Raw genomic sequence first — 57,671 nt, 5'->3', positions numbered from 1 at the left:
CGTCGAGCGCGGCCTGCACCAGGTCGGCAGCCTCGGCTCGGCCAACCACTTCCTGGAGGTCCAGGCCGTCGACCGGGTGCACGACCCGGAGACGGCGGCGGCGTTCGGCCTGCGGCCGGGCCAGGTGTGCGTCATGATCCACTGCGGCTCGCGCGGCCTCGGCCACCAGATCTGCACCGACCACGTCCACGCCATGGACCGCGACCTGGAGCGCCGGCGGATCGAGCTCCCCGACCGCCAGCTCGCCTGCACCCCGGTCGACTCGCCGCGCGGCCGCGCCTACCTGGGCGCCATGGTCGCCGCGGCCAACTACGGGCGGGCCAACCGGCAGCTGCTCTCCGAGGCGGCCCGCCGCGCCTTCGCCACCGCCCTCGGGGTCGGCCTGGAGCTGGTGTACGACGTGTCGCACAACCTCGCCAAGCTGGAGACCCACGACGTGGACGGCGTGCCGCGGCGGCTGTGCGTCCACCGCAAGGGCGCCACCAGGGCGCTGCCGCCCGGCGACCCCGGCCTGCCCGCGGACCTCCTGCGGGCCGGACAGCCGGTGCTGGTGCCCGGGACGATGGGCACCGCCTCGTACGTCATGGTCGGGCTGCCCGGCAACGAGGCCTTCGGCTCCGCCTGCCACGGGGCCGGGCGGGTGTGGAGCCGCCACCAGGCGCTGCGGACGGTGCGCGGGGAGCAGCTGCGCGGCGAACTGGAGGCGCGCGGCATCGCGGTGCGGCCGGCGTCCTGGCGGGCGCTGGCGGAGGAGACTCCCCGGGCGTACAAGGACGTCGACGCGGTGGCCGCCGCCACCGAGGCCGCCGGGCTCGCCCGGCCGGTCGCCCGCCTGGTGCCGCTGGGCGTGGTCAAGGGCTGACCCGCCCTGCGGCGGCGTTCCGGGCGGTCAGCGCAGGTCGAAGGCGGCGGGGTGGTGTCCGGCCCAGATCCGGCGGGCGGTCTGCTCGGGGTAGCGGACGGTGCGGGGGCGGGCGTCCAGGACGCGGGTGAGCTGTTCGTCGGGGTGGAAGGCGGGCCAGCCGGGATCGCCGGTGGTGGCGAAGGAGACCCAGGCCCGGTGGAGCTCGCCGGAGACCGCGACGGCCTCCGGCGAGGGGGTGTCGCCGAGGAGCTGCCGCCCGATCGGGCTGTCCAGCGTTCCGAAGGCCAGGGGGACGTCGAGGCTGTGGCAGGCGCCCAGGACCCCGCCGAGCGCGGGCAGGGCCAGCTCGAACAGGTGGGAGGTGCCGCCGGCGGCGGTGTTGGCCTCGGCGAGCTGGAACGAGGGCATCCGGAACAGGGCGTCGGAGCGGACGGCCTCCAGCAGTGCGTCCGGGGTGGCCCGCGGGTACGCGGCGCGGTAGGCGTGGGGGCCGTGCGGCTGCGGGGCGAAGAGGTCGAGCGCGGTGCGGGCGTCCTGTTCGGTGAAGGTGCCGAGGAGGCCGGCCATGACGGTGAACAGCCGGAACTCGTCGCGGGTGTGGCCGACGAGCAGGTCGATCCCGGCGGCCCGGCCGGCGGCCAGGGCGGGCCAGGGCGCTTCGGGCAGGACGTCGCCGTCGACGACCGGGCAGACCGCGAGTCCGGACTGGGCGAAGGCCCCCCAGTGCTCGCCGTGTCCGGGCAGGTCGGCGCTGAGGGCGGTGAGCTCCCCGGCGAGGCGCCAGGGGTCGACCGCGGACAGGGCGGCGGCGGTGGGCGCGGTGCCGAGCCGGCCGGCCAGTGCGGCGGTGACGTCGGCGGCCAGGGCGGGGGTGCAGTGGCTTCCCGGCACCGAGTGGGTGACGGCGCGTCGGAACAGGCCGCGCACCGGCTTCATGGTGAGCAGCGCGGCGATCGAGCCGGCCCCGGCGGACTGGCCGGCGACGGTGATCTGGTCGGGGTCGCCGCCGAACGCGGCGATGTTGCGCCGGACCCACCGCAGTGCGGCGGCCTGGTCGAGCAGGCCGCGGTTGGCCGGGGCGCCGTCGAGGTGGGCGAAACCCTCGACGCCCACCCGGTAGTTGAGGCTGACCACGACGAGTCCGGCGGCGGCCAGGACCGTGGCGTCGTACATGGGGTCGTCCGAGGCCGCCGCGACGTAGCCGCCGCCGGGGATCCAGACCAGGACGGGCAGTCCGGCCGCGCCCGGGTCGGGGGTGTGGACGTTGAGCGTGAGCCAGTCGGTGCCTCCGGCCGGGCCCGCGGCCGTCGGCCCGGACTGCGGCGGGGTCGGGCCGAACCGTTCCGCCTCGCGGACGCCGTCCCAGGGTTCGGCCGGGGCGGGGGCGGCGAAGCGCAGCGCGCCCACCGGGGGCCGGGCGTACGGGACGCCCCGGAAGACGGCGTGCCGGCCGAGGAGACGGCCGCGCAGCAGGCCTTCGGCGGTGCGCACGGTCGGGTGGGTGGGCAGGTCGTGCTCCGGCATGGGCCCCTCCTCGGTCCGACTGCTCCGACCGCCTCCAGGGTAATCGGCCGCCGACCGGCACCCCGGACGGGCTGTCCGCCCGTTTCTGACCGACCGACCGGTCGGCGATCCTGTTTCCGGGCACGCTGGTTGACGAGGTGTCAGGCATGGGCGAAAGGGCAGGATCCACTGTACGAACGGGCCGCTCCGCTTGCCCGTTCGGGCGGATGCCCGGTGCCGGCGGGCCCTATGGCGTCCGCCGGGCTTCCGGGCGGGTGTCACTCACGTCACTCTCTGTCCCATCAAGGCCGGGTTGGTGTTAGAAACGACTACTGAACCGGCCGGTAATGTTGCACTCCATTGACAGGTGCATGGTGTGAACGGGAAGTGAGGGAGAGGTGCGGTTTCAGCGCTTGATATCGCTCAACTGCCCACTGACGTTCAGCAGTTCGTGGCACTGGGCGGCCTGCTTCCCCGAGGCGGGCGTACCCGGCTGCTGGCAGACCACGCTCGCCGTCACCGTCTGGTCCTCGGGGACCTCGATGGGAGTCACCCAGTGATAGTCCTGGTTGCGGAAGGTCTCCAAGGCGATGGTCGTGATCGTCTGCTCGCCGAACTTGATGGTCAACAGCCCCTGGTCGCCCTGGAAGTTGGCGGCGACGATGTCGGTGATGCGGAAGACCTTGCCGTGGTCCACCCGGTAGGCGCCCACCGCGGAGCCGCCGGTGTTGGTGGTCACGTCCACCGTCGTGGAGAACTGCTGCTCCGTCCCCGGGACCGAGCGGCCGGAGCCCCCGCCCGAACCACCGCCGGAGCCGCCGCCCGCAGCGCCGCCCGGCTGCCCCTGACCGCTCGGAGTCGCTCCGGGGGCCGGGGCCGGCGGAGCCACGACGGGGGCCGGGGTGAACGAGGCGACCTTCTGCTCGACGGCCTTGTCCGCGGCCTGTTTCGCGGAACTGCGCACCGCCGGCCGGACCAGCGTGAGCCAGGCCAGCAGCAGCGCGATCAGCGCCGCGATGAGCGCGAGCAGCCACTTGGGCAGCAGCGCGTGCTGGACGAACTCGCCCTCCAGCACGTGTTGCCGCTCGGCCGGCTGCGGGCCGTCCGACTTGGCGGCCTCGCCCTCCTGGCCGACGGTGACCTCGAAGGGCCAGGTGGCCGGCTTGCCGAACCAGATCAACTTGCCCGCGCGCACCCGCAGCCGGGTCTCGGCGGACTCGCCCGGTGCGAGTCGCAGCCGCTCCGGGGCGAACCCGAAGCGCAGCTCCTCGCCGGGCTGCGCCGGGGCGAACGTCACGACGGCAGCCGTGTTCCCGAGGTTGCGCACCGACGTCCGGTAGCGGGCGCGGAGCCAGCCCCGGCGGCGCCGGGGAGCGAGCGCGGCGCGCAGCTCCCGGAACGGCGTCACGGTGACGGTCGTCTCCGGCACGGTCACCAGTTCGGGGCGCTCGGCGGGCAACACCCGGATGCCGAGCGGGAACTCACCCGCCCGCACCTCGTGCGAGCGAGCCGGGGCGAGCCGTATCGTCACCGTCTCGGACGTCCCCGGGAAGAGCGAGAGACGGGCCGGCTCGACCGTCGTCCACGAAGCGCAGGCCCCGACCACCTCGAGCGAGTACGCCTCAACGATATCGGTGTCGTTGCGTACCGTCAGGGTCGTCGTGGCCACGTCTCCGGGCGACACCGTCAGCGCGGGAAGGCCGAGTTCGGCGGATGCGGTCATGCCGTGACGGTAGGACCGGAGGACACCCCCAGGAGAGAGCCCCGCGGGCAAGCCGCGGGCACACCCCTTGCCCGCGGGAACAACCACGCCCTGCCCGGGGCCGATGCCCCGCCCCCAGCCAGCGCTCCCCACCCCGCCCCCCCGGCAACACCCGCGGCCGGCTCCATGACATGGCGCCCGGCCGTCCTCACCATGCGTCCGGTGACGCAGACGAAGCAGAACGGAACAGTTGGATGACGATGATCGAGACCACCACCCATGAGGCCGTCGGGGCGACCAGGTCCGTCCAGGCCCGACCGCGTGGATCGGCCGAGCCCGCCGCGGTGCGCGTGAACGTGAAGCCCGGCCGGGTCCAGGTGGCGGTGTACGCGGAGGACATCATCCTGCACACGGGCGTCGTCCAGCAGCTGAGGCACCGGCCGGAGGTGGAACTGCTCGCCGAGGGCGACGTCGCGCGCGCACAGGTCTCCCTGATGGTGGTCGACGGGCTGAACGACGCCGTGACCGACCGGCTGCGCCGGCTCCGGCTCAACACGCAGAGCCGGACCGGGCTGGTCGTGGGCCACTTCGAGGCCGGCGGCCTGCAGACCATCATCGAGTGCGGCGTCGGCGCCGTGCTGCGCCGCTCGGACGCCGACCAGGACCGGCTCGTCCACCTCATCACCGCCCTGGCCAACGGCGAGGGCGTCATGCCGGGGGACCTCCTCGGCAAGCTGCTCGACCGGGTCGGCAGCCTCCAGCGCACCATGCTCGACCCGCGCGGTCTGACCCTGTCGACCCTGACCGCGCGCGAGGCGGAGATGCTCCGGCTGGTCGCCGACGGCCTCGACACCAGTGAGATAGCGGCCGAGACCTCGTACTCCGAACGCACGGTCAAGAACGTGCTGCACGAGATCACCACCCGGCTGGGACTGCGCAACCGCGCCCACGCCGTCGGGTACGCGATGCGCCACGGCCTCATCTGACGACGCCGCCGGAGCGTCGGCGCCGGATTGCCCTCAGGGGCACCGGTCGCTACCCCCGGCTCGGGTGCCCGGGGCCTGTCGCCCGCGCGCCCGGGCCGGGGAGACTGCCGGACGTACCGCCTTCTCGGTCTGTGAGGTTGAGCGTGATCGGCGCCACCGGCACTCCCCGCCCCCTGCGGCGCTCGGCGCGAGCCGCCGTCGCGACGTTGCTGTCCCTGGCCGTGGCCGTGGTGACACTGGGCACCGCGAACTCCGACGGCGACGGAAGAGGCGCCGCCCCGGTGGCCGCCGGGGCCACGGCGGAGAGCGGACGGATCGTCTACGCCGGCACCGGCCACCGCAGCCTGGCGCGGCTGACCGGGCCGACGTCGAGCGCGTCGCTGTTCGGGCCCGGCCCCGTCCACTTCGACACCGAACCCTCCGCGCGCGGCGACCAGCTGGTGTTCACCAGCCTGCGGGACGGCCCGCTGCCCCAGGTCTACCTGCGCGAGGCGTCGGGCGCGGTGCGCCGGCTCACCACCGGCATGGACACCGCGGAGCCGACGCTCGCCCCGGACGGCAGGACCGTCGTGTTCGACGCGGTCGAGCCCGGCGGACGCAACGGGCAGACCCAGCGGGACCTCTGGGTGGTCAACACCGACGGCACCGGCCTGCGCAGGCTGACCGACACCGCGGACTCCGAGGCGCACCCGACGGTCTCGCCCGACGGCAAGTGGGTCGCGTACACCTGCGACGTGGACCCGGCGCACACCCAGGTCTACGTCATGCCGCTGGCCGGTGGCGCGGCGCGGCGGATCACCGCGGTGACCGCCGGCGACGCCGTCGAACCGGCGTGGAACCCGGTGGACGCGCCCGACCTGCGCGACCAGATCGTCTACACCTGGGACCAGGCCGGCCAGACCGGCCCGCAGCTACGGGTGATCTCGCCCGAGGGCACCAACGACCGGGCGTTCTTCCCCGGCATCGGCGGCGACTGGCGGACCAGGTCCGCCGGGTGGCTGCCCGACGGCAGCGGCGTGCTCTTCCTCAGCCCCAACCGGCAGAACGCCGACCCGACGCCGTACGAGAACGTGTACCGCGCCCTGACCTGCTTCTGCGGCGGGGCCGAACTGGTGGCGAGCGAGGACCGCGCCGTCCGCACACCGGTCTGGCTCGGCCCCCAGAAGGGCGGCGGGCCCGTCGTGGACCGCAACAGCGCCGACACCCCCAACATGGCCGACCTGTCGGACATCCGCCCCGACGGAGCGGACCCGCGCGACCTGGGCGTCAGCGTGCTCCGGGAGGACCCGGCCGCCGACACCGACACCGACCCCGCCGCCGACCCCCTGTTCAACCCCCGCCCCGGCTACGACCCGTGGTTCGAACGGCAGACCTACACGCCGGACGGCCGGCGGATCGTGCTGACCCGCTTCGAGGACTCGCCCGCAGGCCGGATCGAACGGATCTGGCAGACCGGCGCCGACGGCTCCGACCCGAAGCCGATGAACCTCGCCGGGCGCGGGCCGAAGGACTGGGACACCGACCCGGAGCTCTCGCCCGACGGCCGCCTGATGGCCTTCACCCGGACCTCGCCCGGCGGCGTCGGGGCTGCCTCCGGCCCCGGACGGGTGCTGATCGCGGACGTGTCGACCGGCGCGATCGTCGGCACCGTCGAACCGACCAACGGCCAGCCGGCCGCGTCCATGGCCCAGCCCTCGTGGTCCCCGGACGGCAAGCTGATCGCCTACACCAGGACCGAGGTCGTCAACGGCAACGGCGGCAACAAGCACGTGTGGACCGTGCCCGCCGACGCCCTCGACCGGCCCACCGACCTCAGCCGTAAGGCCTGCCCGGACGCCTGCGCCGTCATCGATGACAGCCCCGCGTTCTCGCCCGACGGCCGGCGCGTCGCCTTCAACCGCAAGACCGGCGACGGCGGGCTCAACCAGCGCAACGGAGTCCTCGTCAGCTCGGCGACCGGCGACGGCTGCACGGTGGTCCTGCCCACCGGACTGAGCCAGGACCGGAACGCCTGCCGCCGCCCGCTGCCGGACACCTCCGCCACCGGCCCGTTCCAGCCCCGCGACGTCGCCTGGACGGCGGACGGCGGGCAGCTGGTGCTGACCTCCCGCCGGGCCCTGCCGGCGAACTCGCCGGAGGCGCTGCAGAGCTACGACTTCGCGACCGGCCGGCTCACCTCCGTCAACTCCAGGCTGCCGGGGCGGCAGAAGGAGCCGAGCGTCCAGCAGTCCGTCGACCTGTCGCTGAGCGCGCCGGCCGCCACCATCCCGATGCAGATCGGGGGCTCCACCACCGTGGCCATCACCGTCACCAACCACGGCCCGGCGCCCTCGCCCGGCACCGCGTTCACCGTGTCCGTGCCGACGGGCGCCCGGCTCACCGGGCTGAAGGCCACGGCCGGCACCTGCGCCGCCGACGCCCTCCGGTGCGAACTCGGCACCCTGGCCCCGGGCGCGGTCGTCCAGGTGACCGCCACCGTCGTCGGCACCGTGGCCGGCGACCAGCGGTTCGGCTGGTGGGTGACCGGGGCGGTGGTCGACCCGAAGCCCGAGGACAACACCGCGCAGACGGTCGTACCCGTCCAGGCCGCGTCGCCGTCCCCGAGCCCGTCTCCGACCCCGACTGCCTCGCCGACACCGACCCAGACCCCGACCCCGACCCCGGCGCCGCCCGTCTCCTCACCGCCGGCCCCGCCGCCACCGCCGCCCGCCCCGGCCCCCGCACCGCAGCCGGCGCCGCCCGCGCCGAAGGCCGGACCGGCCGTGACGGTCGGAGCCCAGCCGAACCCCGGGTACGTCGGCGGCCGGGTCACCGTCACCTACACCGTGCGCAACGACGGCCAGGCCCTCGCCACCGGACTGCGCGTCTCGCTCGGCCTGCCCGCCGGCGTCCCCACCGGGCCGATGCCCCCCGGCTGCACCGGCGGCGTCTGCGACGTGGCCGACCTGCCCCCGGGCGGCAGCGCCGTCGTGCAGGTGGTGCTCGCCCCCGAGGCGACCCTGGACACCACCATCACCTCCGTCCTGACCACCACCGGCACGGACGCCGACCCGGGCGACCACGTCGCGCGGACCCCGCTGCGCATCCTCCAGCCCCGCATCGTCGCGGTGCCGCCGATCGGCAAGCCCGGCTTCGTGACCTCCGTCCGCGGCGTGGACTTCCCGCCCGGCACACCGGTGACCCTCACCTGGACGCCCGGCATCACCGCCGCCGCGGCACCCACCGTCCCCAAGGCCGACGGCACCTTCGCGGGCCAGCTGCTCATCCTCGCCAAGGACGAGACCGGCCCCCGGACCATCACCGCGAGCGGCCCCGGCTTCTCCCCGGTGACCACCCCCTTCCTCGTGGTGGCCGGCAGCGTCGGCCCGCCGGGGGAGGTGCAGCGGCGGTGATCCACGAAGTCGACGAGGCGCTGCGGCTCCTGCTCGTCGAGAGCGGCCTCCAGGAACGCGGGATCGAGCTGGTCTTCGACTCGCCGACCCGGGACTGGGCCGCCCGGCGCAACGCCCCCACCGTCAGCGTCTTCCTCTACGGCATCCGCGAGGACGTGTCCCGCCGCCAGGCCGGCGCCGCCGAGCAGCACGACGCCGACGGCGTGGTCGTGGCCTGGCGCAGCGCGCCCCGCTGGTTCGAACTGGCCTACCTGGTGACGGCGTGGACCAACCGGGCCCAGGACGAGCACCGGCTGCTGTCGGAGGTGCTCCGCTGCCTGACGGCCGCCGACGCGCTGCCCGCCCGCCTGCTCACCGGAACGCTCGCCGAACTCGGGCTCACCATCGGGCTGGAGACCGCCGGGCGCAGCGAGGGCATGCCGTCGGTGTCCGACGTGTGGTCGGCCCTCGGCGGCGAGCTGAAGCCCTCGATCGACCTCAGGGTGCTCGCCCCGCTGTCCGGCCAGCGGGCCCAGGCGGGGCCGCCGGTCACCGACGGGCTCGTGCTGCGCGCCGTCGACAAGGGCGACGAGGATGGCGAGAGCGGCGACGACACCCCGGAGGCCACGGGTGACCCGGGCCGCCGGCTGCGCTACGAGGGCGGCACGGACCCCGGTGCGGACGGCTTCGCCGCGCCCCGGGAACGCCGGCTGCCGCCCGGCCGCAGACGGCGCGGCGGTGCGCCGCGATGACCCTCGACCTCGAACCGGCGGCCACCAGCGGGCCCGCCGCGGACCTGGACGACCTGTGGGAGCGGCTGAGCCGCCTCGAACAGCGGATCCGGGCCGCCGTCCGCGAGCGCAGGGCCGACGACCCGGACCCGGACGACCCGTACCGGGGCCAGTACCTCACCCCGGAGGCGGCGGAACGGATCCTCGCGGCGCCCGCCGCGACGGGCCGGGCCGGCGCCGACCTCGGGGAACCGCCGCCGCCACCGCCCGGATCGAGGACCGAACGGCTCGTCGACGGCTTCGGACTGCTCCCGCTGGACCTCGAACTCCTGCTGGTGGCACTCGCCCCCGACCTCGACACCCGCTTCGAACGGCTCTACGGGTACCTCAACGACGACCTGACCCTGCGCCGGCCGACCATCGGGCTCGCGCTCGAACTGTGCGGGCTGTCCGGGGCGGGCGCCGGCCGGTTCCGCTTCTCGGCCCAGGCCCCGCTGATCGCCGGCGGCCTGCTGGAGGTCACCGAACCGGAGCGCCCGCTGCTCTCCCGGGGCCTGCGCCTGCCCGACCGGGTGACGGCCCATCTGCTCGGCTCGGACGAACCCGACGGCACGCTGCGCGGGCTCGTCCGCGTCGGCCGGTCCGGTGCCGGCACCCCGCCGCCGGCCGCGCGCCGGCTGCGCGCCACCGTGGCCAACGGCGGCGGACTGGTGCACCTGCTGGACCGGGGCGGCAACGCCGGACGGCTCGCGGTCGACGCCCTCGCGGGCCTCGGCCGCCGGGCCCTGGTCGTCGACGTCACCACGCTCGCCGCCCGCCCCCCGGAGGCCGTGGTCCGGGCGCTCGCCCGGGAGGCGCGGCTGAGCGGCAGCGGTGTGGTGCTGGGCCCGCTGGAGCGGCTCGAACCCGAACGCCCGGAGCGAGCCGGGCTGTTGCGCGAGCTGTGCGCGGAACTCGCCGAGGTGCCGCTGCTCGTGCACGGGTCGCGCCCGTGGGATCCGACGTGGGCGCAGGAGAGCCCGGTGGTGCTCGTGGCCCCGCCGCTGGATCCGGCGCAGCGCGCCGAGCGCTGGGCGCACGCGCTGGGCGGGGCTTCGCACGAGCCTTCGGGTGGGTTTGCGGGCGAACCCGGGGAAGACCGTGCGGACGGCCCTGGGGAAGGCCCTGGAGAAGGGCCGTACGAGGGCGTGCTGAGAGCCGAGTTGGCCGAGGCCGTCGCCCCGTACCAGCTGGACGAGGACCAGGTGGTCAGGGCCGCCGGGGTCGCGACCAGGACGGCCGCCGCCGAACACCGCCCGGTGACCGCCGACGACCTGCGGGCCGCCGTACGGGCGCAGAACGGGGCGGGGCTCGCCCGCCTCGCCCGCCGGATCGAGCCCGCCGTCGGGTGGGACGACCTGGTGCTGCCCGAGCCCACCGCGCGCCAGCTGCACGAGCTCGCGCTACGCGCCAGGCACCGCGACCAGGTGCTCGGCCAGTGGCGGATGCGGCCGGGCGGAGGGCGCGGGCGCGGGGTGATCGCGCTGTTCGCGGGGGAGTCGGGCACCGGGAAGACCATGTCGGCCGAGGTGGTCGCCGCCGAACTCGGCATGGAGCTGTACGTCGTGGACCTGTCCACCGTCGTGGACAAGTACATCGGTGAGACGGAGAAGAACCTGGAGCGGATCTTCACCGAGGCCTCGCACGTGAACGCCGTCCTGCTGTTCGACGAGGCCGACGCGATCTTCGGCAAGCGGTCCCAGGTCAAGGACGCCCACGACCGCCACGCCAACGTGGAGTCGGCGTACCTGTTGCAGCGGATGGAGTCCTTCGACGGGATCGCCGTGCTGACGACCAACCTGCGCGCCAACCTCGACGAGGCGTTCACCCGGCGGCTGGACGTCATCGCAGAGTTCCCGGTGCCGGACGAGGAACAGCGGCACGCCCTGTGGGAGCGCTGCCTGGGCCCGCGGATCCCCCGCGGCGACGACCTCGACCTGGCGTTCTGCGCACGGCACTTCGAACTCGCCGGCGGCTCCATCCGGGCCTGCGCGGTGACCGCGGCCTACCTGGCCGCCGAGACGGGCCGCCCGCTGGGCATGGCGGAGCTGGTGTTCGCGGTCGAGCGGGAGTACCGCAAGCTCGGGCGGCTGGTCCTGGAGAGCGAGTTCGGGCCGTGGTCGCGCGCCTCCGGGGGCACCGGGCGGGCCTGAGCGCGCGGCCGGGCCGGTGCCGGGCCGCGGGCCGGCGCGACGACGGCGGGTCGGCAAGTGCCCGCCGGGGTGCCCGCCGGGGCAGCGGCTCTGCCCCTGGTCCGGGACCTGCGGACATGTCGCGGGCGGCGGCCCGGCAGCAGACTCGGTGGCGAATGATCGGCCACCCCGAAGGAGCGAGCATGCCGTCGTACCTCACCCCGGGCGTGTACGTGGAGGAGGTCCAGTCCGGTGCCCGGCCGATCGAGGGTGTCGGCACGGCCGTCGCCGCCCTCGTCGGCTTCGCCCAGACCGGCCCCTTCCACGAGCCCACCCTGGTGACCAACTGGGACCAGTACGTCCAGCAGTTCGGCGGCTTCTCCGAAGGCACCTACCTGCCCCACGCCGTCTACGGCTTCTTCGCCAACGGCGGCGGCGCCGTCTACGTCGTGCGGATCGGCGAGCCCGGCGGCGAGACGGCCGGCGGCTGGCCGCCGGCCGCCCGATCGGCGCCCGCGCCCACCGCCCACGCCGGCTTCCTGTTCACGGCCCTGCCCGCCGGGGGCGCCGACCTGACCGTCGAGATCGCCGACGTCGAGGGCGACAACGTTCCCGACGACCGGTTCCGGCTGGTGGTCCGCAAGGGCGCCGAGGTCGCCGAGACGTACGACGTCTCGACCCGCAAGAACACCAAGGGCTACGTCGTCACCCAGCTGCGCGAGTCCAAGCTCGTCGCGGTCAGCGAGCAGCCGGGCACCGCGCCGAGCCGCCCGGAGCGCCAGACGCTCGCCCTCGCCGCAGCCCCCGCGCCCGGGCCGGTCGCCCCCGCCGCCACGACCCGGATCAGCCCCGCCGAGTACGTCGGCGACGCCTCGGCCCGCACCGGGTTCTCCGGCCTGGAGGCGATCGACGAGATCACCATGGTCGCGGTGCCCGACCTGATGAGCGCCTACCAGCGCGGGGACATCGACGCCGAGGGCGTGCGGACCGTCCAGCTCGCGGTGATGTCGCACTGCGAGCAGATGGGCGACCGGATCGCCGTCCTGGACGCCCCGCCCGGGCTGAGCGCCCAGCAGGTGCGCAACTGGCGCAACAACGAGGCGGGCTTCGACTCCCGCTACGCGGCCCTGTACTACCCGTGGATCAAGGTGTTCGACCCGGCGACCGGCCGCAACACGATGGTCCCCCCGAGCGGGCACGCCGCCGGGGTGTGGGCGCGCAGCGACGCCGAGCGCGGCGTGCACAAGGCGCCGGCCAACGAGGTCATCCGCGGTGCGGTGGACCTGGAGATCCGCCTCAGCAAGGGCGAGCAGGACCTGCTGAACCCGATCGGCGTCAACTGCGTGCGGGCCTTCCCCGGGCGCGGCATCCGGATCTGGGGCGCCCGGACCCTCTCCTCGGACCCGGCGTGGCGCTACCTCAACGTGCGGCGGCTCTTCAACTACCTGGAGGAGTCCATCCTCCTGGGGACCCAGTGGGTGGTGTTCGAGCCCAACGATGACCGGCTGTGGTCCAGCATCCGCCGCAACATCACGGCGTTCCTGACCGAGGAATGGCGACGCGGGGCGCTGTTCGGCGCCACGGCCGCGGAGGCGTTCTACGTCAAGTGCGACCGTGAGAACAACCCGCAGGAGTCCATCGACCTCGGGCAGGTGGTGTGCGAGATCGGGGTCGCTCCGGTGAAGCCCGCCGAGTTCGTGGTGTTCCGGCTGTCCCAGTTCTCGGACAGCACGAGCCTCGTCAACGAGTGACCAGCAGGCCAGCACAGACCGGAAGGTGACAGGAAGTCATGGCTGAAGGCGATCCGCTCTCCACACACATATTCGGCGTCCAACTCGGCGGCTACAACGTCGAGTCGGTCAAGGAGATCAGCAACCTGACCGTCGACCAGGACGTCGTCGAGTACAAGCAGGTGACCCAGCAGGGCAAGCTGATCGTCCGCAAACAGCCCGGCGCGCGGCTCCCGGGCGAGGTGACGATCACCCGCGGGCTCGACAAGAGCGGGGCGTTCACCAAGTGGATCAACGAGACCCTCAACAACGGCGCGATCAACACCGCGCGCCAGAACCTCACCATCGAGGTCAAGGACACCACCGGCGCCACCCTCCGGCGGATCCAGCTGATGAACGCCTGGGCCAGCCGGTGGGAGGGCCCCACCCTCACCGCCGGTGAGTCCAGCGCCGCGACCGAGACGGTGACCATCGTGTTCGAGGAGATCACCGTCGAATGAGACGACGGATCAGCCTCGACGAACTCCTGGAGCAGGCTCCGTCAGCCGCCCCCGCTCCCGCCGCGGCCCCGGCCCCGCAGGCCGCCGCGCCGCAGCGGGGGCGGGGCCCCCAGGGGCACGGGCTGCACACGGAGTTCGAGTTCGAGCTCCCGCGCGGGTACCTGGACGACGAGGGCACCCTGCACCGGCACGGCGCCATGCGCCTGGCCACCGCGCGGGACGAACTCATGCCCCAGATCGACCTGCGGGTCAAGGAGAACCCGGCGTACCTGAGCGTCGTGCTGCTCAGCCACGTGATCACCCGGCTCGGCACCGTCACCGACGTGCACGCCGGCGTCGTCGAGCAGATGTACGCCACCGACGTCGCGTTCCTCCAGGACTTCTACCAGCGGATCAACAGCGAGGGCCACACCCGCGCTGCGGTGACCTGCCCGCACTGCGACGGCTCCTTCGAGGTCGACCTCGCTGGTGGGCGCCTGGGGGAATGGTGACGTACGCGACCACCCGGCTGTACGAGGAGGTCGCGTACATCGCCTACCACTTCCACTGGCAGCGGGAGGACATCCTCGACCTGTCCCACCAGGAACGCCGCGCGTGGGTGCGGGAGATCGCGCGGATCAACACCCGCGTCAACGAAGGCGGGTGAGCGCGGGATGGGGATTCGGGACCGGCTCGGGCGCCGGAAGGCCGGCGGCCCGGGCGAGGCGGGCGCTTCGGGCGCCCCGGGTACCTCGGGTGCCTCGGGTGCTACGGGCGGCACGGGTGACGCGGCTCCCGCGCCCCGGGCCGACGCGCCCGCCCCGGACGGTGGTTGGCGCGCGGTCGCGCCCCTGACCCCGACCCTCGCGGGGGCTGCGGGCGGGGTCAGCGACGGCCTGCGGTTCCGGTCCCGGCTCGCCTCCTGGCAGAACCCCTCGCTGACCGGCGTGCTCGGGCACGCGGTCCTGCCGTCCGCCCCGGCGGGCATCCTGCGGGCGGTGGCACGGCCCCCCGGACCGGCGGTCTCCGCCGGGGCGGACGGGCCCGCGCTGCCGTACGCCGCACCGGCGGTGGCGCCGTCGGCGGCTGCGGATGCGGCCTCGGACTCGGTCCTGGCTCCGGCGGGGGACGGGCCGGGCGCGACGGGTGGGCTCGGTCGGGTGCGGCAGGTGCAGAGGTCGGGCTCCGCGGTGCGACGGCTGCCCGTACGGGCGGTGGCCGCCGAGGGCGGCGCCGCCCCCGCCCCCGCCCCCGCCTCTGCTCACGGTTCCGAGGTGCCGCCTGCCGGGCACGCCGGGCCTGCCCGGCCGGTCCCGTCGCGCCGCGTCGGGAAGCCGCTGACCGCCGCGCCCCGCCCCCGGTCGTTGCCGACGCGCGCGGTGGCCGTGATCCCGCCCCGGCCGGTGCAGCGTGCCGCGAGCGCGACGACGGTGGAACGTTCCGCTGCCGTCGCGCCGGTGGAGCGTCCCGAGGGCGCGAGGCCGGTGGAGCCTGCCGAGGGCGCGAAGCCGGTGGAACGGCCCACGAGCGCGACGACGGTGGAGCAGTCCGCCGACGTTGCTCCGCCCGTCGTGGAGCCGGGTGCCACTGCGCGGCCGTCCGAGACCTCGGAACCAGCCCCGGTGCGGCCGACCGACACCCCGACCCCGCACACCGGCGACGCCGTGCAGCGTGCCGCGAGGGGAGGCAGCGCGAGGGGAGGCGCCGCACCGGGCCGACCCGTGCTCGGCGCCCCGCTGACCTCGCTGCCCGCCAGCGCCTCGCCACGGCTCAACGCCGACGGTGCGGCAGGCCTCGGGCCCGTACCCGGCCCCGGGGCCGGGCAGGGGCCGATGCCGATCGTCTCCCTGCCCGCGCAGCCGACCGCTCCGGCGGGGAGCGGGTCGGACGGTGCGGAACCGTCGGCACCGGGCAGTCCGGCGCGCTCGGCTCGCTCTGCCCGCCCCGAGCCCGGACGGCGCGGGGACGCTCCCGTACAGCGCGCCGTCCAGACCGGTGGCGGTCCGACCACGGCGCAGCGCGCCGCCCAGCCGCGCGCCGAACAGGCGCGCCCCGAATCGTCCAACGCCCGCATGCACGGGGGCCTGGGCGCGCCGCTGGCCGCGCTGCCGCCGACGGCGGGCGCGGCACCCGGAGCACGGGCCGCCGGTACGGCCGACGGTCGGCGCGGCCCCGTCCGGCGGCCCACGGCCCCGGCCCACGGCGCCCCGGCGACTCCCGACACCCCACGGACTCCCGCCACCCCCGACAACCCCGCCTCTTCCGCCTCTTCCGCACCGCCGCAGTCGGTCGGCCGAAGCGCGGCGGCCCCGAGCCCGGAAGGCGCTCCTCGCGCCACGGGCAAGCCCGTCGCCGCGCCGGGCTCCACGGCAGTCCAGCGTGCGGCCGCGCCCGGCACACGAAGCGTTGACACGAGCGGGCAGGGCGGCTCCTCCGAGCCCGGCCCCGTCGCCGGGCCGCAGTCGCCCCCCGGGACGGCACCGCAGGACGCGGCCCGCCGGGCCCGGCGCAGCGGTGGTACCAGTGGCACCGGTGGTACCGCTGGCGCCCGGGACGTGCGGCCGACCGCTGCGCCGGGTGAGCCCGGCCCGCTGGTCGTGGCCCGCTCGCCGATCGGTGGCACCGCCGCACGTCCGGCGGCCGGGCCGGGCCACCGCACGCTCGGCCTGCTCGGCGAGCGCCGCATGGCGTCCACGCTTGCCGCACCGGCGACGGCGCCCGCACCGGTGTCCGGCCGAGCGCCGGCGCCCGCGCCCGCCCCGCCCGTCGTCAGGGCCGCCTGGCCGCAGGAGCCGCCCGCGCGCACCCAGGTGCCGCCGGCCCTTCCGGAACCGGCGGCACCCGCGAGCTGGCGGCACCGGGCCGCCGCCGTCCTGCGCCTGCCCCGACGGGCCCAGGCGAGCCGACCCGACGCCGCGCGCCCGGCGGCACCGGCGTCCCCGGCGGACCCGGAAGGCCCCGGCCCGGCGGCGCAGGGTGCGCGGGGTGCCGTGGTGGCGCGTGCGGGTGCGCGGGGATCGACGTCCGGCGGCTCCGCCGACTCTGCGGGCTCGGGTCCGGCGGGGCGTTCTGCTGCTGTGAGGCGTCCGAGCGTGCAGCGTTCGGTGCCCGGCGGAGCCGACCCGGTGAGGGCGGATGCGCGCTCGTCGGCGTCGGCCGGCTCGGCGGCGCAGGAGCCGCGGCCGTCGGGGCGCGGTGGTGCCCCCTCTGCGCGTGCAGGTGTGCGGGGTCCGGCGACCGGTGGCTCAGCTCCGGTGGCCGTCGGCCCCGGAGCCGGCCCGATGGAGGCGGATACGCGCCGGTCGGAGCGCGGCGGTCCGCCGGCGGGCCGGGTGGGTGCGCAGCGTTCGACGACGGCTGGGGTCCCTCGTCCGGAGGCGCCGGGCGGGCAGCCCGTAGTGCCCGGCACCGCCCCGTCCGGGCGGGCGCGGCGCGGGGAGACTCCGGTGCCGTCGGCGGCTGCGGAGCGTGGCGGTCGGGGTCCGGCGGTGCAGCGTTCGGTTTCCGGCGGTCCGAGCCCCGTCGAGCCGGGTGTCCGGTCGGCGGAGCCGCGAGGTGCTGCGGTGCCGGTCGTGGTTCCCGCCGGTCGGGTGCGGCGCGGGGAGCGTCCAGCACCCCCGGTCGTCGTGGCCGATGCGGGCCCGGCGGCCGTGGGCGCCTCCCCTGCCGGGCGCGCTGCGAGCGTGCAGCGGTCGGTGTCCGCGGGCCCTGTTGTCGATGGCCCTGCTGCTACTGCCGCCGCTGCCGCTGTCCTTGCCCCCGGCCCGGTCGAGCCGACCGTGCGACCGGCCTTCTCCGACGACGCGCCGGCGCCTGCCGCAGCCCCTGCCGTCCCCGCCGCTCGTGGGGGGCGTCCTGCGTCCGCGCCCGCCTCCTCCTCCGGTGGCCGTGTTCCGAGCGTGCCGTTGGTGCGACTCACCCCGCCGAGCGCCCCGGCGCCCCCGGCCGTCCCGGCGATGGTCCAGCGGCTGCCGGTCGCCGGGCCCGCCGGCCCGGCCGTGCCCGCGTCCGCGGCGCCGCCGCTGCCGAGCGGTGGCGCCTGGACGCCGGGCGTGGCGGGGGGCGGCTTCGCCGGACCGGCGGCGGGCGGGGAGTCGCCGCTGCGCACCGGGTCGTGGTCGTGGACCGCGCCGTCCCGGGACGGCGCGGGCCCGTCTTCGGGTTCGTCCGGGCCGGCGCGGCCTTCGACGGATACGGCCCGGGTGCTGCAACGGGTGGCGGAGCAGGCGGGGTTGTCCGGGGTGCCGTTGACCGCCGTACCGGCCCGCACTCCGGTGACCGTCCAGACCGCCGCCCCGCCCCCGCCGCCGACCGCGGCCACGCCCGCGCAGCAGGGCGGCGGATCGTCGACCGGGCCCACGTCGGGGGCCGACCTCGACGAACTGGCCCGGCGCCTGATCGAGCCCGTCGGACGGCTGCTGCGCGCGGAGTTGCGCAGGGGGAGGGAGCGCGCCGGGCGGCCGTACGACGGCCGTCGCTGAGCGCTCGGGGCGCGGCGGGCAGCAGTGGCAGGTGGCAGGTGGCAGGCGGGCAGGGCGACGGAGGCAGGAATGACCGACAACATCTTCGCGACGAGCGTGTTCTTCAAGCTCACGATCGGCGGCAACGATCTGGGCGAGTTCACGACGTGCTCGGGGCTGGGCGCCGAGGTCGAGATCCACCAGTACGCCGAGGGCGGCAACAACGGCTTCTCCTGGCAGCTGCCGGGCCGGATCACCTGGTCGAACATCACGCTCACCCGCGCGGTCACCGCGGACACCGTCAAGATCGCCCGCTGGCTGGACGAGACCGTGCGGCGGGTCCAGCCCAAGAACGGTGAAATCGTGGCCCTGCGGCCCGACCTGAGCCCCATCGTCAGCTGGCAGGTGCTCGGCATCGTGCCCGTCCGCTGGCAGGGCCCGTCGTTCGACCCGGCGAACTCGCAGGCGGCGATGGAGTCCCTGGAGATCGCCCACGCCGGGCTGCGCCCGTCATCGTGACGGCGCGCCACTCCCGGCGCAGGCCACCCATCGGACGACGAACGGAAGGAGGTGCGGGATGTCAGACGTCCCCGCGAGTGTCACCCGGGCCCAACTGGCCATCATGGAGCCGCCGGCGACGGTCGGTGCCCAGCCCGGCGGGGTGATCGCGAGGCTCCCGCTCCAGTTCAACCCGTCGAGCCTGGTGCTGCGGAAGTCCTCGGAGTGGCGCCGCACGCCGTCCCGGATGGCCGCCGAGTCCGCGCTGCCCGAGTTCGTCGGCAGCGGGCCCCGCTCGCTGTCCATGGAGGTGTTCCTCGACGCGACGGCGACCCATGACGACTCCGTGGAGAAGGCGGTGGAGCAGCTGATGACGGCCTGTGTGCCGACTCCGGCGAGCCTGGCGCGCAAGAAGCCGGCGAGCCCGTGGATCCGGCTGGACTGGGGCACGTCGTCGACGACGTCGTTCAACGGGGTGCTGACCGGCCTTCAGGTCACCTACTCGCTGTTCGACGTCGACGGCAAGCCGCTGCGGGCCACCTGCTCGTTCACCATCGACGAGGCCAGCGTCGACACGCCGGGCCAGAACCCGACCTCCGGTTCGATGGAGGCGCGCAGCACCCACCGGGTGATCGCGGGCGACAGCCTGCCGCTGCTCGCCTGGCGCGAGTACGGCGACGCGACGGCGTGGCGCACCATCGCCGAGGCCAACGACATCGACGACCCGATGGTGCTCGTCCCCGGGGTGGAACTGATCGTGCCGGGGATCGACGAGCCCACCCGAGGAGGGCGGCCATGACCACTCCCGAGGCACGCGGCGGACGCTCCTTCGCCGCGGATCCGATCGTCGAGGCGCCCGGCCCGCTGCCGCCGGTCTGGGCGGCCCAACTGGTCTCCTGCGACATCGAGGAGAGCACGGGCCTGCCCGACACGGCCGTGCTGATGTTCCGCGACGCGGACCACACCTTCCTCTCCGCGACCGGGGTCACCATCGGCACCCGGCTGCGGGTCTCCGTGATGACGGTGCAGGGCAACGCGCAGGTGCGGCTGTTCACCGGCGAGGTGACGGCGCTGGAGCTGGACGTGGACACCACCGGCTCGTTCACCGTGGTGCGGGCGTCCGCGGTCACCCACCGGCTGATGCGCGGGCGCCGGGTGAAGGGGTTCCGCAACATGTCGACGGCGGACATCGTCCGTCAGGTCGCGGCGGGCGCCGGGCTCGGCTGCGGCCGGGTCGACGCGTTCCCCGTCGTCCACGAGCAGCTGTCGCAGGCCAACGTCTCGGACTGGGAGTTCCTCCAGTACCTGGCGCAGGAGAGCGGCGCGCAGGTGCGGGTGGACGACGAGGGGCTGCTGGAGTTCGTCAAGCCCGAACAGGCCTCCTCGGCCCCGGCCCCCTCGACGCCCGCTCCGCAGAACCCGATGGTCCTGGAGTACGGCCGCAACCTGCTGGAGCTGCGCGGCGTGCTGACGGGCGGCGGCGGGGCGGACACCGTCGAGGTGCGCGGCTGGAACGTCCTCACCAAGAAGGCCCTGGTCGCCACGGAGCCGTCGGTGACCAGCGAGACGGTGCGGCCCGGGATGAGCCCGTCGACGGCGGCCGCCGCCTTCGCCGGACCGGCGCGGATGACCGTCACCGACACCCCGTACCGCACGCAGGCGGAGACGGCGGCCGCGGCCGGGTCGGTCGCCGCCTCGGTGGCCGCCGGGTTCGGCGAGCTGGAGGCGGTCGTCGAGGGCAATCCGAAGCTGCGGGCGGGCGTTCCGGTCGCCCTGGGCAACGTCGGCGCCGCCTTCTCCGGCCGCTACACGGCCACCGCGGTGCGCCACCTGATCGAGCCCTTCCGCGGCTACCGGACGACCGTGGTGGTCAGCGCGGCGCCGGACCGCTCCCTCGCGGGGCTCGTCGCCGGGGGCGGCGCGGTGCCGCGCGGGCCGCGGATGCCCGGTCTGGCCATCGCCGTGGTCACCGACGTCCGGGAGCCGGGGGGCGCGCAACGCGGCTGGGTGCGGCTGAAGTTCCCGTGGCTGGACGACACCTACGTCTCCGACTGGGTGCGCACCGTCCAGTGGGGCGGGCAGGGCGGCGGCGGCGTGTTCAGCCCCGAGGTGAACGACGAGGTGCTGGTCGGCTTCGAGCAGGGCAGCCTGGACAGCCCGTACGTGCTGGGCGGCCTCTACAACGGCGTCGACAAGCCCTCGCCGCACGAGGTGCCGCTGGTCGACCCGGCCGGCGGGAAGGTCAACCGCCGCTCGTTGGTCTCCCGTTCGGGCCACCGCCTGGAACTGCTGGACGTGCCGGGCGGCCAGTCCGGCGTCCGGCTGGCCAGCGGGGACCGGAAGCTGGAGGTGCGACTGGACGAGCAGCGCGGCGAGATCGTCCTGACCGTCTTCGGCGCGGCCGGTGCGGCGGCGGCGAGTTCGGTGCGGCTGTCCTCCACCGGCATCACCATCGACGCCGGCGCCGGGGCGGTGAACCTGCGCGGGGGATCGGTGAACGTCACCGGCCGTACGGGGGTCACCGTGGACGGCGGAGCGCTGGCGGTGCTCAAGGCGGCCCTCGTGCGCATCAACTGAACCACCGTCAGCACGGCCCGATCGTCCGGCCCCCTCGAACCACCCGATTGGAGAACGCAGATGCCCCCCGCAGCCCGGATGGGTGACACCACCAGCGACGGCGGTGCCATCACCACCCCGCCACCAGGCGCCCTCGCGGCGGCGACCGTACTGATCGGCGGCCGCCCGGCCGCCGTCACCGGCAGCCTGCACGTGTGCGTGCCGCACGTGGAACTCGGGCCCGGCAACGTCGTCATGCCCAGCCCCACGGCGGCGGCCGGGGGCCTGGTCCTGATCGGAGGGCTGCCCGCGGCGCGGGTGGGCGACCAGACGTCCTGCGGCGCGAAGATCGTCACCGGCGCGTTCAACGTGCTGATCGGGGGCGTCGCGTGAGCGGCTTCATCGGGCGGGGCTGGGCCTTCCCGCTGCGGGTGAACGCCACCGGCGGCATCGGCATGGTGGACCGGGACCGGGAGATCGAGGAGGCCATCCGGCTGATCCTCGGCACCGCCCCCGGGGAGCGGCCGATGCGCCCGGAGTTCGGCTGCGGCATCCACGAGTACGTGTTCGCGCCGAGCGACGGCGGCACGGCGGGCCGGATCGCGCGCGAGGTGCGCACCGCGCTGGAACGCTGGGAGCCGCGCATCGAGGTGGACGACGTGGTGATCGCCTTCGACACGGTCGACGACGGCACGCTCTACATCGACGTCCACTACACCGTGCGGTCCACCAACGACCGCCGCAACCTCGTCTTCCCCTTCTACACCATCCCGAGCTCGCCGGACGCCCCGGACGTCCAGGACGTCCCGGGTGCGCTGGGCGCCGTGACCGGGGGAGTGAGCTGATGGCGCTGCCCTCCCCGAACCTGGACGACCGCCGGTTCCAGCAACTCGTCGACGAGGCCAAGCGGTTCGTCCAGCAGCGGGCCCCGGAGTGGACCGACCACAACGTGTCCGACCCCGGGGTCACCCTGATCGAGACCTTCGCGTACATGGTGGACCAGCTGCTCTACCGGCTGAACCGGGTGCCGGAGAAGAACTACTCGGCCTTCCTCGACCTGCTGGGCGTCCGGCTCTTCCCGCCGGCCGCGGCGACCGCCGAGGTCGACTTCTGGCTGTCGGCCCCACAGCCCGAGACGGTGCTGCTGCGGGCGGGCACCGAGGTGTCCACGCTGCGGACCGAGACCGAGGAGGCGGTGGTGTTCTCCACCGCCGAGGACCTGCCCGTCGTCCCCAGCTCCCTCGACCGGCTGGTCACCGTCTCCGCCGCGGGGGAGCAGACCGACGCCACGGCACGGCTGGCCGACGGCGTGGACGTACCGTGCTTCCAGCCGCGCCCCCAGGTCGGGGACGCCATGCTGTTCGCGCTGCCGGCCGTCGTGCCGCGCTGCATCCTCGTCGTCCGGCTGGACAGCCGGGTCGAGGGCGTCGGCGTCGACCCGCGCCAGCCCCCGCTGGCGTGGGAGGTGTGGGACGGCGCGCGGTGGATCGCCTGCGAGACCGGCTCCGACACCACCGGCGGCCTCAACCGGCCCGGCGAGGTGGTGGTGTTCGTGCCCGCCGGGCAGGTCGCCTCGGTGGTCGCCGGGCGCCGGGCGGGCTGGCTGCGCTGCCGGGTGTCCGCGCCGGAGCCGGGCCAGCCGTTCTACGCGGAGTCCCCGACGATCCGCCGCGCGGAGGTGTTCACGGTCGGCGGCACCGCGACCGTCGTGCACGCCCAGACCGTGACCGACGCGCCGCTCGGCACCTCGGAGGGCGTCGCGGGCCAGCGCTTCCGGCTCGCCAGGCCGCCCGTCCTGCTCGACGGCGGGCCCCCGGTGGTCGAGGTCGCGGCCGGCGACGGCTGGGAGCGGTGGACGGCCGTCGAGCACTTCGGTGACTCGGCGCCGACCGACCGGCACGTGGTGATCGACGCGACCACGGGCGAGTTCGCGTTCCCGCCCGCCGTCCGGGAACCCGACGGCGGCCTGCACGCCTTCGGCGCGGTGCCGCCCAAGGGCGCGCACCTGCGGGTACCGCGCTACCGCACGGGCGGCGGCACCGCCGGGAACGTCGCCCGTGCGACGATCACGGTGCTGCGCAGCTCCGTCCCGTACGTGGCCAGGGTCGACAACCGCGAGGCGGCCAGGGGCGGGGTCGACGGCGAGACGGTGGAGAACGCCAAGGTGCGCGCCCCCCACCTGCTGCGGCTCCAGGAACGGGCCGTCACCGCCGGGGACTTCGAGCTGATCGCCCGGCAGGCCGCGCCCTCGGCGGCCCGGGTGCGCTGCGCGCCGGCCGTCGCCGGGGAGGCGGGCGCGGTGCGGGTGCTGGTGGTCCCCGACGCGGTCGCGGACGAGGGCGACCGCCTGCGGTTCGAGCAGCTGATCCCCGGCGAGCAGGTGCTGTCGGCCATCGCGTCGGCCCTGGACGAGCGGCGACTCGTCGGCACCCGGCTCGTCGTCCAACCGCCCGACTACCAGGGGGTGACGGTGGTCGCCCGGCTCGCCACCCGTTCCCCGGACGGTGACCGGGTCCGGGAGGCGGCGCTCGCGGCCCTGTTCCGGCACCTCAACCCGCTGCGTGGCGGCGCCGACGGAAGGGGCTGGCCGTTCGGCCGGGCCGTGCAGTACGGGGAGGTGTTCGCGGTGCTCCAGCAGGTGGCCGGGGTCACGGCGGTCGAGGAACTGCGGCTCTTCCCGGCGGATCCGATCACCGGGCGCCGGGGCGCGCCCGCCGAACGGGTCGACGTCGCCCCGGACGCGCTGGTCTTCTCGCACCAGCACCAGGTCGTGGTCGCCGCGCTCCCGGCGGACGGTCAACGATGAGCAGAGCGGCCGTCCCCGGGCTGCCCAGCCCGCATCCGATCGGCGAACTCCTGCCCGCGCTCTACGCCGAGGACGACTTCGCCCAGCGGTTCACCGCAGGCCTGGACACCGTCCTCGCCCCGGTCTTCGCCACCCTGGACAACCTGCCCGCCTATTTCCAGCCACGCCTGGCCCCGGCCGACTTCGTCGAGTGGCTGGCGGACTGGGTCGCCGTCGAGACCGACCCGGCCTGGCCGGAGGAGGTCCGCCGGGCCGTGGTCGGCCGCGCGGTCGAACTGCACCGGTGGCGGGGCACCCGGCGCGGGCTCCGGGAACGGCTGCGGCTGATCCTCGGGGTCGGCGCGCAGATCGTGGACGGCGGCGGCGTGGCCTGGTCCACCACCGCGGGCGCGGAGTTGCCGCCCGCGCCCTCCGGGGAACTGCTGGTGCGGGTCTGGCCCGAGCGCACCGCGGCGGTGGACGAGGAGCAGGTGCTGGCGGTCGTCCGGGCGTCCTGCCCGGTGCACCTCACCTGCCGGGTGGAGGTCCTGCCCGGCCCGCCTGGTCCCGGTTCACCTGGTTCACCTGGTTCACCTGGTCAACTCGGTGCGGAAGAGAGCTGAGCTATGCGTACGTGTCCCGAGTGCGGAGTGGCCAACGAGGACGGGGACGACTTCTGCGGCAACTGCGGTGCCTACCTGGGCTGGTCGGGGACGGCTGCCGCCACCTCGGCGGCTCCCGCCTCCGCGGCACCCGGCTCTGCCGCCGCCCCGCCCGCTGCCGCCAACCCGCCTGCTGCCGCCAACCCACCCGCTGCCGCTGCTCCGCCCGCCGGCGCGGCGCGCGAGGAACGGCCCGTGCGGCCGTCCGCGGCGTCCGCCGAGCCGACGGCGGCGCGGCCCGCCGAACCGCCTGCCGCGCGGCCCGCCGAGCCGGCGAGGCCGTCCGCCGCCGCGCCCGCTGCTGCATCCACGCCCAAGCCCAAGCCCAAGCCCACGCCCGAGCCCACGCCCACGCCCGCCCCCGCCGCCGAGGTGCCGCCGGTCCGCCCCGGCGCGGTGCCACCGCAGCCCACGGCCGCCCGGCAGCCGGCGGCGGCGGACCCGGTGGCGGTGCAGCCGGCCAAGCCCGTCGCGCCCCGTCCGACCGTCCGCCCGGCCGCGGCCGACGAGGCCCAGGTCGGCCCACCCTGCCCCCGGTGCGGCACGCCCAACCGGCCCGACCGGAAGTTCTGCCGGCGGTGCGCGGAGCCGCTGACCCCCACCGAACCCGTCGCGGCCCTGCCGTGGTGGCGCACCCGGTGGCCGTTCCGGCGCCGCGTGCGCATCGGCGGCTCCGGCAGCACCCTGCGCCGGATGATCGCGGTGCTCGTGCTGGCGGCGCTGGTCGTCGCGGGGGTGCTGTTCTACCCGGCGGGGCGGAACATCTACGAGGACGTGCTGGACAAGCTCCGCGACGCCTCGGCGATCTCCCCCACCGGGGCGGTGGCGAGCGCGGAGGTCGAGGGCCACCCCGCGAAACTGACCGTCGACGGGCTGAGCAACACTTACTGGGGGGCGCCGAACGTCGGGGACTCGATCAGCTTCCCCTTCGCCCGACCGTTCCGGCTGGTGGACGTCATCATCCACACCGGCTCCTCCACCGAGCCGCAGCAGTTCCAGCAGCAGGCACGGCCCACCGCCCTGGACCTCCGGATGACGACCTCGGACGGCAAGGTGCACGAGCAGAAGGTGACGCTGAACGACAAGCCGGGCCCGCAGACGGTGCTGACCGGTGTCAGCGACGTCGTGCAGGTGACGCTGGTCGTCCGCGCCGCCGCCGGGACGGGGCCAGGGATCCCCATCGCGCTGGCCGAGGTGGAGTTCTTCAAGCGCTGAGCGGCAGGCCGCGGAGGTGGGCCCGGGCGCCGGCGTGGGAGGCTACCCGGGTACCGCCGCAGCCCGCGCCCAGGAGCACCGCCATGCACCGACCCCCCGCCTTCCGTCTCGACGCCACCGCCTCCGGACACCCGGCGGGGATCCTCGACGCCGCCGAGCGGGCCGAACGCCGGGGCATGGACCGCCTGGTGGTCGCCGAGACCGCGTACGACCCGTTCCTCCAGCTGGCCCGCGCCGCCGACCGGACCGAGCGGATCGAGCTGGCCACCGGCATCGCGGTGGCGTTCGCCCGAACCCCGATGACGCTGGCCTACCAGGCCTGGGGGCTGCACGCGGCCTCCGGCGGACGGGCCGTCATCGGGCTGGGCTCGCAGGTCAAGCCGCACATCGAGAAGCGCTTCGGGATGCCCTGGGACCGGCCGGCCGCGCGGATGCACGAGTACGTGCACGCGGTGCGGGCGATCTGGCACAGCTGGCAGACCGGCGAACGGCTGCGCTTCCGGGGCGAGTTCTACACCCACACGATGATGACGCCGGTCTTCTCGCCCGACCCCGTCCCCGCCGGGGTGCCGAGGATCCTGCTGGCCGGCGTCGGACCGCTGATGACCCGTACGGCCGGGGCGGTGGCCGACGGGTTCCTCAGCCACCCGTTCTCCTCGCCCGCCTACCTGGCCGAGCAGGTGCTGCCCGGTCTGACCGCGGCCCGGGCGCGGGCCGAGGCCGAGGGTGCCCCGTGGACGGCGCGGCCGTTCGAGGTCGCCGGCAGCGTGCTGACCGCCACCGGCCGGACGGAGGAGGAACTGGCGGCCAACCGGGCCGGGGTGCGGGAGCGGCTGGCGTTCTACGCCTCCACCCCGGCCTACCGCCCGGTGCTGGCCCAGCACGGGTGGGAGGGGCTGCAGGAGGAACTGCACACCCACTCGGTGCGCGGCCGCTGGGCGGAGATGGCCGCGCTGATCGACGACGAGGTCTTCGACACCTTCGCGGTGTCCGGTCCGGTCGAGGACGTCGCCCGCGAGCTGACCCGCCGGTACGCGGGCCTGGTCGACCGGCTGTCCGTCAGCCTGCCGGAGGAGGCGGACCCGGAGCTGGGCCTCGACGTCCTGGCGGCCGTCCGCGCTCTCGGCTGAGCTCCGCCGGACCCCTCGTCGGACCTCCGCCGGACCTCTCGTCGGACCTCCGTCGGACCTCCGCCCGGCCCTGTCGGGCCCCTCGCCGTACCCTCGCCCGCCCCCGCAGCCCGACCGGAAAACGGCCGCCGACCGAACGCGGTGGGCGGCCGATCGGGCAGGAGGCGGCCAAGACCGGGCACATTCGGGCAACGGGTTCCCGGTGACGACGGCGGGCGGCAGGATCGCGCTGGCAGACCTTGACGGGCCGCCGTCTCCACCCACCCCACGGTCTGTCATGTCTTGGCCACCGTCGACGACCGTGGGGGTGCCCGCTTGTCCGTGCCAGACGACCATCCTGCCGTTGACTGCCTCGCCGAGTTCGGGGCGCCCGACGACCTCGCCGACTTCGACGAGTTCCTGCGCGTGTGCGCCGAACTGACCGGCTTCGACGAGCCCGAGCTGCGCGCCACCGGCATGGCGCACGAGCACCACCGCACGACCCTGGCCCACCGGGTCCGCGACGACCACGCCCTGGTCCACCTCTGGTACGTCGGCGCCTGGCCGGGCGAGACCCCCAGCTCCGCCCGCGCCTACGACCAGGGCCTGGCCTGGCGGACCTTCCGCGCCGACCCGCCCGGCGCCGCCGCCCCCGGCCACGGCAGCTGGGCCGAGGCACCCCGAGGGGGCGAGGAACGGTGACCGCCCGCTGGGACGTCGTCGTGGTCGGCGCAGGCTTCGCCGGAACGCTGGTCGCCCACCACCTCGGTGAGCAGGGCCGGCGGGTCCTCGTCCTCGAAGCCGGCCGGGTCGCGCTCTCCGGGCCCGAGACCGCCGCCGCCTTCCGCGCGGCCGGTGGCGGCCCACCCACCTCGCCCTACCCGCACGACCCCGACGCCCCGTCCCTCGACGTCACCGACCTCACCGGGCTGCCCGGCGGCGGCTTCACCGCCACCGGACACCTCCGGCAGGACGGCCCGCTGCCCTACGCCAGCGGCTACCTGCGCGCCAACGGCGGCACCGGACTGCTCTGGACCGGCCTCACCCCGCGCATGCACCCCGAGGACTTCCGCACCGGCGACCTCGGCCGCGGCCGCAACTGGCCGATCGGTTACGACGACCTGGAGCCGTACTACCGCGCAGCCGAACACGAACTCGGCGTCGCCGCCGACGCCGGGGAGCAGCGCCGCGCCGTCGGACTGCCGATCCCCGACGACTACGCCTTCCCCATGCGGGCCATCCCGGCCAGCCACCTCGACCGCCGGCTCGCCCACGCCCTCGACGGCCGGACCGTCCGCGACCCCGCCATGCCCGGCCCCGCCCGGCTCGCCGTCACCGGCACCCCGCACGCCCGCAACGGCCTGCCCACCCGGCCCGGCGACAGCTTCGGCCCGCCCTGCGCGGGCAGCGCCAGCTGCGTCCCGGTCTGCCCGACCGGCGCCAAGTACACGCCGCTGCGCACCCAGGCCCGCTGGGCGCCCTGCGTCGAACTGCGCACCGGGGCCGTGGTGGCCAGGGTGCTCGCGGACCCGGTGACCGGGCGCGCCACCGGGGTGGAGTACCTGGCCGGCGGCGCGGCCCACCGGGTGGACGCGGACCTGGTCGTCCTCGCCGCGCACGCCGTCGAGAACGCCCGGCTGCTGCTCCTGTCCGGCCTGGCCAACCGGAGCGACCAGGTGGGCCGCAACCTGATGGACCACCCGGCGCTGCTCACCTGGGGGCTCATGCCCGGCCAGGTCGGGCCCTACCGGGGGCCCGGCTCCACCAGCGGCCTGGAGGCCTTCCGCTTCGGCCCGGCCCGCGCCCGCCGGGCCCCGTTCCGGATCGAGATCGGCAACTGGGGCTGGTCCTGGGCCGGTGGCTCCCCCGAGGCGGAGACGGCCGCACTGCTGGCCGCCGGGCTGCGCGGCAAGGAGCTGCGGACACGCCTCGGCGACCGGCTCGGCCGTCAGTTCTCGCTCCAGTTCGAACTGGAGCAGCCCGCCGACCCGGCCAACCGGGTCACCCTCGACCCGGACCGGCGCGATCCGCTCGGCCTCCCCGGTCCGGCCGTCCGCTACGACCTCGACGAGTACGTCCGCGCGGGCATGGTCTCGGCCCGCGCCGTCTCCGACCAGCTGTTCGCGCTGCTCGGCGCCGAGGACCACACCGCCTACCCGGCCGGTCCGCAGTGGCCGGGCCGCCTCGAACACCTGGGAGCCGCCTACGGCTACCGGGGAGCGGGCCACGCCGGCGGCACCCACGTCATGGGCGACTCGCCCGCCACCTCCGTCGTCGACCACTGGCAGCGCTGCTGGGACCACCCCAACCTGTACGCCGTCGGGTGCGGCTCGATGCCCTCGCTCGGCACCTCCAACCCCTCGCTCACCATGGCCGCCCTCGCCCTGCGCAGCGCCGACCGGATCCACCAGGACCTGCTGGACCTGCACCGCCCGGTGTCCGTCGCCGGTACCCCTTCGCCCGCCACCCGTTCGCCCGCCCTTCCGGAGACACCATGACCGGCCTGCCGCTCCCGCCCGTACCGGAGCCGTACCACCTGCCCTTCCACTACGGCGCGCTGCACAACATCGGCGTCGACTACCTGGTCGAGCCCGAGCGGGCGCGCGAACTGCTCGGCAAGCGCCACCCCGGCCTGACCGCCGCCGTGTTCGACGGCGGGGCTTGCGTGTCCCTCAACTACCAGCTGTACTTCGCCCAGTACCCGAACGGCGGTGGCATCACCGAGGAACTGGAGATCAACCTGGTCGCCCACCCGGTGTTCGCCGGGGACCGCCTGCCGGTCCTCAACTACGGCCAGTACGCCCGGGGTTACGACCAGACCAAGCTGCTCGGCATCGCCCGCCTGCACGTCCTGTGCGACAATCCGCTCGCCATCGACGCCGGGCGCCGGCTGTACGCCGAGCCCAAGCACCCCGGCTGGTTCGAGACCGCGCTGCCCTCGCTCAACGCCCCCGCCGTGCGCGAGCGCTGGTCCGTCTCCTGCCGCCGGGCCACCCTCGGGGCGGACGGGCTGCGCCGCCACGACGAGCAACTCCTCGCCCTCGACGTGAACCTGATCGGCCTCACCGCCGAATCCGTCAACAACACCCCGATCACCGGCTACGGCACCGACGACGAGGGCAAGCTGCTCGCCGGCCCGCTCAACGTCTACCACCCCTACCGCTACTACGCCCTGGACGACCGCACCGCCGACCGCGTCCGGCTCGACCTCGGCAACCCGGCGGAGGAGTCCGCCCGCGACCTCGCCCACCTGATCGCCGACGCCCCGGCCGCCGGGGTCTGGACCTACCAGTCCCCGCCGGTCGCCGCCCACAACCGCGCCTACTACGTCCGGTGACGCCCGCCCGCCGGGGGCGGGTTACGGGTCGGGGTCGACATCACCCGAGCGGGCCGGCAACGGACCGTTGGCGCCGTTCTCGTGTGCACCCCTGACCGCTCCTCTGCGGCTGGGGGTGTGCGCGTGAGCGTCCACTGACAAGGGTAGCCTTGCCCATTGCGCAGGTGATCGGCAGTGGGGAGGGACCTTTGTTGGAATTCCGGCTGCTCGGACCGGTGGAAGTCCGGTGCAACGGGCAGTTCGTCGAGATCGGGCCACCGAAACGCCGGACCTTGCTGGCGATGCTGCTCCTCGCCAACGACGCGCTGGTCACGAACGACCGCCTCACCGACGCCCTGTGGGGCGAGCAGCCGCCCAGGCACGCCAAGACCGTGATCCAGGGGCACGTCTCCCAACTCCGCCGGCTGCTGCAGCACGTGGGCCCGGTCACCATCGCCACCGCCTGCGACGGCTACCTCCTCCAGGCGCCGTCCGAGCACATCGACGGCGAGCGGTTCCGCGCCGCCGTCGCCGAAGCGCGCACCGGCGACGGCGCACCGGCCGGCATCCCGGAGCTGCGCAAGGCCCTCGCGCTCTGGCGCGGCCCGGCACTCGCCGGACTCTGCGGCACACCCACGGTCGTCGCCGCCGCGGCGGAACTGGAGGAGGCGAGGCTCGGCGCGGTGGAGGAGCTCGGCCAGGCGCTGACCGCCGGCCGGCGCGCCGAGGAGGCCGTCGCGGTGCTGCGCGGCCCGGCGGACCGGCATCCGCTGCGCGAATCCCTGGTGGCGCTCCTGCTCGACGCTCTGCTGTCGACGAACCGGCAGGCCGAGGCCATCGAGCTCTACCACCGGACGGCCCGACTGCTCGGCGACGAACTGGGCGTCGACCCGGGCCCCGCGATGGTCGAGGCCTACGACCGGATCCTCAGCCCGCCACGCGCCGCACGCCGACGGGAGGACACGCACCGGCCCGGGGACCTCCACGGACAGGAGGCCGCGGACCGGCAGGAGGCCACCCGCCGCCAGACGGACGCGTACCGCCGAGCCGACGCGCGCCGCCAGGCGGACGCGCACGGCCAGGCTGACGCGTACCGTCAGGCGGACGCGTACCGCGGCGCGGGACAGCCGGGCGCGCACGAGCTGCGGCGACCGCTCCTGCTGCCCCGCCGACCGGCCGGCTTCACCGGGCGCAAGCGCGAACTCGCCGCCCTCGACGCGGCCGTGCGGGACACCGCACACGACTCGCCCATCTGTCTGGTCACCGGGCCGGCCGGGATCGGCAAGAGCGCGCTGGTGGCCCACTGGGCCCAGCAGGCTGCGGCGGACTTCCCGGACGGCGTGCTCTTCGCCCGGCTCGGCGGCTTCGTCGACACCGCCCCGATCGCCGACCCCGCCTTCGTCATCCGGGACTTCCTCGGCGCGCTCGGCATCCAGCCCGACGACATCCCGCAGAACACCGCCGCGGCCGAGGCGCTCTACCGCTCGCTGCTCCGGAACCGCCGCCTGCTGGTCATCCTCGACGACGCGCTGAGCTACGACCAGGTCCGCCCGCTGCTGCCCGGCGCCCAGGGCTGCGCCACCGTCGTCACCAGCCGCAACCGGCTGGAGAGCCTGGTCGCCGGCGACTGCGCCCGCCCGCTGCTGCTGGACCGGCTCGGGCCGGGGGAGGGCGAGGCACTGTTCGCCCGCATCCTCGGACCGGACCGCGTGGGAGCGGAGCCGGACGCCGCCGGGCGCCTGGTGCGGTTGTGCGACGGGCTGCCGCTGGCCCTGCGGCTGGCGGCGGCCCGGCTGGCGGTGCGGCCCGAGCGCTCGCTCGGCGACGCGGTCGAGGAACTCCGCGACGGGCAGCGGCGGATCTCCTTCCTCGCGGTGGACGGCATCGACTTCGCCTCCGTCCTGCGCGTCAGCGTGGACCACCTCCCGCCCGACGCGGTCGCCGTCCTGCGGCTGCTGGCCCACCACTTCGGCCCCGACATCGACGTGGCGGCCGTCGCCGCGCTGGCGGACGACAGCCCGGACGGCAGCCGCGCCGTGCTGGAACGCCTCGTCGCCGCCAACCTGGTGGAGGAACGGGGGCACGACCGCTACGCCCTGCACGGGCTCATCCGGCTGTTCGCCCGCTCGCTCGGCCCCGCCCCCGGGGGCGACCGCCTCCTTCCGCTCCTCGACCACTACCTGTACGCCGCCCTGGCCGCCGCGAGCGCGGCGGTGGCGGGCAGCCAACCTTGCTGCCGGCTCCCGGAGGACTTCCGGACGCCGGTGTCGACGCCCGTCTTCGCCGACCGGGAGGAGGCGATGGCCTGGTACGCCAGGGAACGGCGCAACCTCGTCGCCGCCACCGCGGCGGCCGCCGCCGGTCGGCACCACCACCGGGCGTGGCGACTCGCCCTGCTGCTGTGGCCGCTGGTCGTCCAGCAGCCCGGAGCCGACTGGGAGGTTCCGCTCGGCCACGCCCTCGGCTCCGCCGTCGAACTGGCCGAGGCCGACGCGGAATCCCGCGTCAGGAGCCTGCTCGGCTGGGTCCTCGGGCAGAACGGCCGGTACGAGGAGGCCCTGCCGTACCTGCTGCGCGCACCCGATCTGGCCCGGCGCGCCGACGACACCGAGGGCGAGGCGATCGCCACCGCGAACCTGGCCCAGGCCCGGGAGGCACTCGGCGACACGAACCTGGCCGGCCTCGGCTACGAGCGGGCCGCGCAGCTCGCCCGCAGGGCCGGCAGCCCGCAGACCGAGATGCTCACGACCTACTACCTGGCGCGGTACCACCTGCTGAACGAGCGACCGGCGAAGGCGCTCGCCCTCGCGCGGCACGCGCTCGACCTCGCCCCGGAGGACCAGGTCGTCGCGCGCCGCGCGATGCTCCTGGACATCTGCGGGAGGGCCCTGGCCACCCTGGACCGCAACGGCGAGGCGTGGGACCACTTCGACCGCGCGGGCCGCCTCGCGGAACAGGACGGCTTCACCGCCGACGCAGCCGACTACTACGCGCGCGCCGCCGCAGTCCGGCCCCGGACAGCGGGATCGGACGCTGGCCCCAGGCGCCGGCTCACCCGGGAACGGGCGGCCCGCCCGGCCCCGTGAGCGCGGCCGGTACCCGATCGGCGGGCGGGGCCTGCCCGGCGGGCGTGGCGTCCGGCGCGCGGGCCCAGCGGCCGGCGAGCACGGTGCCGGCCACCAGCTGGAGCTGGTGATACGCCATCAACGGCAGGACCAGCAGCCCGGCCTGGGGCCCGAAGAGCACCGTGGCCATCGGCAGGCCGTTCGCCAGGCTCTTCTGCGAGCCGCACAGCACCGCCGCGATGGTGGCCGGCCGGTCGAGCCCCAGCAGCCGTGCGCCGAGCCCGGTGACCGCGAGCGCGGCGGCCAGCAGGGCGAGCAGCACCGCGAGCAGGCCGAGCAGGGCGCCCGGGGTGGCCAGGCCCCAACTGCCCTGGGCCGTCGCCGCGCTGAACGCGGTGTAGACGACGAGCAGGATCGAGCCCCGGTCCACCGGCGTCAGTACCCGTCTGTGCCGGGTGAGGAAGGCGCCGATCCACGGCCGCAGCACCTGCCCGAGCAGGAACGGCGCGAGCAACTGGGTCCCGATCCGCAGCAGCCCCTCGGCCGACAGCGCGGTGTGCACGTCCAGGAGCCAGGCCGCCAGCAGCGGGGTCAGCAGCAGCCCGGCCAGGCTGGAGTACGTCCCCGCGCAGATCGCCGCCGCGACGTCGCCCCCGGCGGCGCCGGTCAGCGCCACCGAGGACTGCACCGTCGACGGGAGCAGGCACAGGAACAGCACCCCGGTCTGCAACTGCCCACTGAGGGGGACGGGCGTGAGCAGCGCGGTGGCCGCCCCGAGCAGCGGGAAGAGGCCGAAGGTGGCGGCGAGCACCAGCCCGTGCAGGCGAAGGTGACGCAGCCCGGCCAGCGTCTCGCGGGCGGAGAGCCGGGCGCCGTAGAGGAAGAACAGCAGCGCCACCGCCAGGTTGCAGGCCACGGCCGCCACCTGCGCCGAGCCCCCGGTGGCCGGGAACAGGGCGGCCAGGCCGACCGTCCCCGCGAGCGCGGCCAGGTACGGGTCGAGCCGGCGCGGCCACAGTCCGCGCCACCGGCCCCGGCGGACGGTGTTGTCGGTCATCGGCCACCCCCGATCGCCGCCCCGCCCGGGCCGGACCCGAGCAGGCCGCCCACCAGGGACCCGGCGCCGTCGTGATCGCTGCCCGCAGAGCCGCTGCCGTTCTGGACGTTGGCCGTGCGGTCGATCTCCACCCAGGAGTCGGCGTGGGAGTTGTCGACGAGCGTGATCAGCCCCCCGCCCGCCGCCGCGGGCGCCGCCGCGCCGGCGAGCAGGCCGCACGCCCCGGCCAGCCCCAGCGCGGTGGCCCGCAGGACGGCGGCCGCCGGGGGCGGGGCGGGACCGCGCAGTCCGGCCGTCACACCGTCACCCCCGCGAGCGGGTGCGAGCGCGCGATGTTCCGCTCCAGCAGTTCGGTGGACTCCCGCACGCCGATCTGCCGGCTCTCCCCGGCGCCGGCCGGCAGCCGCCCGTCGGCCACCTTCAGCCCGGCCAGCGCCTCGTCCATCGCCCGGTGGGCCGCGAACAGGCAGGGCGTGCTGTAGATCGCGACGTCCACCCCCAGCTCGGTCAGCTCGGAGAGCGACAGCCGGGGGGACTTGCCGCCGGCGATCTGGTTGAACAACAGCGGCTTGTCGCCGACGACCTGCCGGATCCGCCGGATCCAGTCCTCGCTGCGCACCCCGTCGACCAGCACCACGTCGGCGTCGGTGTCGGCGAGCGCCCGGGCGCGGCGCAGGATGTCCTCCTCCTCGGTGGCGTCGGTGCGGGCGACCACCAGGAGGTCCGTCCGGTTGGCGAGGACGAGGTCCAGCTTCTCCAGGTACTCCTCCAGCGGGAGGACCTGTTTGCCGTCGGCGTGGCCGCAGCGGCGCGGCCGTTTCTGGTCCTCCAGGATGACGCCGGACGCGCCGATGCGTTCGAGGCTGCGCACGACGTGGCAGGCGACCTCGGGATCGACGTAGCCGTCGTCGATGTCGACCAGGAGATGGTGCCGGGGGAAGGCGCCACGCAATCGTTCGACGAAGCCGACCATGTCCGGCCAGGCGATGAACCCGATGTCGGGCAGGCCGTAGTAGGAGGCGGCGAAGCCGAATCCGGAGACGAACATGCCGTTGTAGTGCTCGGCCGCGATGGAGGCCGAGTACATGTCGTAGACGCCGATGAGGGGCGTGGTTCCGGGGCTCGCGATCTCCTCGCGGAGCCGCTGCCCGTGGCCCGACGCCGTGGTTCCGTGGAACAAGGCCTTCTCCTCACTCGTGGTGACTTTGCCTGGACTTGGTCTTCCCTAGACCGAACTGAGATGTCATCACTATGTGGCCTTTAACGTTACGTGGGCAAATCTTTAAGTGGAATTCACTCATTCGAGTGAGGAGTGGAATTGAATATATGTCAGACATATGAAAAGGGCGGTGGCGTGGAAGATCCACGCCACCGCCCTGATCCGGTCGGGCCCGGTCGGGTCCGGTCGCCGGAGAATCCCCCGCCCTCGGCGATGGGCGCGTAGCCGGAGCCGTGGTGGGGGCGGGAGGGGGGAGTTGCGGGCGCGCGTCGGCGCGCCGGAGCGTCAGGAGGCCGGAACGGGCCGGACGGCGCGGCGCTCGCGCAGCGTCCGGAGCACCCGGCGGGTCGCCCGGGTGGCGACCGGCGGCAGCAGGTCCAGCGCCAGCCGGCGCGAGGTGGACTGCTGGACGGGGGCCTTGACCTGGTAGTTGAGCCGCAGCACCGGTTCCCCGGCGATGGTGTCGTCGTCCACCGTGTAGCCCTCGGCCCGCCAGTCGCGGGTGAGCAGGACCTGCCGGACGGCCGCGGCGTCGCCCCAGGTGCCGTAGAACTTCATCGGGGTGAGCAGCACCGGCCGCAGGCCGCCGGTGAAGACCGCCTCCCAGACCGCCGCCGACACGCCGGGGGTGTGCTCCGAGCGGTAGTCGTCCAGCGCCACGACGCCGTTCTCGGTGAGCGCCGCCCTGGTCACCGCGATGTCCCCGGCGACGTGCTCGTACAGGTGGGAGGCGTCGACGTGGACGAACCGGCAGCTCCCGGCCGGGATCCGGCCGTCGGCCAGCACCGAGGTGGGCGCCTGCACGATCTCCGGCAGCTCGCCGTGGAAGGCGAGGTAGTTGGCCTCGAAGGCGCTCCGGGTGAGGGTCTTGCGGTAGGACATCGCCATCTCGGCGGCGTTGTCCTCGTCGCCCGCCTCGGAGTCGAACAGGTCGCAGACGGTCAGCCGTTCGCCGGTCTGGAGGTGGTCGCCGAGCAGGACGGCGCTGCGGCCGAGGTAGCTGCCGAGTTCGAGGATGTCGCCGGTGGCGCCCGCCGTGGTCTGGGCCGCCAGCAGGTGGCCGAAGGCCGCCCGGTCGAGACGGAAGAACCAGCCGGGGATGTCGTCCCGGGTCAGTGGCGCGGGGCGGGCAGCTGCGGTCTCGGCGGTGGGCACGGCGGCCTCCAGGAGGGCGGGCGGGGCGCGGTGGCGGGGTCACGCCGCGGAGGGGACGCCGCAGACGTGAGGCCGATCATCATAGCGACGCGGAGGCCGGCTGGGAGCCGGTTCGCAACGGCGCGATTTCGCGCGTTCGCGCTGCTGTGCGAAGGCGCGCGCCGGGCCGCGTCCACGGCCTCGCGGGTCGGTGCGCCCGGCCGGGTGCTCGGCCTCGCGGGTCAGTGCACCCGGCCGTCCAACTCGGCGATGGTCTCCACCAGCCAGGCCCGCTCGGCCGCCGTGGAGGCCCGGGCGACGAGCAGCATGCCGCGCCGGAAGGGGTTCGGCTCCAACTCGGCGGTGACCGCGCGGCCCTCACCGTCGTGGAGGAAGCCGCTCGGCTCGTCCAGGAACGCCAGCCGGCGCCGGAGCACGGCTGCCTGCGCGGGCGGGTCGGACAGGTGGTGCAGGAAGGCGGCGTGCGCGAAGAAGCGGATCTGGTCCGTGATCTCGGCCTGCTCCGGGTCGGCCAGCCGGCGCCGCAGCTCGGCCCGGCCCTCCTCGGTGAGCTCCAGCGTCTGGCGCGGTGCGGCCCCGCTGCCCGGTTCGGCGCGGCGGCGCAGCAGTCCGGCCTTCTCCAGTCTGGCGATGGCGGGGTAGAGCGCGCCGTCGCTGACCGGCCGGACGTGGCCGGTGAGGCCGGTGATCCGGGACTTGAGCTGGTAGCCGTGCAGCGGCTGGTCGTACAGGAAGCCGAGGATCGCGAGGGTCAGCACGGTCGAAGCCCTTTCGTCGGAGTGCGCCCTGTGGCGCGCCCCATGTTACCTCTAGTCGAGGTGTCTCGATAAGAGGTATCTCTATTCGAGGCATTCCGTCGGCAGACGGCGGAACGGGGGGGAGCGTGCCCGAGGCGCTGGCCGACTGGCGGGCGGAGGTCGAGCAGGGCCGCGAACTGACCGCCGAGGCGGCGCCGGAGGACACCGGGCGCCTGTCCGGGCGGGCGGCGGCCGTATTCGGCTCGGAGACGGTCTCGCTGCGCTGGATCCTGGTACACCTGATCGAGGAGTGCGCCTGCCGCAGCGGGCACGCGGACCTGCTCCGGGAGAGCATCGACGGCCTCACCGGCGTGTGGCGGCTCCCCGGGGGAGGGCCCCGGGGGCCGGGCCGAGGTGGGCGTCCAGGGCGGCGCGCAGCAGCGGTTCGACGTCCTCGCCGCCGGTGATGAGCCGCAGGCTGCCCCAGGCGCGCAGTTGGGCCAGTCCGTGCAGGTTCGCCCACAGCGCGGCGGCCGCCGGTCCGGGGTCGGTGGACTCCGGGCGGGCCTCGCCGACCAGGCGGGCGACGGTGTGGAACATCGGCAGGGTGGTGTGCCGCAGCTCCGCTCCGCTGCCCTCCAACAGGTCGTGACGGAACATCAGCTCGAACATGCCGGGGTTGGCCGCCGCGAAGCCGAGGTAGGCGCGGGCGAGCGCGTCGAGCCGGGTGCGGGGGGCCGCGCCGGTGGTGGCGGCCAGCGCGTCGGCGCCGGCCAGGGTGTCGGTGAGCCTGCCGAACCCGTGCCGCGCGATGGCGGCGAGCAGTTCGCGGTGGGTGGGGAAGTGTCGGCGGGGGGCTCCGTGCGAGACCCCCGCCTGCCGGGCGATCTCGCGCAGGCCGAGGGCGTGGACGCCCTCCCTGGTCACCAGTTCGACGCCGGCGGCCACCAGGCGTGCGCGCAGGTCCTTCTCCTGATCGGTCACGGGCCCTGTCTACCAGGCCGCTGTAGACAGTGTCTACTCGCGTCGGCGCGGGCGTTCCGGGCAGACTCGGAGGCATGGACGAAGGCGGAGAGGCGGCCTGCTGGCTGGACCGGGTCTGCCCGGCGTGCGGACGCCTGCGCGAGCGGCCCGGGCCGCAACCGTGCGAGAACTGCGGGACCGGCGGCACGAACGGCGAGGCGGGGGCGCGGCAGCCCGCAGCCGGGGCCGCGCCGGAGCGGGACGGCTCGGCGCCGGCTCGGAACAGCTGAACGACAGCCCGGAACGGCTGGGCCCCGGTGCGGCCGGGCGGGCCTGACCGGAGCCGCAGGCGTACGGCGGGGTTTCGGTCTGGTACTACTGCGGCGGCTGGTCGCGGAACTGGTTCTTCGCCTGCTCCTGGGCGGCGTCCACCTGGCTGCTGTACTTGCCCTGGGTGCGCTCGTCGACGGCGTCCCCCGCCTTGTCGACGGCCCTGTCGGCCTGGTCCTCGTGGCCCTTCAGCAGGCCCTTGAGCTTATCCAACATGGACATCTGGTCACGCTCCTGGAAGAGACGGCCCCACTCCTCCAGGATCACCGCCTCCGCCGCCGTCCGCATCCCGCGGCCGCGCGGCGGCCTTGGCAACGTGATGCCGGTCATGTCAAATCGGGAGTTCACGGACCGCCGGAAGGAGTCGCCTTGAAGCCCCGATCCCGCCGCCTGACCTCTCTGCCCCTCCGCCCGACCAGCCCGCTCGAACAGTCCACCCCGATACCGCACCAGCAGCGCCGGGACCAGCGCCCGCGCACTGCCACCGTCCGGAGCGCGGGCGCCGTCCTGACCGTCGCCGCCGTGGCCGCCCCGCTGCTGCTGGCCGGGGCCGGCGGCGCGGCCGCCGACCCGGACCCGGCGCGCAGAGGCGAGAGGCTCGCCGCGCGCCTGGTCGAGGCCGCCGACGCCGAGAGCGCCCACGACACCCTGGCCGTGCTCCAGCGGATCGCCGACCGCAACGGCGGCACCCGGGTGGCCGGTTCGAAGGGGCACGACGAGTCCGCGCGCTACGTCTACGAGCAGGCCCGCCGGGCCGGGCTGAAGGTGTCCCGGCAGGAGTTCGAGTACACCTTCTTCGAGGCCCGCTCGGAGCGGCTGCAGGTGCTGTCCCCGCAGGCCGAGAGCATCCCGCTGATCGCCATGACGTACTCGCTCGGCGGTCCGGACGCGGGCCTGAACGCCGACCTGGCGGTCGCCCCGGTCAGCGCCACGACCGGCTGCGCGCCCACCGACTACCCGGCCGGCGCGTTCACCGGCCGGATCGCGCTGATCCAGCGCGGCGGCTGCGGCTTCGCCGTCAAGCAGGCGGCGGCCGCGACAGCCGGTGCGGTGGGCGCGATCATCTACAACAACACCGACGGTGACCTCAACGGCACGCTCGGGGACCCGGCGGCCGGCAGGATCCCCGTCGGCGGGATCACCCGGGCCGCCGGGGAGGCGCTGGCCGCGAAGGCCGCCGCCGGCCCGGTCCGGCTGGACCTCGACATCCGCACCTTCATGGAGCCGCGCAAGACCTGGAACGTCATCGCCGAGACCAGGGGCGGCGACCCGGCCGACACCGTGATGGTCGGGGCGCACCTGGACTCCGTCGCGGCCGGGCCCGGCATCAACGACAACGGCTCCGGTGCGGCGGGCATCCTGGAGGTCGCGCGCAACCTGACCGTCCACCCGGTGAAGAACAAGGTCAGGTTCGCCTGGTGGTCCGCCGAGGAGTTCGGCCTCAAGGGTTCGGAGGCGTACGTGAAGTCGCTCTCCGAGGCGGACCGGAAGAAGATCAGGCTCTACCTCAACTTCGACATGATCGCCTCTCCCAACTACGCGCAGTTCGTCTACGACGGCTCGGGCAGCACCGGCGGCGGCGCCGGCCCCGAGGGCTCGGCGCAGATCGAGCGGGACCTCACCGGCTACCTGGACGGCCGGGGCCTGCCGCACGAGCCGACCGCCTTCAACGGCCGCTCCGACTACGGCCCGTTCATCGACGCGGGCATCCCGGCCGGTGGCACCGACACCGGCGCCGAGGTGGTCAAGTCACCGGCGCAGGAGGACCGTTACGGCGGCACGGCGGGTGTGGCCTTCGACGCCTGCTACCACAAGGCCTGCGACGGCCTGAAGAACATCGACATGGACGCCTTCGACGTCAACATCGACGTGATCGCCCACGCCGTCGGCACCTACGCCTGGGACCTCTCCTCGCTGAACCGGCCCGTGCCGCCGCAGCACCCCGCCGGCCAGGCGGGTGGCGGCGGCGGTATGAGCGGGGGCCACGCCCACGAGGTGACGGCCTGACGCCCGGGTGGGCCCGCTGCCGTCCTCGGGCGGCGGGCCCACCCGCCCCATCCGCCCCACCCGCCGGCTCCGCCGCGCTCGTCCGCCATTCGGCCCCTCCTCCCGCTCGCACCCCCGGCCCTCGGACCGGGCCTCGCCCCGGACCTCACCCGGGCCCCGCCCCTGACCGGCCAGGTTGCGAGCACCGTAGCCGAGGGCACTGACAATCCGGCCCCGGGCCGGGTACGGTGCCGCGCGGAGCGCATCCGCCGAGACCCGGTGGGTGCGTCGAACCCGGTCCTGACACCATGGGACCGAGATCACGAGACCGTGACACCCTCGGAGGAGTCAGCAACATGAGCACGCACTACGACGTCGTCGTCCTCGGCGCCGGCCCCGGCGGCTACACCGCAGCCGTCCGCTCCGCTCAGCTCGGCCTGAAGACCGCCGTCATCGAGGCCAAGTACTGGGGCGGCGTCTGCCTGAACGTCGGCTGCATCCCCTCCAAGGCCCTGCTGCGCAACGCCGAGCTCGCCCACATCTTCACCAAGGAGGCCAAGACCTTCGGCATCAAGGTCGAGGGCCAGGTGACCTTCGACTTCGGCGAGGCCTTCCGCCGCAGCCGCTCGGTGGCCGACGGCCGGGTCAAGGGCGTCCACTACCTGATGAAGAAGAACGGCATCACCGAGTACGACGGCTGGGGCACCTTCGTCGACGACCACACCCTCCAGGTCGCGCTCAGCGGCGGCGGCTTCGACGTCGTCACCTTCGACCACTGCGTCATCGCCACCGGTGCCACCACCCGACTGCTGCCCGGCACCAGCCTGAGCGACCGCGTGGTCACCTACGAGGAGCAGATCCTCACCGAGCAGCTGCCGGAGAGCATCATCATCGCGGGCGCCGGCGCGATCGGCGTCGAGTTCGCGTACGTGCTGCACAACTACGGCGTGAAGGTCACCATCGTCGAGTTCCTGGACCGCGTGGTGCCGCTGGAGGACGTCGAGGTCTCCACCGAACTGGCCAAGCAGTACCGCAAGCTCGGCATCGAGGTGCTCACCTCCACCCGGGTCGAGTCGATCGACGACAGCGACCCGAACGCCAAGGTCAAGGTCACCGTCACCAGGGACGGCCGGCAGCAGGTGCTGGAGGCCGACAAGGTGCTCCAGGCGATCGGCTTCGCGCCGCGCGTCAACGGCTACGGCCTGGAGAACGCGGGCGTCAAGCTGACCGACCGCGGCGCCATCGCGGTGGACGGCCGCGGCCGCACCAGCGCCGGGCACATCTTCGCGATCGGCGACGTGACGGCCAAGCTGATGCTCGCGCACGCCGCCGAGACGATGGCCGTGATCGCCGCCGAGACCATCGGCGGAGCGGAGACCATGGAGGTCGACTTCGCCATGATCCCGCGCGCCACCTACTGCCAGCCGCAGATCGCCTCCTTCGGCTACACGGAGGCTCAGGCCCGCGAGCTGGGCCACGACGTCAAGGTCGCCAAGTTCCCGTTCACCGCCAACGGCAAGGCGCACGGCCTCGGCCACCCGATCGGCTTCGTCAAGGTCATCAGCGACGGCAAGCACGGCGAGCTGCTCGGCGCCCACCTGATCGGCCCCGAGGTCACCGAACTGCTGCCCGAGCTGACCCTGGCCCAGCAGTGGGACCTCACCGTCCACGAGGTGGCCCGCAACGTGCACGCCCACCCCACCCTCGGCGAGGCGGTCAAGGAGGCCATCCACGGCCTCGCCGGCCACATGATCAACATGTGACGCGCACCGCATGACGGCAGGGCCCGCCCGACCTCCCGGGCGGGCCCTGCCGTTCTCCGGCGGCCCCGGGCCCCCGCCCCGGCTCCGACGGCAGGTCAGGCCGACTCGTCCGGCGCCAGGGCGAGGTAGGTGAGCACCGCGCCGAGGGCGGACAGCGCGGCGAGGGCCAGCCCGAGGACGTGCAGGGCGTCGGTGAACCCGGCGGCCAGGGCGGCCTGGTGCGCCGCGGCCACCCTGCCCTGGACGGCCTGTCCGGCGAGCTGCGCCGCCTCGTCGGCGGCGAGGCCGCTGCCGCCCAGGTGCGCGGCGGTCAGCGTGCTGAGCAGCGCGGCGGCCCCGGAGACGGCCACGGACTCCCCGGTGATCCGCATCGTGTTGAAGACGCCCGCGGCGGCCCCGGCGTGCTCGGCGGGGACGGTGCCGACGGCCGCGTCGTCCATCACCCCGAAGGCCAGTCCGACCCCGGCCCCGAACGGCAGCAGCGGCACCGCCAGCGCGAGCCACGACCCGTCGCCGCGCACCGTCACCAGCAGCAGGGAGCCCGCCGCGATCAGCGCGGAGGCGGCGGTCAGCACCGCCCGGACGGAGACGGCGGCGGCGAGGCGCCCGGCCACCAACGGCAGCAGGAGGACGGGCGCCGTCATCGGCAGCAGGAGCAGACCGCTGGTCAGGACACTCCTGCCGCCCACGCCCTGGAGGTAGGCCGGGAGGTAGACCAGCAGCACGACGAACCCCAGGGTGACGGTGAACGGCTGGCACACCACGGCGAGGAACTCGGGCCTGCGGAACAGCCGGACGTCGACCATGGCGCGCCCGGCCCGGCGGACCTCCACCCCGGCGAACAGGACCAGCAGCAGCGCCGCGCCCGCCAGCGGCAGCAGCGTGCCCGGCGCCGTCCAGCCGGCGGTGCCGGCCTGCACGAGCGCGTACGACAGCGCGGCGAGCCCGCCGGTGAAGCAGACCACCCCGGGCAGGTCGATCCCGGGGTGGTCCGGGTTGCGGGACTCCGGGGCCCGGGTGGCGCACAGCCACGCGGGCAGGGCCAGGACGGCGACGAGCAGGAAGACCGACCGCCAGCCGGCCGCCTCCACCAGCAGGCCGGCGGCCGGCGGCCCGATCGCCAGGCCGGTGCCGAAGGAGGTGCCGAGGATCCCGAAGGCGAGCCGTCGGCGCCGCCCGGAGGTGGACTGGGCCAGGACCGCCGCGCCCGCCGCCAGCACGGCGGCCGCCCCGCACCCCTGCACCGCCCGGGCGGCGTCGGCCACGGCCATCGACGGCGCGAGCGCCACCACCGCGGACAGCGCGCCGACCAGCGCGATCCCCGACAGCAGCACGCGCCGCCGGCCGATCCGGTCCGCGAGGCCGCCGGCCGCCAGCGGCAGGGCGGCGAAGGTGAGGTTGAAGGCGTTCAGCATCCACTGGGCGGCGCCCACCGAGGAGCCCAGCTGCGCGGTCATGCTGGGCAGCGCCACGGCGGCCCCGGTCACCGAGAACGGCAGCATCATGCTGGCGCAGCCGACGGCGGTGACGGTCGCCCAGTAGCCGCCCGGACCGCCTTCGGTACGCGGTGGGGGAGCGGCCGTGCCCGCCGGGTGCTCGGTCCGGGGCGGCGCGGCGCGGCGGGCGCCTTCGGGACGGGCGCCGTCGGGACGGGCGTCGTCGAGGCGGGGAGAAGCAGTCATGGCCCCGATCGTCGGCGGGCGCCGCCGTCGGATGAAGAGAGCCCCGTTCCCTGGGTGTGACAGGGCCACCCTCCGGCCCCCGCACCCCTGAGCGGGCGCCCCATACTGGAACGCATGGCCGAACCGATCACGCTCGCCGCCAGCCTCGGCGACTACCTGCGCACCCGGCGCGCGCTGGTGTCACCCGCGCAGGCGGGGCTGCCGCCGACCGGACGCCGCCGGGTGCCCGGCCTGCGGCGCGAGGAGGTCGCCGAACTGGTCGGCCTCAGCACCGACTACTACGTCCGGCTGGAACAGGGCCGCGCCGAGCGCCCGTCCGACGAGGTGCTCGACGCACTCGGCCGCGCCCTGCGGCTCGGCCCAGCCGAGCGCGCCCACCTGTACGACCTGGCCCGCCCGCCCCGCCGCTCGGCGGCCAGGGCGGCGGGCGCCGGACGGGACGGCGACGCCCTGCGCCCCGCCCTGCGGCGGGTCGTGGAGGCGATGCCGACCACCCCCGCGCTGATCATGAACGACCGCAACGACGTCCTGGCGTGGAACCGGCTGGCCGCCGCGCTGATCGCCGACTTCCCCGAACTCCCGCCGCGTGAACGCAACCTGGCCCGCCGGATCTTCCTCGACCCGGGCGCGCCGGACGTCCACCTCGACTGGGAGGACACCGCGCGCACCACCGTCGGCATCCTGCGGATGGCCTCCGGCCGACAGCCGCACGACCCCGAACTCGTGCGCCTGATCGGCGAACTGGCACTCGGCAGCGCCGCCTTCCGCCGGCTGTGGGCCGGCCACCACGTGCACGAGAAGACCCACGGCCCCAAGCGCTTCCGGCACCCCGTGGTCGGCGAGGTGACGCTCGACTACGAGACCTTCCAGGCGCCCGGCGCCGCGCGCCACCTCCTGGTCGTCTACACGGCCGCCCCCGGGAGCCCGGCCGAGGAGGCGCTCGCCTTCCTCGGCGGCTTCGCGGCCGCAGCCCCGGGCAGGTGAGCCGGGGCCGCCCGGCCCGGCCTGAACCGCCGCGGGCCTGATCCGCTTCGGCCCTGATCCGCTCCGGGCCCGATCCGCTCCGACGCGGAGTCGCCTTCGTCGCGGAGCCGCCTTCGTCGCTCCGCCGTGCATGGCGGGCTCATGGACGGAGTCGGAACGGCGGGATTCCCGCAGGCTGGGCGCGTACATGACGCCTGGTGGGGCGGGTGGAGAACCCTTGACGAGGGGTGGGTTCTCTGCGAATCTCTCGGCAGGTTTGGACCAAGGTCTTTTTCGCGGGGGAGAAGACCGGCTCCGGCCCGGGTGTGCGCAGGGGGGATCTGGGCGGCCGGGAGGGTGGGGGCCGGTGCGGCCGGTCGGCCGGCCAGGGGTGGGCCGGGCGGTATTCGGTGGCCGCGTCACCAGCGGATCCGTGGCGGCAGCGTCGCTGCCCGGTCGCGCGCCCCTCCCGTTTCGCCGACTGCCGAATCGAGCCGCAGATGCCTGAGTCGTTCCCCGTGCCCGCGTCGTCCTTCCAGCAGGGCATCTGGCTCACCGAGCAACTCGGGCCCGTGCACGGGGCGTTCCAGATGCCCGTCCGGATCTCCTTCGACCGGGTCGACGCCGGGGCGCTCGGCCGGGCGGTGTCCGCGCTGGCGGACCGTCACGGCGCGCTGTCCGCGGCGTTCGTGGAACGCGACGGCAAGGTCCTGCTGGAGCGGGGGCCCACCCCGGGCCTGGAGGTGGTCGACGCCTCCGGGGACCGCGTGGAGGACCTGGAGAAGCGGCTGGCCGAGGAGGTGGCGCGGCCGTTCGACCTGGCGGCCGGACCGCCGGTGCGGTTCACCCTCTACCGCTGCGGGGGCGGGGCGGCGGAACTGCTGATCGTCGTTCACCACGCGGTGTTCGACGGGGAGTCGAAGGACGTCCTGGTCGCGGGCCTCGCCGAGGCCTATGCCGAGGCCCGTGCCGACGGCGAGGCCGCCACGCCGCCCTCCCTGTCCGCTCCGGCTTCCTCACCCGCCCCGCCCGCTCCGGAGCTGGTGCGCCGGGCCGCCGACTGGTACGGCCCGCGCTGGGCCGCCGCGACGGCGCCGGTGCTCCCCGGGCTGCGGCAGGCCGTCACGGCGGCGGGGCCGGGGGAGTCGATCGGCTGGCGGCTGGACGGTCCGGCCCGGGCGCGGCTGGCCGACGCGGCCGGGCGCAGCGGCGTCACCGTCTTCGAGTTCCTGCTCGCCGCGCTGCACGGGCTGCTGCTGCGCTACGGCGGCGAGGCCGTCCCGGTCTCCGTGCCGCTGTCCGTCCGGACGCCGGAACAGGCCGGTGAGCCGGGGCTGTTCGTCAACGAGCTGCCGGTCCACGCGCCGGCCGGGGCGAGCGTCCAGGACTCCTTCGCCGACTTCGCCCGGGCCGTCCGCGCCGAGGCGCGCGCCGGGTACCCGTTCCGTGCGGTGCCGTTCGGCGCGGCGGTGGGCGGGCTGACGGCCCGGGTCGGTCTGGCCCCGGTGTCGTTCGGGTACCGGCGTGCCCGGGGCGCCGGCCCGGTGTTCCCGGGCAGTGCCGCGCGCGTGGACCGGGCCGTGTTCAACGGCGCCGCTCGCAACACGCTCCACCTCCAGGTGGTCGACACCACCGACGCCCTGGACTGCTCCCTCCAGTACGCCCCGGCGGTCCTGCCGCCGGCTGCCGCCGAGCGCATCGCCGGGCACTACCGGGCGCTGCTCGACGCCGCGACGGCGCGGCCGCAGACGCCGCTGGGAGACCTCGCCCTGCTGGGCGAGGCCGAGCGGCGCCTGGTGACCACCGGGTGGAACGCCACCGCCCGCGCCTACCCGAGCGACCGTACGGTGCTGGACCTGGTGCGGGAACGGGCCGCCGAGACACCGGACGCCCCCGCCGTCAGCGCCGCCACCGGGCGGCTGAGCTACCGGGACCTGGTCGCGCGGGTCGACGAACTGGCGGCGGTGCTGCGCGGGGCCGGGGTCGCGGCGGGCGACCTGGTCGCCCTGCACCTGGACCGCTCCGCCGACCTGCCGGCCGTGCTGCTCGCCGTGCACGCCGCCGGGGCCGCCTACCTTCCGCTCGATCCCGGCTACCCCGGCGAGCGGCTGGCGTACCTGTTGGCCGACTCGGGCGCCGTACTGCTGGTCACCGACCGGGAGCCCGCCCCGGAGCTGGCGGCGGCGGCGCCGGCCGTGCTCCGGCTCGGGACGGACCACCCGGCCCCGGCCCCGGACACGGCTCCAGTGGGGGCGCGGGGCGCCCTCGCCTACGTGCTGTACACCTCCGGCTCCACCGGGCGGCCGAAGGGCGTGGAGATCGGCCACCGGGCGCTGGTGAACCTGCTGGCCTCCTTCGCCGACCTGCTCGGCTCGGGGCCCCAGGACGTGTGGCTCGGGCTGACCTCGCTCTCCTTCGACATCTCCGGCCTGGAACTGCTGCTGCCGCTGACCACCGGCGGCCGCCTGGTGCTCGCACCGGACGGCGCCGCGCTGGACGGCCCGGGCCTGCGCGACCTGGTCCGTCGCGAGGGCGTGACCCACGTGCAGGCGACCCCCTCCGGCTGGCGGGTGCTGCTCAGCGCCGGGGCACTGCCGCCGGGGCTGACCGCACTGGTCGGGGGCGAGGCGCTCCCGCTGCCGCTGGCCCGTGAACTGCGCGCCGGCGTCGACAGGTTGTTCAACGTCTACGGGCCCACCGAGACGACGATCTGGTCCACCTGCGCGGAGGTCCCGACCGAGCCGGAGGCCGTGCTGATCGGCCGGCCGATCGCCAACACCCGGGCGTACGTCCTGGACGCGGACCACCGGCCGCTGCCGGTCGGGGTGCCCGGCGAGCTCCACCTCGGGGGCGACGGCGTCGCGGAGGGCTACCGGGGCCGACCCGACCTGACCGCCGAGCGCTTCACCGCGGACCCGTTCGCCGACGCCCCGTTCGCCGACGCCCCGCCCGCCGGCACCCCGACCGCCGACGGCCTGTCCGCCGAAGCCCCGGCCGCCGGCCACCGGATGTACCGCACCGGCGACCTCGCCGCCTGGACCGAGGACGGCGAACTGGCCTTCCACGGCCGGGCGGACGACCAGGTCAAGATCCGCGGCCACCGGATCGAACCCGGCGAGATCGAGGCGGCACTGCTGGAGCACCCGGCGGTCGCCGAGGCGGCCGTCACGGTGCGCGAGGAGAGCCCGGGGGAACCCGAACCGGTCGGCTACCACGTCCCGGCGCCCGGTACCGGGCCGACGGGCGCCGCCGACCTGCGGGACCACCTGCTGCGCACCCTGCCCGCCGTCATGGTGCCCCGGCGGTTCGTGGCCCTGGACCGGCTGCCGCTCACCCCGAACGGCAAGCTCGACCGCCGCGCCCTGCCCGCCCCGCCGCCCGTGGCCCCCGCGGCCGGACCGCCCTCGGCCGCTCCCGGCGCTTCCCCGGCGGAGGCGGAGGTCCGCGACGACGTCGCCGAAGCCGTCCTGGCGATCTGGTCCGAGGTGCTGGGCCTGCCCGAGGTCGGCCCGGACGACGACCTCTTCGAGTTCGGCGGGCACTCCCTGACGATCATCCAGATCACCGCGCGGATCCGCGCCGCGCTCGGGGTGGAGCTCGACTTCGACCTGTTCTTCGACACCTCGACCCCGGCCGGGATCGCCGCGGCCGTCCGCGAGCGCCGCTGACCACGGGCGAGTCCCCCCGCGCTCCACCTCCCGCCCCCCGCTTCCCGCCCGAATGGACCGCCGATGACCGACATCCAGGACCCGCCCGCCGACTGGTCCGCCACCAAACGCGCCCTGCTCGCCCAGCGACTGCGCGGCGCCGCCGCACCCCGGCGCACCGTCGAGCCGCGCCCCGAGGGCAGCGCACCACCGCTGTCCAGCGGGCAGGAACGGCTCTGGTTCATGGACCAGTTCACACCGGGCGGGACGGCCTACGCGCTGGCGCCGGCCCGCCGGCTGCGCGGGCCGCTGGACCGCCCGGCGCTGGACCGCGCCCTGGCCGACCTGGTGAACCGCCACGAGGGCCTGCGGATGTCGTTCCCGACCACGGAGCACGGCACCGCCGAGGTCGCGATCGCCGAACCGGGCCCCTTCCCGGCCGAGTTCGTGGACGCGGCCGACGATCCGGACCCGCGGCGAAGAGCCGCCGACGAGATCGGCGCGCTGGTCGCCCGCCCCTTCGACCTGGCGCACGGCCCCCTCCTGCGGGCGCTGCTGGTCCGGCTCGCCGACGAGGACCACGTGCTCGCCCTGGTGATGCACCACATCGTCTGCGACGGCTGGTCCATCGACATCCTGAACCGCGAACTGGACGCGCTCTACGCCCGGCACGCCCACCGCACCCCTGCCGAACTCCCGGAGCTGCCCGTGCAGTTCGGCGACTACGCGCACTGGCAGCGGGAGCGGCTGGCCGGCGGCGCGCTGGCCGCCTCCCGGGACCACTGGCGTACCGAACTCGCCGACGTTCCGGCCCTGGAACTGCCCGTCGACCGCCCGCGTCCGCCGGTGCTCACCTTCGACGGCGCCGCCCTGGAACTGCACTGGAGCCCGGAGCTGGTGCGGGCCGTCGCCGAGTGCGCCCGCGCCCACGGGGCGTCGACGTACATGGTGCTGATGGCGGGCCTCCAGGTGCTGCTGGGGCGGCACTCCGGGCAGCGGGACTTCGCGGTCGGCTCGGCGGTGGCCGGTCGCCTCCACCGCGAACTGGAGGGCGTGGTCGGGGCGTTCGTCAACATGCTGCCGATCCGGGCCCGGCTGGAGCCGGGGCAGAGCTTCGCGGGCCTGATCGGGCGGGTGCGGGAGACGACGCTCGACGCCTACACCCACCAGGAGGTGCCGTTCGAGCAGATGGTGGCGGACCTGGACGTCGAACGGGACGTCAGCCGCTCGGCGGTGTTCCAGGTGACCTTCGCGTTCCAGAACTACGGGGACCGCGCCGCCTCCACCGCGCCCGCCACGGCGGCGGAGGGGTTCGGCTACGAGGCCACCACGACCCACGCCGACCTCGCCCTCTACCTGCGGGAGAAGAAGGACGGCGGGCTCTACGGCCTGATCACCTACCGGACCGGCCTCTTCGAGGCCGACACCGTACGGCGGCTCGCCGAGCGCTTCGAGGTGCTGATGGCGGCGGCGACGGCGGATCCGGCGCAGCCCGTCGACGGCCTGCCCATGCTGACCGGGGCCGAGCGCCGGGACGTGGTCGAGCGCTGGGCGGCGGGCCCCGAACTGCCCGCGCCCGAGGCCGGTTCCGGAACGCTGACCGGGCTGCTCGCCGAGGCGGCGCGCGGCGCGGGCGACCGCCCGGCCCTGGTCTTCGACGGCCGCACCCTCTCCTACCGCGAGCTCGAAGCCCGGGCCACCGCTCTGGCCCGCCGGCTGCGGGCGCTGGGCGTCGGCCCGGACGACCGGGTGGCGGTGTGCCTGGAGCAGTCCCCGGAACTGGCGGCGGCCCTGGTCGGCGTCCTGAAGGCCGGCGGCGGCTACCTGCCGCTGGACCCGGAACAGCCGCCCGCGCGGCTCTCCCACCTGGTGGCGGACGCGGGCGTGCGGGTGCTGGTCACGGACTCGCGGCTGCGGGCGGCGTTCGCCGGCTACGACGGCGCCGAGCTGCTCGTCGACCAGCAGCCGGTGGGCCATGGTGAACTCCCACTGGACGAAGCCCCGTTGGCGGAGGCGTCCGGGCCGGACGACCTCGCCTACGTGATCTACACCTCCGGCTCGACCGGGCAGCCCAAGGGCGTGGCGGTGCAGCACCGCCAGATCCTCAACTACCTGGCCGGCGTGCGGGAACGCCTGCGGATCGAACCCGGTGCGGCCTACGGGCTGCTGCAGTCCCTGTCCTTCGACTTCAGCATCACCATGCTGTACCTGGCGCTGACCACGGGCGGCCGGGTGCACCTGCTGCCGCGCCGCATCGCCGGCGCCGAACTCGCCGAGCACATGGCGGAGTCGGGCATCGACTACCTCAAGATGACGCCGTCGCACCTGGCCGCGCTGACCGCCGACGTGGACGCGGAGCGGCTGCTCCCGCGCCGGGCCCTGGTGCTCGGCGGCGAGGCGTCGCCCTGGGCCTGGGCGGCGGACCTCGCCGGCCGGGGCCGCTGCGCCGTGTTCAACCACTACGGGCCGACCGAGGCGACGGTCGGCGTCACCGTCCACGAGGTCCTGCCGGGCCCGGCAGGACCCGGCAGCACACCGATCGGCACCCCGCTCGCGGGCGCCCGCTGCTACGTACTGGACGAGGCCCGCCGACCGGTGCCGCCCGGGGTGGTGGGCGAGCTCTACCTCGGCGGGGACCGGCTCGCCCGCGGCTACCTGGGCCGCCCCGACCTGACGGCGGAACGTTTCGTCGAGGACCCGTTCGCCGACGGGCGGATGTACCGCACCGGCGACCTGGCCCGCTGGCGGCCGGACGGCACGCTGGAGTACCTGGGCCGCGCCGACGACCAGATCAAGGTCCGCGGCTACCGGGTCGAGCCCGGCGAGATCGAGGCCGCGCTCACCGCGCTGCCCGGCATCACCCAGGCCCTCGTGACGCTCCGCGGCGAGGGCCTCCGCCAGAACCTCGTCGCCTACCTCGAACACCCCGGCGCCGCCCCCGCCCCGACACCCGCCGAACTGCGGGAGGCGCTGGGCGCCGTCCTGCCGGACTACCTCGTCCCGGCCCGCTACGTCGTCCTCGACGCGCTGCCCCTGCTGGCCCACGGCAAGGTCGACCGCAAGGCGCTGCCCGAACCCGAGGACCCGGCGCCGACCGGCGGACACGTCGAACCCGACGGCGAGGCCGAGACGGCGATCGCCGCGATCTGGGCCCAGGTGCTGGGCATCGAACGGGTCGGCGCGCTCGACGACTTCTTCGACCTCGGCGGCCACTCCCTGCTCGCCACCCAGGTCGTCGCCCGCCTGCGCCGGGCCTTCCCGGAGCTGCCCGCCCCCATCGGCGTGATGGACCTGTTCACCCACTCCACCGTCCGCCGGCTCGCCGCCCTGGTCGCCGACCCGACCGCCGAACGCGGCCCCGGCGGCCTGCTCCACCGGCTCACCCCGCCGAGGGCGCGCACCACCGCCAGTGTCATCTGCGCCCCCTACGGCGGCGGCAGCGCGCTCATCTACAAGCCGCTCGCCGACGCCCTGCCCGAGGACTGGGCGCTCTACTCCGTCGCCGTCCCGGGGCACGAACTCGGCGAGGAGGCGATGGACATCGACGAGGTCGCCGCGACCTGCGCCCGCGAGATCGTCGAGAACGTCCCCGGCCCGATCGTGCTGTACGGGCACTGCGGCGTCGGCGTCCGCCTGGCCGTCGAGATCGCCCGGCAGGTCGAGGCCGCCGGCCGGGAGATCGACGCCGTCCACCTCGGCGGCATCTTCCCCTTCGCCCGCCCCCGGGGCCGCGGCGCCGCCGTCGGCGAACGCTGGGCCGACCTCACCGACCGGCTGCGCAACGACCAGGGCATGATCAACGCGCTGGCCGCCGCCGGGCTGGACACCGACGAGGTCGACGCCGAGCAGCTGCGGCTGATCGTCCGCAACCGCCGCACCGGCACCAAGGACGCCGAACGCTACTTCACCCGGCTGTTCGACAGCGAGGACGGCCGGATCAGGGCCCCGATCATCGCCGTCTGCGGCGAGCGCGACCCGGCGACGGACTTCTACCAGGAGCGCTACCGGGAGTGGCACCGGCTCACCGACACCGCCGCGGTCGTCGTGCTCGACGAGGCCGGCCACTTCTACCTCAAGTACCGGGCCGCCGAACTCGCGGAGATCCTCACCCGCGTCCACCGCTCGATCGCCGACGGCCAGGAGGAACGGCACCACCGGAGCGACGGCGCGACCTGGTGGCTGGCCGGGCTCTCCCGGGGCGACGGCGCGCCACCGGCGGAGCAGGCCCCGCTGCGACCGACCATGCGCCGCTTCCTCACCGTCGCCTCCGGGCAGCAGGTGTCGATGATCGGATCGGCGCTCACCGAGTTCGCCCTCCCGGTCTGGATCTACCTGCGCACCGGCTCCCTGGCCCAGTTCGGGCTGCTGGCCGCCTGCGGACTCGTCCCCGGCATCCTCGCCGCACCGATCGCGGGCGCCGTCGTCGACCGGGGCGACCGACGCCGGATCATGCTCTACGGCGACCTCGCCGCCGGCGCCACCCAGGCGCTGCTGCTCCTGCTCCACCTCACCGGAAGCCTCCAGGTCTGGCACGCCTACGTGCTCATCGGCGTGCTCTCCACCGCGCTCACCTTCCAACGGCTCGCCTGGAACGCCGCGGTGCCCCAACTCGTCCCCAAGCGCTACCTCGGCCGGGCCAACGGCCTGGTGCAGATGGCCTTCGGCCTCGCCCAGTTCCTCGTCCCGCTGTTCGCCGTCGGCCTGCTCGCCGCGATCGGGCTCGGCGGCATCCTCACCCTCGACGTCGTCAGCTACGGCGCCGCCCTCGCCGTCACCCTGGCGGTCCGCTTCCCCGACCTGATGGGCGCCAGCCGGCGCGAGAGCGTCTCCGCCGAGATCCGCGAGGGCTTCCGGCGGGCCCTCGGCAGCCGGCACTTCCGGGCCATGCTGCTGTTCTTCGCGGTGCTGAACATCTTCCTCTCCCCGCTGTTCCTGCTCACCACTCCGCTGGTGCTCTCCTTCGCCCCGCTCGCGGCGGCCGGCTGGGTGTCGACGGCGGCCGGCCTCGGGGCCGTGCTCGGCGGGCTCACCCTGCTCGCCTGGGGCGGGCCGCGCCACCAGCGGCTGCGCGGGGTGCTGCTCGCCACCCTGGCCCTGGCCGTGGCGTGCCTGGTCACCGGGCTGCGCCCGTCACTGGTCGTGGTCGCCCTCGGCGCGTTCGGCATGGCCTTCGGCCTGGCCCTGGTCAACGGCGTCTACGCGACCATCGTGCAGACCAAGGTGCCGCTGCGCTTCCACGGCCGGGTGATCGCCGTGAACACCATGGTCGCCTGGTCGACCCTGCCGGTCGGCTTCGCCCTGGTCGCTCCGCTCGGGCCCCGGCTGCTCCAGCCGCTGATGGACCACGACGGCGCCCTGGCCCCGACCGTGGGCCGGCTCATCGGCACCGGCGACGGCCGCGGCATCGGGCTGCTCTACCTGCTGTTCGGCCTCGCGATGGCCGCCCTGGTGCTGGTCTGCCTGGCCGTGCCCGTGCTCCGGCACTTCGACCGGGACGTCCCCGACGCCGAGCCCGACGACCTGGTCGGGCTGAAGACCCTCCAGGACCGGGCCGCGACCGCTCCCGCCACCCCTGCTGCCCCCGCTGCTCCTGCCGCTTCTGCTGCCCCGCGCCGCTCCGAGACCGAGGTGACCGTCCGGTGACCACCGCCATCCACCCGCTGACCGACGAACAGCGCCGGCTCTGGTTCCTCCAGCAACTCCACCCGGACGACGCCGGTTTCAACATGTACCTCAACCGCCGGTGGACCGGGCCGATCGACCCGGAGGCCCTGCGCACCGCGCTGCACCGGCTGACGGTGCGGCACGAGATCCTGCGCACCCGCTTCGCGCTCGGCGCCGCCGCAGGGCCAGGAGCCGCGGACGGGGAGGAGCCCGTCCAACTCGTCCAGCCCCCGGCCGAGATCGACCTCGCCCTGGTCCGGCTGCCCGAGGGCGCGGCCGAGGCCGAGTTCACCGACGCCTGCCGCCCGTACGTCAACGCGCCCTTCGACCTCGCCGCGGGGCCGCCGCTGCGGGCGGCGCTGATCAGCGCGGGGGACGGGGAACACGCGCTCTGCGTCGTCGTCCACCACATCGTGTCGGACGGCTGGTCGTTCCGGACGATGTGGCGTGAACTGCTCGCCCTCTACCGCGAGGCGATCGGCGAGGCCCCCGCCGAACTTCCGGAACTCCCGCTCCAGTACGGCGACTTCGCCCGGGCCGAGCAGGCCAGGACGGCCGGCGGGGCGGGTGAGGAGGCGTTCCGCTACTGGGCGGAGCGACTGGCCGGCACCGGCGCGCTGCGCCTTCCCTTCGACCACCCGAGGCCGGCCGAACCGGCCCGGCCCGCCGGGTTCACCACCGTCCGCCTCGACCCCGAACTGACCACCGCCCTCGACCGGTTGGCGCGACAGGAGCGGTGCACCCCGTTCATGGTGCTGCTGGCCGGCTACCAGTACGTGCTCGCGCGCTGGACCGGCTGCCGGGACTTCGTGGTCGGCACCCCGCTGGCCGGCCGCAACGAGGCCGCGCACGAGGCGCTGCTCGGCTACTTCAGCCGGACGGCGGTGATCCGGGCCGACCTCACCGGCGACCCCGACACCGGGGACCCCGGCTTCCGCACCGTGCTGCGGCGCACCCGCTCGGCCACGCTCGCCGCCCTGGGCCACCAGGACGTGCCCGTCGAACGGCTCGCCGGCCACCTCGGCCTGCCCGCGGAGCCCGGCGCCGGACCGCTGTACCGGGCCGTCTTCGTCCACCAGAGCCAGTACGACCTCGCGGCCGGCCCCGGCGCGCCCGCGCTGCCCGCAGGCGTCCGCACCGCGAGCATGGACTCCGGCTTCGAGCAGGCCAAGACCGACCTGCTGCTGGACAGTTGGCGCACCGCCGACGGCGGGATCGCGCTGTCCTTCTGCTTCGACCGCGAGGTGCTGGACCGGGAGACCGTCGAGGCCCTCGGCCGGCGGTGCCGCGCCCTGTTCGCCCAGGTGGTCGACGACCCGCAGCTCGCGCTGCACGGGGACTGGCTGGTCGGGCCCGAGGAGCGGGCGGAACTGCTCGCACTCGGGGCGGGCCCGGCGGCCCGGGAGGCCCGGACGGTGCTGGAGCGGTTCGCTGAGCAGGCCGCCACCCGCCCGGACGCCCCGGCGCTGGAGTGCGACGGCCGCAGCCTGACCTACGGCGAACTCGACCGGCGCTCCAGCGCGTTGGCGAGGCGGCTCGGCCGGGTGGCGGGCCGGGTCGTCGCGGTGTCGATGCCGCCCTCCTTCGACCTGGTCGTCGCCCTGACCGCGATCTGGAAGGCCGGCGCCGCCTACCTGCCGCTCGATCCGGCCCACCCCGAGGAACGCCGCCGACTGATGGTGCGCGAGGCCGACGCCGCCCTGGTCCTCACCGGCGTCGACCCGACGGCGGACGGCCCCGGGCACGACGGCCCCGACCCCGCCGACCTCGGGCACGCCGAACCGGTCCCGTCGGACCCCTGGGGCCCGGCCTACGTGCTCTACACCTCCGGCTCCACCGGCGCGCCCAAGGCCGTCGCCGTCGACCACGCCGCGCTCGCCGCGCGGGTGGCGTGGATGGCCGGGCCCGACGGCTACGCGCTCGGACCAGCCGACCGGATCGTCCAGTTCGCCTCGCTCGGCTTCGACACCCACGTCGAGGAGCTCTGGCCCGCGCTCGCCTCCGGGGCCTGCGTCGTCCTGCTGCCCGGCGGCGGCCGCACCCTGCCCGACCTGCTGGGCGGCCCGCACGGCGACACCGTCACCGTGCTCGACCTGCCCACGGCCTACTGGGAGGAACTCGTCGGCCTCGGCGAGCAGACCCGCTGGCCGGCCGCGCTGCGCCTGCAGATCCTCGGCGGCTCCCAGGTGGGCGCGGACGCCGTCGGCCGGTGGCGGCAGCGGCACGGCGACGCCGTCCGGCTGGTCAACACCTACGGCCCCACCGAGGCCACCGTCATCGTCACCGCGACCGACCTGACCGCCGCGGACACCGCCCGCCGGCCCGCGCTGGGCCGCCCGCTGCCCGGCGTCCGGCTCCACGTGCTGGACGAGCGCGGCGCCCTGCTGCCGCGCGGCTCCGAGGGCGAGCTGTACCTCGGCGGCGCCGGGCTGGCCCGCGGCTACCTGGGCCGGCCCGACCTGACGGCGGCCGCCTTCGTGCCCGACCCGTTCACCGCCGACCCGTCGACCGGAGACCAGCTCAGCGGCGGCCGGATGTACCGCACCGGCGACCGGGTCCGCTGGCGCACGGACGGGCAGCTGGAGTACCTGGGGCGCGGCGACGGCCAGCTGAAGCTGCGCGGCTACCGGATCGAACCCGCCGAGATCGAGTCCGCCCTGACCGCGCACCCGGCCGTCGCCCAGGCCGCGGTGCTGCTGCGCGACGGGCGGCGGCTGCTGGCGTACGCGGTGCCCCGCCCGGGCGTCCGGCCCGGTCCGGCGGAACTGCGCGAGCACCTGGCCCGGCGGCTGCCCACCTATCTGGTGCCGGACGCCGTGGTGCTGCTGGACCGGCTGCCGCTGACCGCGAACGGCAAGCCCGACCCGGCGGCCCTGCCCGACCCCGAACCGGCCGCGGCGGCCCGCTACCTCGCGCCGCGCACCGACGCCGAACACCTGGTCACCGACCTGTGGCAGGAGGTGCTGGGCGTGCCCAGGGTCGGGGTGCTCGACGACTTCTTCGCGCTCGGCGGGGACTCCCTGCTGGTCACCCGGGTCGCCGCCCGGATCCGGGCCGGGCTCGGCCTCGACGTGCCGATCCGGGACGTCTTCGAGAGCAGCACCCCGGCCGTCCTGGCGGCCCGGATCGAGGCACTGCTGATCGCCGAGATCGACGGCCTCACCGAGGCGGAGGCCGCCGGCCGGCTCACCGGCTGAGGGCCCGGTCGACGGCACCCCCCCGCCCCCCCCCCCCCCCCCCCCCCCCCCCCCACCCACCCCCCCCCCCCCCCCCCCCCCCACCCCCCCCCCCCACACCCCCC

General features: G+C 75.3%; 41 protein-coding genes (1 of these 41 running past the window's edge). 31 read left to right on the top strand and 10 right to left on the bottom strand.

The annotated features are described in order from the left end of the window. Nucleotides 1-862, top strand: partial view of an RtcB family protein gene (locus ABT015_RS22760; protein WP_350881841.1) — the 3' portion only. The gene continues 566 nt to the left of window position 1, outside the view; the window shows 862 of its 1,428 coding nt (coding positions 567-1,428); its start codon lies off the left edge, out of view; it ends in the stop codon at nt 860-862. Nucleotides 863-889: 27 nt separating this feature from the next. Here the strand turns inward: ABT015_RS22760 and ABT015_RS22755 are convergent, their stop codons facing one another. Together ABT015_RS22755 and ABT015_RS22750 are read right to left on the bottom strand one after the other, a co-directional pair. Beyond that, nucleotides 890-2,389 (bottom strand): carboxylesterase/lipase family protein, encoded by a 1,500-nt coding sequence (locus tag ABT015_RS22755; RefSeq protein WP_350881839.1) that lies wholly within the window; start codon nt 2,387-2,389, stop codon nt 890-892. A gap of 385 nt (nt 2,390-2,774) precedes the next feature. Next, nucleotides 2,775-4,091 carry a COG1470 family protein gene (locus tag ABT015_RS22750; RefSeq protein WP_350881837.1) on the bottom strand — a complete coding sequence of 439 codons (1,317 nt, stop codon included), beginning with the start codon at nt 4,089-4,091 and terminating at the stop codon, nt 2,775-2,777. 239 nt (nt 4,092-4,330) lie between these two features. Here ABT015_RS22750 and ABT015_RS22745 point away from each other — a divergent pair, with 239 nt between their 5' ends. The 22 genes from ABT015_RS22745 to ABT015_RS22640 all read left to right on the top strand — a co-directional run bounded on the left by ABT015_RS22745 (nt 4,331) and on the right by ABT015_RS22640 (nt 33,225). Further along, nucleotides 4,331-5,056, top strand: a complete 726-nt coding sequence (locus ABT015_RS22745) for a helix-turn-helix transcriptional regulator (RefSeq protein ID WP_371522529.1) — start codon at nt 4,331-4,333, stop codon at nt 5,054-5,056. A gap of 143 nt (nt 5,057-5,199) precedes the next feature. Then, nucleotides 5,200-8,448: a hypothetical protein gene (locus tag ABT015_RS22740; protein ID WP_350881832.1), complete on the top strand. Its 3,249-nt coding sequence runs from the start codon at nt 5,200-5,202 to the stop codon at nt 8,446-8,448. Further along, nucleotides 8,445-9,179: a Pvc16 family protein gene (locus tag ABT015_RS22735; protein ID WP_350881830.1), complete on the top strand. Its 735-nt coding sequence runs from the start codon at nt 8,445-8,447 to the stop codon at nt 9,177-9,179. Before ABT015_RS22740 ends, ABT015_RS22735 begins: the two co-directional genes overlap by 4 nt. After that, nucleotides 9,176-11,350 carry an ATP-binding protein gene (locus ABT015_RS22730; RefSeq protein ID WP_350881828.1) on the top strand — a complete coding sequence of 725 codons (2,175 nt, stop codon included), beginning with the start codon at nt 9,176-9,178 and terminating at the stop codon, nt 11,348-11,350. The genes ABT015_RS22735 and ABT015_RS22730 overlap by 4 nt, the downstream gene beginning before the upstream one ends. Before the next feature lie 182 nt (nt 11,351-11,532). Continuing rightward, nucleotides 11,533-13,080, top strand: a complete 1,548-nt coding sequence (locus ABT015_RS22725; RefSeq protein WP_350881826.1) for a phage tail sheath family protein — start codon at nt 11,533-11,535, stop codon at nt 13,078-13,080. 38 nt (nt 13,081-13,118) lie between these two features. Further along, nucleotides 13,119-13,559: a phage tail protein gene (locus ABT015_RS22720; protein ID WP_063346012.1), complete on the top strand. Its 441-nt coding sequence runs from the start codon at nt 13,119-13,121 to the stop codon at nt 13,557-13,559. Further along, nucleotides 13,556-14,050, top strand: a complete 495-nt coding sequence (locus tag ABT015_RS22715) for a hypothetical protein (protein WP_350881824.1) — start codon at nt 13,556-13,558, stop codon at nt 14,048-14,050. Before ABT015_RS22720 ends, ABT015_RS22715 begins: the two co-directional genes overlap by 4 nt. Next, a complete protein-coding gene (locus ABT015_RS22710) occupies nt 14,047-14,205 on the top strand; it encodes a DUF6760 family protein (RefSeq protein WP_347878560.1) in 159 nt (52 codons plus the stop codon). Before ABT015_RS22715 ends, ABT015_RS22710 begins: the two co-directional genes overlap by 4 nt. A 3,241-nt stretch (nt 14,206-17,446) precedes the next feature. Beyond that, entirely contained in the window at nt 17,447-18,019 is a 573-nt protein-coding gene (locus ABT015_RS22705) for a hypothetical protein (protein ID WP_350881822.1), read from the top strand. Nucleotides 18,020-18,088: 69 nt separating this feature from the next. Continuing rightward, the gene (locus tag ABT015_RS22700; RefSeq protein ID WP_063346010.1) at nt 18,089-18,517 is read left to right on the top strand and encodes a phage tail protein; all 429 of its coding nucleotides are present in this window, start codon (nt 18,089-18,091) and stop codon (nt 18,515-18,517) included. 58 nt (nt 18,518-18,575) lie between these two features. Next, nucleotides 18,576-19,295: a CIS tube protein gene (locus tag ABT015_RS22695; RefSeq protein WP_350881820.1), complete on the top strand. Its 720-nt coding sequence runs from the start codon at nt 18,576-18,578 to the stop codon at nt 19,293-19,295. Then, entirely contained in the window at nt 19,292-21,073 is a 1,782-nt protein-coding gene (locus tag ABT015_RS22690) for a VgrG-related protein (protein WP_350881818.1), read from the top strand. Before ABT015_RS22695 ends, ABT015_RS22690 begins: the two co-directional genes overlap by 4 nt. Nucleotides 21,074-21,133: 60 nt before the next feature. Beyond that, entirely contained in the window at nt 21,134-21,445 is a 312-nt protein-coding gene (locus tag ABT015_RS22685) for a PAAR domain-containing protein (RefSeq protein ID WP_350881816.1), read from the top strand. Then, nucleotides 21,442-21,897, top strand: coding sequence for a GPW/gp25 family protein (locus ABT015_RS22680; protein ID WP_350881814.1), 456 nt, complete (start codon nt 21,442-21,444; stop codon nt 21,895-21,897). Before ABT015_RS22685 ends, ABT015_RS22680 begins: the two co-directional genes overlap by 4 nt. Continuing rightward, a complete protein-coding gene (locus tag ABT015_RS22675) occupies nt 21,897-23,858 on the top strand; it encodes a putative baseplate assembly protein (RefSeq protein ID WP_350881812.1) in 1,962 nt (653 codons plus the stop codon). Before ABT015_RS22680 ends, ABT015_RS22675 begins: the two co-directional genes overlap by 1 nt. Further along, nucleotides 23,855-24,460 carry a phage tail protein gene (locus ABT015_RS22670; protein ID WP_350881810.1) on the top strand — a complete coding sequence of 202 codons (606 nt, stop codon included), beginning with the start codon at nt 23,855-23,857 and terminating at the stop codon, nt 24,458-24,460. The genes ABT015_RS22675 and ABT015_RS22670 overlap by 4 nt, the downstream gene beginning before the upstream one ends. A 3-nt stretch (nt 24,461-24,463) precedes the next feature. Continuing rightward, nucleotides 24,464-25,714 (top strand): NADase-type glycan-binding domain-containing protein, encoded by a 1,251-nt coding sequence (locus ABT015_RS22665; RefSeq protein ID WP_350881808.1) that lies wholly within the window; start codon nt 24,464-24,466, stop codon nt 25,712-25,714. A gap of 83 nt (nt 25,715-25,797) precedes the next feature. Further along, nucleotides 25,798-26,844 carry a TIGR03617 family F420-dependent LLM class oxidoreductase gene (locus ABT015_RS22660; protein ID WP_350881806.1) on the top strand — a complete coding sequence of 349 codons (1,047 nt, stop codon included), beginning with the start codon at nt 25,798-25,800 and terminating at the stop codon, nt 26,842-26,844. 321 nt (nt 26,845-27,165) lie between these two features. Further along, nucleotides 27,166-27,525: a hypothetical protein gene (locus ABT015_RS22655; protein WP_350881804.1), complete on the top strand. Its 360-nt coding sequence runs from the start codon at nt 27,166-27,168 to the stop codon at nt 27,523-27,525. Next, nucleotides 27,522-29,321, top strand: coding sequence for a GMC family oxidoreductase (locus ABT015_RS22650; protein ID WP_350881802.1), 1,800 nt, complete (start codon nt 27,522-27,524; stop codon nt 29,319-29,321). The genes ABT015_RS22655 and ABT015_RS22650 overlap by 4 nt, the downstream gene beginning before the upstream one ends. After that, nucleotides 29,318-30,160: a hypothetical protein gene (locus tag ABT015_RS22645; RefSeq protein ID WP_350881800.1), complete on the top strand. Its 843-nt coding sequence runs from the start codon at nt 29,318-29,320 to the stop codon at nt 30,158-30,160. The genes ABT015_RS22650 and ABT015_RS22645 overlap by 4 nt, the downstream gene beginning before the upstream one ends. A 191-nt stretch (nt 30,161-30,351) precedes the next feature. Further along, entirely contained in the window at nt 30,352-33,225 is a 2,874-nt protein-coding gene (locus ABT015_RS22640; RefSeq protein WP_350881798.1) for an AfsR/SARP family transcriptional regulator, read from the top strand. On the opposite strand, the gene ABT015_RS22635 is transcribed toward ABT015_RS22640, so the two are convergent. From ABT015_RS22635 to ABT015_RS22615, 5 genes are all read right to left on the bottom strand, one after another. After that, a complete protein-coding gene (locus ABT015_RS22635; protein WP_350881796.1) occupies nt 33,191-34,261 on the bottom strand; it encodes a bile acid:sodium symporter family protein in 1,071 nt (356 codons plus the stop codon). The two genes, ABT015_RS22640 and ABT015_RS22635, sit on opposite strands and share 35 nt — an antisense overlap. Beyond that, nucleotides 34,258-34,560: a hypothetical protein gene (locus ABT015_RS22630; RefSeq protein ID WP_350881794.1), complete on the bottom strand. Its 303-nt coding sequence runs from the start codon at nt 34,558-34,560 to the stop codon at nt 34,258-34,260. Before ABT015_RS22630 ends, ABT015_RS22635 begins: the two co-directional genes overlap by 4 nt. Beyond that, nucleotides 34,557-35,441, bottom strand: a complete 885-nt coding sequence (locus tag ABT015_RS22625) for an isocitrate lyase/PEP mutase family protein (protein WP_350881792.1) — start codon at nt 35,439-35,441, stop codon at nt 34,557-34,559. The genes ABT015_RS22630 and ABT015_RS22625 overlap by 4 nt, the downstream gene beginning before the upstream one ends. Nucleotides 35,442-35,765: 324 nt before the next feature. Further along, on the bottom strand, nt 35,766-36,635 hold the full coding sequence (locus tag ABT015_RS22620) for a class I SAM-dependent methyltransferase (RefSeq protein ID WP_350881790.1): 870 nt from the start codon (nt 36,633-36,635) through the stop codon (nt 35,766-35,768). Nucleotides 36,636-36,856: 221 nt separating this feature from the next. After that, nucleotides 36,857-37,393 (bottom strand): PadR family transcriptional regulator, encoded by a 537-nt coding sequence (locus ABT015_RS22615; protein WP_350881788.1) that lies wholly within the window; start codon nt 37,391-37,393, stop codon nt 36,857-36,859. A 125-nt stretch (nt 37,394-37,518) separates the two neighbouring features. Between ABT015_RS22615 and ABT015_RS22610 the strand changes: the two genes are divergently transcribed. Next, nucleotides 37,519-37,839 (top strand): mycothiol transferase, encoded by a 321-nt coding sequence (locus tag ABT015_RS22610; protein ID WP_350881787.1) that lies wholly within the window; start codon nt 37,519-37,521, stop codon nt 37,837-37,839. Here ABT015_RS22610 and ABT015_RS22605 read toward each other — a convergent pair. After that, nucleotides 37,736-38,356: a TetR/AcrR family transcriptional regulator gene (locus tag ABT015_RS22605; RefSeq protein ID WP_350881786.1), complete on the bottom strand. Its 621-nt coding sequence runs from the start codon at nt 38,354-38,356 to the stop codon at nt 37,736-37,738. The genes ABT015_RS22610 and ABT015_RS22605 overlap by 104 nt on opposite strands. Nucleotides 38,357-38,430: 74 nt before the next feature. On the opposite strand from ABT015_RS22605, the gene ABT015_RS22600 reads away from it, so the two are divergent. Beyond that, entirely contained in the window at nt 38,431-38,625 is a 195-nt protein-coding gene (locus ABT015_RS22600) for a hypothetical protein (protein ID WP_350881784.1), read from the top strand. 85 nt (nt 38,626-38,710) lie between these two features. On the opposite strand, the gene ABT015_RS22595 is transcribed toward ABT015_RS22600, so the two are convergent. After that, nucleotides 38,711-38,887: an antitoxin gene (locus tag ABT015_RS22595; RefSeq protein ID WP_350881782.1), complete on the bottom strand. Its 177-nt coding sequence runs from the start codon at nt 38,885-38,887 to the stop codon at nt 38,711-38,713. A 285-nt stretch (nt 38,888-39,172) separates the two neighbouring features. Here ABT015_RS22595 and ABT015_RS22590 point away from each other — a divergent pair, with 285 nt between their 5' ends. Continuing rightward, nucleotides 39,173-40,672: a M28 family peptidase gene (locus ABT015_RS22590; protein WP_350881943.1), complete on the top strand. Its 1,500-nt coding sequence runs from the start codon at nt 39,173-39,175 to the stop codon at nt 40,670-40,672. Nucleotides 40,673-41,007: 335 nt separating this feature from the next. Further along, nucleotides 41,008-42,414, top strand: coding sequence for a dihydrolipoyl dehydrogenase (gene lpdA / locus ABT015_RS22585; protein ID WP_350881780.1), 1,407 nt, complete (start codon nt 41,008-41,010; stop codon nt 42,412-42,414). 95 nt (nt 42,415-42,509) lie between these two features. Here the strand turns inward: lpdA and ABT015_RS22580 are convergent, their stop codons facing one another. Then, nucleotides 42,510-44,096 carry an MFS transporter gene (locus ABT015_RS22580; RefSeq protein WP_350881778.1) on the bottom strand — a complete coding sequence of 529 codons (1,587 nt, stop codon included), beginning with the start codon at nt 44,094-44,096 and terminating at the stop codon, nt 42,510-42,512. 114 nt (nt 44,097-44,210) lie between these two features. On the opposite strand from ABT015_RS22580, the gene ABT015_RS22575 reads away from it, so the two are divergent. From ABT015_RS22575 to ABT015_RS22560, 4 genes are all read left to right on the top strand, one after another. After that, nucleotides 44,211-45,080, top strand: coding sequence for a helix-turn-helix transcriptional regulator (locus ABT015_RS22575; RefSeq protein ID WP_350881776.1), 870 nt, complete (start codon nt 44,211-44,213; stop codon nt 45,078-45,080). A 479-nt stretch (nt 45,081-45,559) separates the two neighbouring features. Beyond that, nucleotides 45,560-48,727 carry a non-ribosomal peptide synthetase gene (locus ABT015_RS22570; protein WP_350881774.1) on the top strand — a complete coding sequence of 1,056 codons (3,168 nt, stop codon included), beginning with the start codon at nt 45,560-45,562 and terminating at the stop codon, nt 48,725-48,727. Nucleotides 48,728-48,790: 63 nt separating this feature from the next. After that, complete coding sequence (locus ABT015_RS22565; RefSeq protein ID WP_350881772.1) at nt 48,791-54,349, top strand: non-ribosomal peptide synthetase/MFS transporter; 5,559 nt, start codon at nt 48,791-48,793, stop codon at nt 54,347-54,349. Next, nucleotides 54,346-57,567 (top strand): non-ribosomal peptide synthetase, encoded by a 3,222-nt coding sequence (locus tag ABT015_RS22560; protein ID WP_350881770.1) that lies wholly within the window; start codon nt 54,346-54,348, stop codon nt 57,565-57,567. The genes ABT015_RS22565 and ABT015_RS22560 overlap by 4 nt, the downstream gene beginning before the upstream one ends. The last annotated feature ends 104 nt before the right edge of the window (nt 57,568-57,671 follow it).

Source organism: Kitasatospora sp. NPDC094016 (genome assembly GCF_040304045.1).
Lineage (GTDB): Bacteria > Actinomycetota > Actinomycetes > Streptomycetales > Streptomycetaceae > Kitasatospora.
The sequence above is the reverse complement of the archived record's forward strand: the minus strand, read 5'-3'. Positions and strand labels throughout refer to the sequence as shown.

Coding starts and splice junctions, on each gene's coding strand:
- ABT015_RS22685 (WP_350881816.1), top strand. CDS start 21,134: ATGCCCCCCGCAGCCCGGATGGGTGACACCACCAGCGACGGCGGTGCC.
- ABT015_RS22725 (WP_350881826.1), top strand. CDS start 11,533: ATGCCGTCGTACCTCACCCCGGGCGTGTACGTGGAGGAGGTCCAGTCC.
- ABT015_RS22575 (WP_350881776.1), top strand. CDS start 44,211: ATGGCCGAACCGATCACGCTCGCCGCCAGCCTCGGCGACTACCTGCGC.
- ABT015_RS22720 (WP_063346012.1), top strand. CDS start 13,119: ATGGCTGAAGGCGATCCGCTCTCCACACACATATTCGGCGTCCAACTC.
- ABT015_RS22755 (WP_350881839.1), bottom strand. CDS start 2,389: ATGCCGGAGCACGACCTGCCCACCCACCCGACCGTGCGCACCGCCGAA.
- ABT015_RS22595 (WP_350881782.1), bottom strand. CDS start 38,887: ATGTCCATGTTGGATAAGCTCAAGGGCCTGCTGAAGGGCCACGAGGAC.
- ABT015_RS22690 (WP_350881818.1), top strand. CDS start 19,292: ATGACCACTCCCGAGGCACGCGGCGGACGCTCCTTCGCCGCGGATCCG.
- ABT015_RS22700 (WP_063346010.1), top strand. CDS start 18,089: ATGACCGACAACATCTTCGCGACGAGCGTGTTCTTCAAGCTCACGATC.
- ABT015_RS22750 (WP_350881837.1), bottom strand. CDS start 4,091: ATGACCGCATCCGCCGAACTCGGCCTTCCCGCGCTGACGGTGTCGCCC.
- ABT015_RS22670 (WP_350881810.1), top strand. CDS start 23,855: ATGAGCAGAGCGGCCGTCCCCGGGCTGCCCAGCCCGCATCCGATCGGC.
- ABT015_RS22675 (WP_350881812.1), top strand. CDS start 21,897: ATGGCGCTGCCCTCCCCGAACCTGGACGACCGCCGGTTCCAGCAACTC.
- ABT015_RS22645 (WP_350881800.1), top strand. CDS start 29,318: ATGACCGGCCTGCCGCTCCCGCCCGTACCGGAGCCGTACCACCTGCCC.
- ABT015_RS22715 (WP_350881824.1), top strand. CDS start 13,556: ATGAGACGACGGATCAGCCTCGACGAACTCCTGGAGCAGGCTCCGTCA.
- ABT015_RS22565 (WP_350881772.1), top strand. CDS start 48,791: ATGACCGACATCCAGGACCCGCCCGCCGACTGGTCCGCCACCAAACGC.
- ABT015_RS22570 (WP_350881774.1), top strand. CDS start 45,560: ATGCCTGAGTCGTTCCCCGTGCCCGCGTCGTCCTTCCAGCAGGGCATC.
- ABT015_RS22695 (WP_350881820.1), top strand. CDS start 18,576: ATGTCAGACGTCCCCGCGAGTGTCACCCGGGCCCAACTGGCCATCATG.
- ABT015_RS22660 (WP_350881806.1), top strand. CDS start 25,798: ATGCACCGACCCCCCGCCTTCCGTCTCGACGCCACCGCCTCCGGACAC.
- ABT015_RS22730 (WP_350881828.1), top strand. CDS start 9,176: ATGACCCTCGACCTCGAACCGGCGGCCACCAGCGGGCCCGCCGCGGAC.
- ABT015_RS22745 (WP_371522529.1), top strand. CDS start 4,331: ATGATCGAGACCACCACCCATGAGGCCGTCGGGGCGACCAGGTCCGTC.
- ABT015_RS22600 (WP_350881784.1), top strand. CDS start 38,431: ATGGACGAAGGCGGAGAGGCGGCCTGCTGGCTGGACCGGGTCTGCCCG.
- ABT015_RS22665 (WP_350881808.1), top strand. CDS start 24,464: ATGCGTACGTGTCCCGAGTGCGGAGTGGCCAACGAGGACGGGGACGAC.
- lpdA (WP_350881780.1), top strand. CDS start 41,008: ATGAGCACGCACTACGACGTCGTCGTCCTCGGCGCCGGCCCCGGCGGC.
- ABT015_RS22580 (WP_350881778.1), bottom strand. CDS start 44,096: ATGACTGCTTCTCCCCGCCTCGACGACGCCCGTCCCGACGGCGCCCGT.
- ABT015_RS22635 (WP_350881796.1), bottom strand. CDS start 34,261: ATGACCGACAACACCGTCCGCCGGGGCCGGTGGCGCGGACTGTGGCCG.